Below are 57,671 nucleotides of genomic sequence, written 5' to 3'. Positions count from 1 at the left end.
TTCTAATCCTGCTCATCGAGCAGGATTTTTGTTTTGGTGGTAGAATAACTGTACCTAAGTGGTTCGTTGTGGTGAAAAGTGGTGAATGTTGGGGGAGGTGTGGGGGCATGTTTCTTGGCGAGTATCAGCATACGATCGACGACAAAGGCAGAATTATTATTCCGGCCAAGTTTCGTGAAGCCCTCGGCACCGATTTCATCATCACCCGCGGATTGGACAACTGTCTTTTCGTCTACCCCCGCGCCGAATGGAACCAATTGGAACAAAAGATGAAGGCTCTCCCTTCCATGGCCGCCAACGCGCGGGCGTTCTCCCGGCTGCTGTTCGCCGGCGCTTCCGAATGCGAATGGGATAAACAGGGAAGGGTAAACGTGCCGGGCCACCTGCGCGAGTATGCGAAGCTGGAGAAGGACTGCACCGTCATCGGCGTTTCTTCCCGTGTAGAAATCTGGGACAAAGCGACTTGGGAACAATATTCCCGGCAGTCTCAGGATTCCTTCAACGAGATCGCCGAGAAGCTCGTGGATTTCGATTTCAACTTCTAAACCGTTAACAACTCATCTACATAGCAGAGAGAAAGACGGATCTCCAAAAAGGAGACCGGGAGGGCGAAAGTATGTTTCACCACGTAACAGTACTCAAAGACGAAGCGGTAGAGGGGCTGAAAATCCGGCCAGACGGCATTTACGTCGATTGTACGCTGGGCGGAGCGGGTCACAGCGCGGAAATCGCGTCCAGACTCGGTACGACCGGCCGACTCATTGCCCTCGATCAGGATGAATCCGCTCTGCAGAACGCGCGGGTCAAATTGTCGTCCTTCGGTTCGGTCGTGACGCTGGTGAAAAGCAATTTCCGCCATTTGAAGCAGGCGCTTCGCACCGCGGGCGTCGAGGAGATTGACGGGATTCCCCGGGTGGACGGGGTACTGTTCGACCTCGGCGTCTCCAGTCCGCAGCTGGATGAAGCCGAGAGAGGCTTCAGCTACCAGCATGACGCGGAGCTGGATATGCGGATGGACCGCGATCAGCCGCTGACGGCCAAGACGATCGTGAACGAATGGGATGAAAAACAAATTGCCGATATTTTGCGCGACTACGGCGAAGAAAAGTTCGCCCGGTCGATCGCCCGGACCATCGGGGCCGCCAGAGCCAAAGCGCCGATCGAGACGACGGGTCAGCTTGTAGACTTGATCAAATCGGCGATTCCGGCTGCCGCGCGCAGAACAGGTCCTCATCCGGCGAAGCGCTCGTTCCAGGCTTTGCGGATTGCGGTGAACGACGAGCTCGGCGCATTTCGCGATGCGCTCGCGCAAGCGATCGACGTGCTGAACCCGGGAGGAAGGGTGGCGGTGATCACCTTCCACTCGTTAGAAGATCGAATTTGCAAAACGGCGTTCCAAGCGGAAGTCGCTACCTGCACCTGCCCCCCGGATTTTCCGGTATGCGTGTGCGGCGGCGGCAGCGGGGGCAGGCTTCGATTAACACCCCGAAAACCGGTCCTGCCTTCCGAGCGGGAGCTTGCCGAGAACCCTCGGGCCCGTTCGGCAAAGCTTCGGGTAGCGGAAAAAATTTAACTTTCTTTTGTCGAATTGTGCTTATTTGTATCGAAGAATGGAAAGGGGATTTCGAAAATTATGGCTTATTACGGCAACCTTGCACTGCGTCCGGAGCGTAAGCCGCAACAACAGGCGCAGCCGGTCAAACAAAGAGAGCGGGTCATCCGCCGCCGTCAGCTGCCCATGGGAGAGAAGCTTCTGTACTTGTTCACGCTGGCGCTTTTCGTCATCGTGGCGGGTGTCGTTCTTTTCCGTTACGCGCAAATCTATCAAGTGAACCGGGAAATTCAAGAGATTAACCGGAAATACGAGCAAACGACGGTGCAAATTAAAGAGCTCCAACGGGAAGTCGAGCGTTTGAGCGATCCGGGGCGGATCAATAAGAAGGCTACCGAGATGGGCATGGTGCCGCTCGATCCCGAAGGCATCAGGGTCGGCGAGAACGGAACCGCCGTCGCGATGAATTCGAAGAAATGAAGTGGTTTAAGGGATGACCAGAAGAATCAGGCTGAGGACGTTGTGGATGGGCGCATTGTTTACCCTCCTTTTTCTCGGATTGGTCTTTCGGATCTATTGGATTCAGGTGGGACCCGTCGCCGCACAATGGGCGGATAAAGCTCGCCAGTATTGGATGACGAGTAAGTCGATTCCACAGGAACGCGGAATGCTGCTGGACCGCAACGGAGTGGTGCTGGCTGCCGACGCCGCGGCTTACACGGTGGCGCTCGGGCCGAACCGAATCGCCCTTTTGGATCAAGAAAACCCCGACTGGCGCGTCGCCGACAGGATCGTATCCAAGCTGCACAACATTTTAGGAACACCGGAAGACAAACTGCGGGCCATCGTCACAGCCAAAAAGGACGACGGCAAGTTTCTGGAGCAAAAAGAGGTCCGCCCGGACGGCTGGAAAATCGACAAATCGGTGCGCGACAGGCTGGATGCATTCAGAGAAGAGTTGAAGAAGCTGACGGGCAAAAAAGATGTCGGCATTTATTTCCTCGAGGACCAAAAACGCTATTATCCGAACGGGCTGCTCGCCTCCCATATTCTCGGATACGAAAACAAAGACGGCAGCGCCATTCTCGGGCTGGAAAAAACGCTCGACGAGTCGCTGAAAGGCTCGCCCGGCTTCATCAAGTACGAAAAAGACGCCACCGGCGCGCAGCTGCCGAACGGCAAGGTCGAAATGAAACCGGCGGTCAACGGCAAGAACGTCACGCTGACGATCGACCGGGATATTCAATTTTATGTGGAAGAAGCGCTTCGCGAAGCTTACGAGAAATATAACCCCGTGAGCATCACGGCGATCGCCGCGGATCCGAAAACGATGGATATTCTCGGCATGGCCAGCCTGCCGGATTTCGATCCGAATCAGTATTGGAATGCGAAGGGTCAGGCCCAAAAAAATAACGCCATTCAGTCGGTGTACGAGCCGGGATCCACGTTTAAAATCGTCACGCTGGCCGCGGCCGTTCAGGAAGGAAAATTTGATCCGAACGAGACGTACAAGTCCGGCAGCATTTTAGTGACGAATAAAGCGAAACCGATTCGTGACCATAACGGCGGACGCGGCTGGGGAGAAATTACGTTCCTGGACGGGCTCAAGCATTCCAGCAACGTCGCTTTTGTAAAACTCGGATTCGAGAAGCTCGGAGCGGAGAAGCTTCGAAGTTACATAGACGCTTTCGGCTTCGGGCAGAAGACCGGCATTGAGCTGCCGGGCGAATTGGCAGGAGCGATTTCGTTTCACAACAATATTCCAAGCGAAGTGGCGACAGCCTCCTTCGGCCAAGGCCGTGTGCAGGTCACTCCGATCCAGCAAGTGACCGCGGTGGCGGCGGTCGCCAACGGCGGCAAGCTGATGCAGCCGCATCTCGTCAAATCGATTTCCGATCCGGCCAGCGGCACGAAACAAGTATTTGAGCCGAAAGTGGTGCGCCAGGTTATCTCCGCGGATTCGGCGCGCAAAGTGGGCGAATACCTGGAAACCGTGGTCAGCGACCAAAAGATCGGGACCGGCAAAAACGCCTATATCCCCGGTTATCGGATTGCCGGCAAAACGGGTACGGCCCAAAAGGTCATTGACCGCAAATATTCTGCGGACAAATACGTCGTATCCTTTATCGGCTACGCCCCCGTCGAAGATCCGAAGATCGTGCTGTACGTTATCGTGGACGAACCGCAGACGGCTTTGGCCGGCGGCAGTACCGTCGCCGCGCCAATCTTCAAAAAAATTATGGAGCAATCGCTGCGGCATCTCGGCGTCATGCCGAATTTAAGCAAAGACGAGCAGAACAAATCGGCTGCGTCCGGTGCGTCCGTGGCGAGAAGCGATCTGACGGCCACCGTCGAAGATGTTACGGGAATGAGCGTAGGACAGGCGCAAAGCGAACTGAAGCGCCGTTCCTTCGATGCCGTCACGATCGGTAAAGGCGCAAAAGTGATTCAGCAGCTGCCCAAAGCCGGAAGTGTGCTGCCAGTTTCCCAGCCGGTATTTCTCCTCACCGAAACGAATCCGGGGAGCATCCCCGACCTCAAGGGGTTGTCTTTGCGGGACGCGCTCGAAATGTGCTCCCTGCTGAAGATAGCTTGCACGGTGAAGGGTGAAGGCTATGTCGTGTCGCAGCAGGAAGTGAAAACCGCAGGCAAGTTGACCGTCCAACTTACATTAGCGCCGCCGACCGCCGCCGGCGCGAGTGCAGGCGCTCCCGCGGCTTTGCCCGCACCGGGCGGCTGAAGGCTTGTTCTAAACCCCCTAACTCGCAGAATATTTTAGAAAACGTGGGACCGGCAGCGTGCGCCTTTGACGTGTGCCCGGAACCTCGTCTGCGGAATAGGGGGTTTTGTGATGAAAATATCGCAGGTAACGGTTCGCAGAAGGCTGTTTTTCGCGCTTCTCTTCGTCGTGATCGCCTTTGCGGCGCTCATCATCCGGCTCGGTTACGTGCAATTGTGGAAAGGCGCCGAGCTGTCGGAGCGTGCGGAAAATTCGTGGCGCCGCGAGGTGCTGTTCCAGCCCAAGCGTGGGGAAGTGATCGACCGCAACGGTGTCCGGCTCGCCTATAACATCAGTTCTCCGACGATCTGGGCCGTTCCTGCCCAAATCAAGAACAAGGCGGAGACGGCCCGCCGGCTTGCTCCCGTGCTCGGGATGAGCGAAAGTGTCCTGTTCAAGCAGCTGTCCAAGAGAGAACGAATTGTCGACATCAAGCCGGCCGGCAGGAAAATCAGTCTGAATAAAACGCAGCAGGTTCGCGAGCTGGGGCTGCCCGGCATTTATATCGGAGAAGACAACAAGCGTTATTATCCGTTCGGCAGCCTGGCCGCGCACATTCTCGGCTTTACGGGCGGTTACAACCAAGGGTTGACCGGGCTGGAGCTCCGTTATGACCAAAGATTGAGCGGGCTTGCGGGAAGCGTGTCGTACCTCGCCCAGGCGAACGGCGATGTGATGCCGGATTCCAGCGATCAATATACGCCGCCTCGCGACGGCCTCACTTTGCAGCTCACCCTCGATCAGACGGTGCAGTCGATTGTGGAGAGAGAGCTCGACCAGGCGGTGCTCAAGTTTCAGCCGAAATCCGTCATTGCGATCGCCATGAATCCGAAAAACGGGGAAATATTGGCCATGGGCAGCCGTCCGACATACGAGCCGGACAAGTACCGCGAAGTTTCGTCCGAAGTGTACAACCGAAATCTTCCGATCTGGATGACGTACGAGCCGGGCTCCACCTTCAAGATCATCACGCTGGCGGCGGCGCTTCAGGAAGGAAAAGTGAATCTTACGAAAGAGCATTTTTACGATCCCGGTTATACGGAAGTAGGCGGCGCCAGGCTGCGCTGCTGGAAAAAAGGCGGACACGGCAGCCAGTCGTTCCTGGAAGTGGTCGAAAACTCCTGCAACCCCGGGTTTGTCGCGCTCGGCCAGCGGCTGGGCAAGGAAAAGCTGTTTTCTTACATCAACGCCTTCGGGTTCGGACAAAAAACAGGCATTGATTTAAATGGAGAGGAAAACGGCATTATGTTCAAGCCTTCGCAAGTCGGACCGGTGGAGTTGGCCACCACGGCTTTCGGGCAGGGCGTGTCCGTTACGCCGATTCAGCAGATTACGGCCGTGTCGGCGGCCATAAACGGTGGTAAATTGTTTAAGCCGCATGTAGCCAAATCGTGGATTCAGCCGGAAACCGGTACCGTGCTGGAGGAAGTGAAGCCGGAGCTGGTGAGACAGGTGATCTCGCCCGAGACTTCCAAGCAGGTGAGGGAAGCGCTGGAGAGCGTCGTGGCGCAGGGGACGGGGCGCAACGCGTTCGTGGACGGCTACCGGGTCGGCGGCAAAACAGGGACCGCGCAAAAGGTCGTCGGCGGCCGGTATTCCGCCAACGAGCATATCGTTTCGTTCATCGGCTTCGCCCCGGCGGACGATCCGCAGCTGATCGTTTACGTCGCGGTCGATAATCCGCAGGGCATCCAGTTCGGCGGAGTGGTGGCCGCTCCGATCGTCCGCAATATAATGGCTGACGCTCTTCCGTATCTGGGCGTGAAACCGAGGACCAAACAAGTGGAAAAAGAATATAGATACGGAGATACGCCGATTGTGACGGTGCCGAATTTAGTCGGCAAAACCGTGAGCGATCTGTATGAGGATCTGAACATGAACTTCCGGCTCGCCTCGTCGGGTTCAGGCGACACGGTGGTGCGGCAGGCGCCGGCCGCCGGTTCGAAGGTGGAACGGGGCTCGGTGATCCGGATTTACCTCGGCTCCGATAACTGATTTTGCCAATCTGCCGAAAAACCTTGAAGCGTGTGTTGGCTTGGTTGATAATGAGGGTACATGTCGTCGAAGGAGGCCGCTCTGTCATGAATTTGCACGAATTATCTCAACAATTGCTTATGTTCCGGATCGCTGGGGACGGCAGTGTCGGAATCTCCGATTTGGAGACCGATTCCCGCAAAGTGAAGCCCGGACACTTGTTCGTCTGTTTGCCCGGCCACACGGTGGACGGCCATGACTTCGCCGAACAAGCCGCGGCCCAAGGCGCCGCAGCGCTGCTCGTATCCCGCGAGCTTCCGGTTGCCCTTCCGCAATTGGTCGTGCCGGATACCCGGCTCGCGCTTGCCAAGCTGGCCGACTTCTTTTACGGACGACCTTCGCACAAGCTCCGTCCGGTCGGCGTCACCGGCACGAACGGGAAAACGACGACGACCTATTTGATTGAAAAAATATGGACGGACGCCGGCGTGCCAGCCGGTGTCATTGGGACAATCGAGACGCGTTTCGCCGGCCGCACGCTGCCGATGTCCGGCACCACGCCCGACGTGCTCGAGCTTCAGCGGATTTTCCGCGATATGGCGGAGTCTGGCACCGAGCGCTGCGTGATGGAAGTTTCTTCTCACGCGCTTGAGCAAGGCCGTGTCAAAGGAACCCGGTTCCGTACCGCCGTATTCACCAACCTGACGCAGGATCATCTGGATTATCACGGAACGATGGAAGCCTATCAGGCGGCCAAAGGTTTGTTTTTCTCCAGACTCGGCAACGATTATGCGGACCGCCCGGAAGATCGTACATATGCCGTGCTGAATGCCGACGATAAAGCTTCGGAGGCTTTTGCCAAGCTGACGGCTGCGGAAGTGGTCACCTACGGCATCGATAATGAGGCTCATCTGCGGGCCGGCGATGTGTCGATATCGGCGCGCGGAACGCAGTTCACGTTGACGACGCTCCAAGGAGTGCGGCAGGTTCGGCTTCGCATGGTGGGGAAATTTAACGTGTATAACGCACTGGCCGCGCTCGCCGCCGCTTGGTGTGAAGGCATCCCTTTGGATTCCGCCATCGCGAGTCTCGAAGCTGTCCCCGGTGTGCCCGGCCGAGCGGAATCGGTAGACGAGGGCCAAGATTTTGCGGTTGTCGTCGACTATGCGCACACGCCGGACGGATTGGAGAACATTCTCCGTACCGTTCGAGAGCTGGCGACCGGCCAAGTGATCTGCGTGTTCGGCTGCGGTGGGGACCGGGACCGGACGAAACGGCCGAAAATGGGCAAAATCGCCGCGGAGCTGGCGGACACGGTCATTATCACCAGCGACAATCCGCGTACCGAAGATCCGCTCCGAATTTTGGACGACATCGAAGCTGGATTGAAAGAAGCCGGCGTCGGTCAGGATCGTTACCGGCTGTTGCCGGACAGGCGCAAAGCGATCGAAATGGCGGTTGAATCGGCCAACCCCGGAGATGTAGTATTGATTGCGGGGAAAGGCCATGAAACCTATCAAATTATTGGCGGCGTCACCCATGATTTCGACGACCGCCTGGTGGCGAGAGCCGCCTTAAGGAGCCAACAAGCGTGATGCAAGCTACCCTGCGGGATGCCGCCGTATGGTGCGGCGCGGCTGTCGAGGAGGCGGCCGGCGGCGCGGTCTTCGCCGGCGTCTCTACCGATACCCGGCAGATCAAGCCGGGACAATTGTTCGTACCCTTGTCCGGAGATCGTTTCGACGGACATGATTATTTAGAGGCGGCCCGCGAAGCAGGCGCCGTCGCTTCGCTGTGGCAGCGCGACCGTGCTCAGCCGGCGGATGCCGGCATCCCGCTGCTGCTCGTCGACGATACGCTGGCTGCGCTGCAGCGGCTTGCCGCGCATTATCTCGGCGCGCTGCAGGCGAAAGTGGTGGCCGTTACCGGAAGCAACGGGAAAACAACGACCAAAGACCTCATCACTTCCGTACTCTCTACGCGTTACCGCGTGCATAAGACGGAAGGCAATTTAAATAACCACATCGGCTTGCCGCTGACCGTTTTGCGCGCCGATCCCGGAACGGAAGTGCTCGTGCTGGAAATGGGCATGAGCGGCCGAGGAGAAATCGCACTGCTGTCGAATCTGGCGAAGCCGGACATCGCGGTAATCACCAACATCGGGGAAGCTCATTTGCTTCAGCTCGGCTCCCGACGGAACATTGCCCGGGCCAAGCTTGAAATCGTGCAAGGGTTAAAGCCCGGCGGCGTGCTCATCGTCAACGGCGACGAGCCGCTGATCGACGAAGAATTGCAGGCGCTGGAGCTTCCGGATCCCATCGAATGGGTCACGTTCGGGGAATCGGAAGCTTGCGCATTGTCGGTATCGAACATTCGCGTGACGGCCGAAACGACACGGTTCGAGGCGAGAACGGAAGACGGCGTACACACCTATGAAATCCCCGTACCGGGGCGGCACAACGCGGTTAACGCGCTTGCGGCCGCCGCGGTAGGAAAGGCGCTGGGCGTCACACCGGAGCAAATCGGGGAAGGATTATCGGCCGCGAAGCTGACCGGCATGCGGATTGAACGTACACGCGCGAGTAACGGCGCCGTCGTCCTGAACGACGCATACAACGCGAGTCCGACTTCCGTTCTGGCCGCGATATCGCTGGCGGACGCTCTCGCCGGTTACCGGCACAAAAGAATCGTGCTTGGAGACATGCTGGAGCTGGGTCCCGACGAGGAATCGTTCCACGCGGAGATCGGCCGTTCTCTGACGCCGGAAACCGCGGATTTTGTTTACCTGTACGGCCCGCTGTCCGCGCATACGGCGAAAGCCGCGGAACAGGCATTTCCATCGGGCTCGGTAAGGCATTTTGCCGATAAGCGGGAGTTGACGGAGACGCTGCTGCGGGAAACCGGACCGGATGATTTGGTGCTGGTCAAAGCTTCACGCGGCATGAAACTGGAAGAGGTCGTCGCCGCGCTGCAGAAAGGAGTCGTCGGGTAAGCCATGGACTATACTTCGGTACTGCTCACGCTGGGCGTTTCTTTCGTGCTCGCGGCGCTGTTCGGCCCGCTGCTCATTCCGCTGCTTCGCCGGCTCAAGTTCGGGCAGCAGGTCAGGGAAGACGGTCCGCAGTCCCATTTGAAGAAATCGGGAACGCCGACGATGGGCGGGGTCATCATTATACTCGCGCTTACGCTCGCGTTCTTGAAGTTTTCCGACCGCGGCCCGATGTTCTGGGCATTGCTGGTCGCTTGCCTCGGCTTCGGGCTGGTCGGGTTTCTGGACGATTACGTCAAAATTGCCTTCAAGCGCTCGCTTGGCTTGACGGCCAGACAGAAGCTGCTGGGGCAGCTGCTCTTTTCTTTTCTTTTTTGCGGCATTCTGTACCGGATGGACCATCCCACCACACTCGGCATTCCGGGCACGAGCCTTTCATGGGATTTGGGCTGGGGGTATTACGTGCTCGTTGTCGTGATGTTTTTCGCGGCGAGCAATGCGGTCAACTTCACGGACGGGGTGGACGGATTGTTGTCCGGGACAAGCGCCTTGGCTTTCGGGGCGTTCGCCGTCATTGCGCTGCAAATGGCGCAGCAGCAGACCGCCGTATTTTCCGCGGCATTGGTCGGGGCGGTGCTCGGCTTTCTGGTGTACAACGCGCATCCGGCCAAAGTGTTCATGGGAGACACGGGCTCCCTGGGCATCGGCGGCGGCTTGGCGGCCGTTGCGATTCTCACGAAAACTGAACTGCTTCTCATCGTCATCGGCGGCGTTTTCGTTCTCGAAATGCTTTCTGTCATCATCCAGGTCATTTCGTTTAAGACAAGAGGGAAAAGGGTATTCAAAATGAGCCCGATCCACCACCATTTCGAGCTGTCGGGGTGGTCGGAATGGCGGGTGGTCACGACGTTCTGGCTGGCGGGCTTCGTTCTGGCCGTCGCCGGCTTGTTCTTGTACAAGATGTAAAAGGGGCAAACAGCGAATGATGCAGCTTACAGCGTACCGGGGGCGGCGCGTCGTGGTCCTCGGTCTGGCGCGGAGCGGCGTAGCCGCGGCCAAGCTTTTTCACGGGATCGGCGCCGACGTCGCCGTCAATGACCGCAAGCCGCGGGAAGAATGTCCCGAAGCTTCCGAATTGGAGGCTTTGGGCATTTCTGTTCAATGCGGCGGACATCCCGAAGGACTCGTAAATGAAGAAACGGCGCTTTTGGTGAAAAATCCGGGCATTCCGTATTCGGCGCCGCCTGTAGCGGCCGCCCTGCGGCTCGGCGTGGAAATCGTGACGGAGGTGGAGGTGGCGGGACAGCTGTCGCAAGCTCCGATCATCGGCATCACCGGCTCCAACGGCAAAACGACGACCACGACTTGGACAGGCGTGCTGCTGGAAGCGGCCGGTCTCAAGCCGCTCGTCGCCGGCAACATCGGCCGTCCGTTAAGCGAGGCGGCGCAGGAAGCGGCGGCCGACGGCTGGCTGGTGGCGGAACTGAGCAGCTTTCAGCTCAAAGGCACCCGGGATTTTCACCCCCGCATCGCTTGTCTGCTCAATCTCGCGGAAACCCATCTCGATTATCACGGGACGATGGAGGATTACGTCGCCTCCAAGGCGAAATTGTTCGAAAATCAGACGGAGGAAGATACGGCCGTTTATAACGCGGATGATGCCGTTTGCCGGGATTTGTCGCAGCGGTTCCGTGCCCGAAAACTGCCGTTCTCGCTCGTGTCCCGTCTCGACGCCGGCGTCTGTGTCGAGCCGCCGTACCCGTCGGTGAAGCCCGGGGACGACGAGCCGGAAGAGGAGCGCCGGATCGTCTATCGCGACGGCCATGGCGGAGAAGTTGCGATTCTCCCGGTCGACGAGCTCGGCATTCCCGGGCGGCACAATACGGCCAACGCGCTCGCGGCGATCGCCGTTGCTCTTGCGGCCGGCGCCGACCCGGAACGGCTGGCCGAACCGCTGCAGGTGTTCCGAGGCGTTGAGCACAGGCTCGAGTATGTCGGCCGCTTCGGCGGCGTGAACTACTACAATGATTCGAAGGCGACGAACCCGATGGCCACCACCATGTCCGTACTTTCGCTGCCTTCGCCGGTCGTTCTGATCGCCGGGGGGTTGGACCGGGGCTCGGACTATATGGAGCTGCTGCCGATTTTCCGGACACGCCTCAAAGCGTTGATCGCCTTTGGCGAAACGAGGGAGAAGCTGCGGAAGGTGGCGGAATCGGCCGGTTTACCGGCGGTGAAAATCGTCGAACCTGTGGGTGACGCCGAAGCCACGCTCCGCCGCGCGGTAGAAGAAGCCGCCTCGCTGGCGCAGCCCGGAGACACCGTGCTGCTGTCGCCGGCCTGCGCAAGCTGGGACATGTTCCCTTCCTACGAGGTGCGCGGCCGCATGTTTAAGCATTCGGCGCATACGTTGTAGAAGGGGGCTTGTCCCCACTTCCGCAAGTACGCGAGGTGTCCGGTTCCATGGCCAAATTCCGTTCTGTTCCCGATCTTTGGATGATCGCCGCCATCATCGGCATATTGGCGATCGGCATCGTGATGGTATACAGCGCAAGCGCCGTCGCCGCATTTCACGACTACGGAGACGCTTATTACTATGTGAAGCGTCAGCTCGTATTCGCGGTGCTCGGCGTCGCGGCGATGTTCGTCACGATGAACGTCGATTACCCGTTATGGCGCAAATGGGCGTTCCCGGCTTTGCTCATCTGCTTCGGGCTCCTGCTGATCGTGCTGGTGCCGGGAGTCGGCGTTGTGCGCGGGGGTGCCCGCAGCTGGCTGGGAATCGGCTCCTTCGGCATCCAGCCTTCGGAATTTATGAAATTGGCCATGATTTTGTTTCTTGCCCGCCTGCTGTCCGAGAGGCAAAACTTGATGACGTTATTCACGCGCGGTCTGCTTCCGCCGCTCGCCATCATGGGAACCGCGTTCGGCCTCATCATGCTGCAGCCCGACTTGGGCACCGGCGCGGTGATGATCGGCGCTTCGCTGCTCGTCATTTTCGTCGCGGGAGCGCGGATTTCCCATCTCGCCGGACTTGGTCTGCTCGGCTTGGCGGGGCTCGGCGCGCTCATCGCGGCCGCGCCTTACCGGCTTCAGCGGATCACGGCTTTTCTGGATCCGTGGCAGGATCCGCTCGGCGCGGGTTACCAATCGATCCAGTCTCTGTACGCGATCGGACCGGGCGGGCTTGTCGGGCTCGGCCTCGGCATGAGCCGGCAGAAGTACAACTATTTGCCGGAGCCGCAGACGGACTTCATTTTTTCCATTTTGGCCGAAGAATTGGGTTTCATCGGGGGATCGCTCCTGCTGATGCTGTTCCTTATTCTGATCTGGCGGGGCATGCGGACTGCGATCACGATCTCGGATCCGTTCGGCAGTCTGCTCGCTTCCGGGATCGTCGGCATCATCGCCGTGCAGGTGCTGATCAACATCGGCGTCGTCATCGGTTTGCTGCCCGTAACGGGCATCACGCTGCCGCTGGTCAGCTACGGCGGCTCGTCGCTGACGCTGCTGCTCACGGCGCTTGGTATTTTACTGAACTTATCCCGTTATTCGAGGTGACGCTGTATGCGTGTTGTGTTGACCGGGGGAGGAACCGGGGGACATATTTATCCCGCTCTTGCGGTCGGCCGGGAGTTAAAGCGGCGGTATGACGGCTGCGAATTGATGTACATAGGCACGCGCAAAGGGCTGGAAAGCTCTATCGTTCCCCAGCACGGCGTTCCGTTCGAACATATCGACATTACCGGATTCCGGCGTTCCCTGTCGTGGGAGAACGTCAGGACCGTCATTCGTTTTTGGCAGGGCGTAAGGCGCTCCAAAGAACTGCTGCGGAAATTCAAGCCCGACGCCGTCGTGGGAACCGGAGGCTATGTATGCGGTCCAGTCGTGTACGCCGCTTCCCGGCTCGGAATCCCAACGTTGATTCATGAGCAAAATGTGGTGCCTGGTCTGACCAACAAATTTTTAAGCCGGTTCGTCGACGCGGTGGCCGTCAGTTTCCGCGAGTCGCTGCCCTTTTTCTCGAATTGCCCGGATGTCGAGCATGCCGGTAATCCGTGCGCATCCGCCGTGGTCGGAGCCGACCGCAGCCGCGGCTTCTCGTCGCTCGGGCTTGCTCCGGACACGCCGTTCGTGCTGGCGGTCGGCGGCAGCCGCGGAGCCAAGGCGCTTAACGAAGCGGTGATCCAGATCGTTCCGATGATGAACGATCTGCCGGACGTCCATTTGGTATTCGTGACCGGTGAAAGATTTCATGAAGAGACGCTGACGCGAATCAATCGACTGCCGTCTGCGCCCGAAGGAAGGGTGCATCTGCTTCCGTACGTGCACAACATGCCGGAAGTATTGGCGGCGGCATCACTGGTCGTGAGCCGCGCGGGTGCCTCTTCGGTTGCGGAAATCACATCGCTTGGCGTACCGTCTATATTGGTACCGTCCCCTAATGTTACGAACAACCATCAAGAGCCGAACGCCCGGAGTCTTGCAGACGCCGGGGCCGCCGTCATGATGCTGGAACGCGAACTGACGGGGGACTCCTTATTCGGGCACGTAGCGGACATCATGAAAGATTCGGTTCGGCGCGATTCGATGGCTCTGGCCGCCCGCAAAATGGGCATGCCGGATGCCGCGGCCGCGATCGGCGAACAGCTTGACCGCATCATGAGCAAACGGCAACGCAAATAAAGGATCCAAGAAACATCCCAAGGTCGGGCTGGCCTGCAGCATATAGGCATTTGTCACCACCCTTACCGGTGTGTCATAGGATACAGGGTGATCGTGACTGCCGCACCCGTGCACCGGCGTTGCAAGGGCGGCCCGTTCTCTTGGGGACACTGACTGACGCGAGGCGGTTGCCGGGATGATCCGGCGATCGTGCTTGCCAAAGGAGGAAATCCAACATGCAGCAGCTGCTCGCTGAATTGGAGCGCGCGCAAGCCGGAAGCGTCCTAGCGGACGAACCGCTCGCTTCGTACACGACATGGAAGATCGGCGGTCCGGCGGATGTACTGATCGTTCCGGAGAACCGCTCCGAGCTCGCAGCCGCACTCGAGGTGCTTCACAGGCTTGGTGTTCCGTGGAAGGTGCTCGGACGAGGCTCGAACACGCTCGTGTCCGACAAAGGAGTCCGCGGAGCCGTTATCAAGCTGGGCGACGGCTTTGATGAAGTGAGTTTCTCGGACGAAACGGTAACCGCAGGAGCTTCCTACTCCTTCATCAAGCTGTCGGTCGTGGCCGGCAAAGAAGGGCTGACCGGGCTGGAATTCGCGGGAGGAATTCCAGGCACGGTGGGCGGTGCCGTTTATATGAACGCCGGTGCGCACGGTTCGGACGTATCACGCATATTTCAGTCGGCCGACATCGTCTGGGAAGACGGGACCGAAGAAACGCTGGGACTTGAAGAGATGGCTTTCTCGTATCGCCACTCCGTACTGCACGACAAGCGGGGTATCGTGACGCAGGCTTCGTTTCGCCTCGCGTCAGGCGACCGCAAGGAGATCGCCGCCGCTTTGGCTTCGTATAAGGACCGGAGGCGGCGCACCCAGCCTTTGCAGCTTCCGTGCGCGGGCAGCGTTTTCCGGAACCCGCCGAACGATCATGCCGCGCGGCTGATCGAGGCCGCAGGTCTGAAGGGAGCGAGGGAAGGCGGCGCCGAGGTATCCCTTGTTCATGCCAACTTCATCGTTAACCAGGGCGGTGCCACGGCCGAGGACGTTCTCACCCTCATGGGGCGGATCCAACGAACAGTCGAAGAAAAGTTCGGACTTCAATTGGTGCCGGAGGTTCTTTTGATGGGTGAGCGGTAACCCGGAGGTGAATCCCTTGGACAAATTGGTGATTGAAGGCGGCCAACCGCTTTCGGGCACCATACGTATCCACGGAGCCAAAAATGCCGCTTTGCCGATACTGGCCGCCAGCCTGCTGGCTGAAGGAGAGGTGACGGTCCGCAACGTCCCCCGCCTGCTGGATATCGACGTCATGCTGGATATTTTGCGGAACTTGGGCTGCAATGCCTCATACGGCGATCGCAGCGTCATCGTCGACACTTCGCCCGCCTCCTCCTCGCACATCCCGGAAACGCTCATGCGACAGATGCGGTCGTCCGTGTTCCTGACCGGCCCGCTGCTCGCGCGTTTCGGGGAAGTGCACTTGTACCAGCCGGGCGGATGTGCCATCGGCGAAAGGAAAATCGATTTGCATCTCAGGGGGCTTGCGGCGCTCGGAGCGGACATTCAGGAGAAAGGCAGCCGCATCGTCTGCCGGGCCGCGCAGCTGAAAGGAACCGAAGTCATCCTGGACTTTCCGAGTGTCGGCGCAACGGAGAACATCATGATGGCCGCCGTGCTCGCGAAGGGACGCACGACGATTGTCGGAGCGGCGCGGGAGCCGGAGATTCAGGATTTGCAAGCCTTTTTGAATCAGATGGGCGCGCAGGTGACCGGCGCGGGAACCGACACGATTTTCGTCGAAGGAGTGTCCTCCCTCTCCGGGTGCGATTTCGAAATCATCCCGGACCGCATCGTCTCGGGCACCGTGATGGTTGCCGCGGCGGCCAGCCGGGGAGATGTCGAATTGCACGGGGTCCAGCCGCGCCACTTAACATCGCTGATTCACGTGCTGCGCCGGGCCGGTGTTCAAATCGAGGTCGGCAATGCTATAATTAAAATTAGCGCTTCCACAAGGCCGAAGGCGGTCGAACGGGTGATGACCTCGCCCTATCCGGCCTTCCCTACGGATCTGCAAGCGCAGCTCATGGCTTTTCTGTCGCTTGCGGAAGGCGTGAGCGTCATCAAGGAAACGATCTTTGAAGGCCGTTTCAAACATGTAGATGAATTATGCCGCATGGGTGCGGATATCCGTGTGGACCTGAACACAGCATTCGTTCGCGGCGCTCCCGAGTTATACGGGACGACGGTCGAGGCCACCGATTTGCGGGCCGGCGCCGCGCTGGTCATTGCGGGATTGGCGGCGCAGGGCCGCACGGTGGTGGAACAGGTCCACTACATCGACCGAGGATACGAACGGATTGAAGACATGTTTCGGCAGCTGGGCGGAGACATCATCCGCGAATGCGGCCAGCCCTTGATTCCTCAACCTGCAAGGTGACGCCTGCCCCGCGCAGCCCTGACGCGGGGCCGTTTTTTGCAAGGGGAGGTACAAGCCTGGCTGAATGTTGTCGAATACTGGCGAGGAGGAAAGAGTCTGATGCACGAGCGGATTCCCGCATTGAAACGCGAGCCGGAAACACCGCGCCGCCGAGGCGGCAGGCTTCTCGGTCTCGTGATCCTGCTTTTCGCCATCGTGCTCGTCGTCCTTTTTTTTCGGTCCTCACTATCCAAGGTTCAAGAGATTCACGTAACGGGAATCCGAAATCTTGCCGAGACGGAAGTGAAAGCCGCGCTCGCGGCGAAACCGGGCGATTCTTTCTTTACACCCGGCTCGGAGAAGCTGGCGGGCAGAGTTCGGAAGCTGCCGCCGGTGAAGGACGTCAAGGTGATCAAAAAATTTCCGGGTTCCTGGGAAGTCCGCGTGACCGAATATCACGAGGTCGCTTCCGAGCTTGCGGCAGACGGAGGCATACGCATCGTGCTGGAGAACGGTCTGGCGCTGCCGGTCAAACCGGGCGCTCTGCCGGACAAGCCCATTTTGACGGGCTGGAAGCCGGACGATGCCGTCCGCAAACGGTTATGCGAGGCGCTTGGCTTGCTTCCGGAACCGCTGCTGGCCGACTTGTCGGAAATCAAGCCGGATCCGTCCAAAGCTTATCCGGACAAAATCAAGCTTTTTACCCGTTCGCGCTTCGAAGTGATCACCACCGCAGGGAAGCTGAAGGAGAAAATTCCGTACCTCAGCGATCTTGTGGCGAACCGCGAGCCGGGGCGCATCGTCATGCTGGAAGCGGACACGTACTTACCGTTTTCGGCGGAAAACGCGCCTGCCGCTCCTTGAGAAGCCGATGAACATAAGGAAATGGACACTACTCAATCTAGTAAAAGAATGCTAGAATTTCATTTATGGACCGGAAGGGTAATGGGTTTGAAGGTTTGCCGGCCGCACTTGGCGAATAACCAAAAAAAATGTTGAAAAAAGAGGGAATATCTCAGGGATGTGGAATATGTAAGGAATGCATCCCTTTGTCGCAGCCACTTTCATCGATCTACGGGAGGTGCCACCGGTTGAGCAGCAACGACCTCATCGTCAGCCTGGATATCGGAACGTCCAAAATCCGGGTGATTATAGGGGAAATCAGCAACGGGGCCATTAACATCATTGGCGTCGGATCCGCAGATTCCGAAGGGATCCGTAAAGGCGCCATCGTCGATATTGACCTGACCGTGCAATCCATCCGCAATGCCGTCGACCATGCCGAGCGTATGGTGGGCATTACGATTGACGAAGTATATGTCGGCATCGCCGGCAATCACATCGCTTTGCAGTCGAATCATGGCGTTGTGGCCGTCTCAAATGAAGACCGGGAAATCGGCGAAGACGACATCGAGCGCGTACTTACGGCCTCTCGCGTGGTTGCTCTGCCGCCGGAACGGGAAATCATCGGATTGCTGCCGAAGCAGTTTTTTGTCGACGGATTGGGAGACATTCAAGATCCGCGCGGCATGATCGGCGTCCGGCTGGAAGTCGAGTGCACGATCATTACCGGAACCAAAGCTGCTGTACATAATTTAATGCGATGCGTGGAGAAAGCCGGCCTGCGAATTTCCGGTATCGTTCTCATGTCGCTCGCTTCGGGCATGATGGCCCTGTCGAAGGACGAGAAGCAGATGGGTACCGTGCTGGCCGATATCGGCGCCGGCTCCACCACGCTTGCCGTTTTCGAAGGAGGCAGCCTGGCCGCCGTTTCTACTTTGCCGATCGGCGGAGATTACGTGACCAGCGATATTTGCTACGGGCTGAAAACCCAGACGGAGCACGCCGAGAAGATCAAGCTCAAATACGGCTGTGCACGTGTGGAAGACGCCGCGGAAGATTTGAAGTTCAAGGTGATGCGAGTCGGGACGAACGTGGAAAAGGAATTTTCTCAGGTCGACTTGGCCAACATCATCGAACCGCGCATGCAGGAAATTTTCCAAATGATCCGTCAAGAAATTAAGCGGCTCGGTTACCATGACAAGATCAACGGGTACGTTCTGACGGGAGGCACGGTTTCCATGCCGAGTGTCCTTCCGCTCGCGCAGATCGAGCTGGAATCCAGCGTGCGGATCGCGGTGCCGGATTACATCGGCGTGCGCGACCCCTCGTTCAGCAGCGGAGTCGGTATGATCCAATGGGTGACCAAGTATGTCCGCAGCCGGGTCGCAGGCGCTTCGAAAAAACCGGCCAAAACCAAGGCGGCGGCAGGGGCTTCGTCTTCCGGAAAGTCGGGATTTGTCGAATGGTTCAAAAATATGTTTAAAGAATTCATATAAGCCGCTGCTTATGATAGGTTCAAGCGAAGCGAGGAGGAGTTTGGTATCATGTTGGAATTTGATTTTGAAATGGAACCGCTCGCGAAAATCAAAGTCATCGGTGTCGGTGGCGGCGGCAGCAATGCGGTAAACCGGATGATCGATAACGGCGTCAAAGGCGTCGAATTCATCACGGTCAACACCGACGCCCAGGCACTTCAACTTACGAAATCCGAACAAAAGCTTCAAATCGGGGACAAGCTCACCCGCGGTCTTGGCGCCGGCGCCAATCCGGAAGTCGGCAAAAAAGCTGCCGAAGAATCCCGGGAGTTTATTTTGAACACGCTGCGCGGCTCCGATATGGTGTTCGTAACTGCGGGCATGGGAGGCGGCACCGGCACTGGCGCGGCTCCCGTCATTGCGGAACTCGCGAAGGAGAGCGGCGCGCTGACCGTCGGCGTTGTAACCCGTCCTTTCACATTCGAAGGGCGTAAACGCTCGTCGCAAGCCGAGTTGGGCATCGAAGCGCTCAAAGAGAAAGTCGATACGCTGATCGTCATCCCGAACGACCGTTTGCTCGAGATTGTCGACAAAAAAACACCGATGCTTGAAGCGTTCCGCGTGGCGGACAACGTGCTTCTGCAAGCGGTGCAGGGAATCTCCGATTTGATCGCGGTTCCCGGCCTCATCAACCTTGACTTTGCCGACGTCAAAACGATCATGACCGAGCGCGGCTCCGCGCTGATGGGCATCGGACTCGCGACCGGCGAGAACCGCGCGACCGAAGCGGCCCGCAAGGCGATCATGAGCCCGCTGCTCGAAACGTCGATCGACGGCGCTCGCGGCGTCATCATGAACATCACGGGCGGCTCCAATCTGTCGCTGTATGAAGTGAATGAAGCGGCAGAGATCGTCATCGCGGCTTGCGATCCGGAAGTGAACATGATCTTCGGCGCGATTATCGACGACCATATGCGCGACGAAATCAAGGTGACGGTCATCGCCACCGGCTTCGAACACAAAGGTCCGACCCGCCGGCAAGCAGCGCCTATGCCGACGGACATACCGACTTCCTCCGGCACGGTTCCTCAGCAGCAGGAAGTACGTCCGGCAGGCAACCTTCGCCCATTCGGCAGCCAGAACCCGTCAAGCGACCAGCTCGACATTCCGGCCTTCCTACGCAACCGTCCTCGCGGCGACCGGTAAAACTTGACTTTGAAAGCACGATTGCCTTTGCGCAATCGTGCTTTTTTGGCTTTATTAAGCCCGCCGGCCCCCGAATCCCGACAGCCTTTTTCCTACAAAAATAGCCCGAAGAGGGCGGCAAGATTAGACAGACACCGGAAAAGAAAGCGATTATACTGGGTTCAATCCAACCCGGCCCCGATCCCGTAACAGATCTCCGGGCGGCAAAGGGCGGGGATTTCTATGATTGTATTTGTGGACCTCGTATTTTTCACCAACTTTGCGCTGGACGCCACGGTGCTGCTGGCTACGGCGAAAGTCCGAAAACTGAAGCCGCGGAAAAGGCGTGTGGCTGTCGCAGCCGCGGCAGGCGCCGCCTATGCCGTGGCGATGTTTTGGGCGGACGTTCCGTATTTGTACTCGCTGGGAGCAAAGGTGTTCGTCTCCCTTCTCATGGTACTGCTGTCGTTCGGTTACGGAGGGCCTCTGGCATTCCTCCGCAATTTCGGCGCCTTTTATATGGTCAATTTTGCCACGCTCGGAGGTGTGATCGGGCTGGGGTCGCTGCTTCGTTCGTGGAACGATTCCTCGGGCGCTTTGACCATCACGGAAAATGGCGGAATTATACTGGATTGGCATATGCATCTTGGCTTGTTCGCCGCTTCATTCTTCCTTTCGCTCCGTTTGTTCCATGGAACGACGGACATTCGCCGAAAGCGGAACGACACGGAGTCGCTTGTGTGGAAAGCCGAAGTTCGAATCGACGGTGCGAGCTGGTCCGTTCCGGCTTTGCTGGATACCGGGAACCGGTTGTATGACCCGCTCACCCGGACCCCGGTCATGATTTTGGAAGCATCGGTATGGGAAGGGCAGCTGCCGGCCGGATGGTGTACAAGGCTGCAGACCGAGTCCGCCGACCGGCTTGTCGCGGAACTGGATGAGTCGGCTTCCGCCTCTTTTGCCTGGATGGACCGGCTTCGACTGGTTCCTTACAGAGGAGTCAACGGTTCAACCCGGATGATGCTGGCGGTCAAGCCGGATGCTCTCGTGCTCTCCCGGGAAGGACATCCCCCCATAGAGGCCGCGCGCGTGCTGATCGGGCTCGACGGCGGCACTTTGTCGTCGGACCGGACGTACCGAGCCATTCTCCATCCGGAATTGGTATCTGCCGGGCAGGAAATCCCGGCACCATCACAGCCCGCCTAACAGGAGGTCTTGCCGTTCATGTTCGTGAAATGGAAATTGGTTGCCCAGCTGTCACTGTACCGGGTACTGCTCCGGCTCGGCTGGAAAAGCGAGGAAGTGTATTATATCGGGGGAAGCGAGGCGCTGCCGCCCCCGCTCAGCCGGGAAGAAGAAGAGTATTTGCTGGAGCGTCTCCCTTCCGGAGACGCCGCGATCCGGGCCATGCTCATCGAGAGGAATTTGAGGCTCGTCGTATATATCGCCCGCAAATTCGAAAATACCGGCATTCATATCGAAGACCTGGTGTCCATCGGCGCCATCGGGCTCATCAAGGCCGTCAATACGTTCGATCCGGAAAAAAAAATTAAACTGGCCACGTATGCTTCGCGCTGCATCGAGAACGAGATTTTGATGTACTTGCGGCGCAACAGTAAAACGAGAACGGAAGTATCGTTCGACGAGCCGCTGAATATCGACTGGGACGGAAACGAACTGCTGCTGTCGGACGTGCTCGGCACCGAAAACGACACGATCTACCGCAACATCGAAGAGCAGGTGGACCGGAAACTGCTGCATAAGGCGCTCGACAAGCTGAGCGAGCGGGAACGCACCATCATGGAGCTGCGGTTCGGCCTTGCGGACGGCGAAGAGAAGACCCAGAAAGATGTGGCGGACCTGCTCGGTATCTCGCAATCCTACATCTCGCGCCTGGAAAAACGGATCATCAAACGGCTGCGCAAGGAGTTCAACAAAATGGTTTGAGCGGTAATGGGTCTGGCCGATTTCTGGAATAAAAACCCCTTCCCCGGAGATACTTGACAATAACGTTGCACCCCGGGAGGAATCGCATTGACCCGCAACAAAGTGGAAATTTGTGGAGTGGACACCTCTAAGCTACCAGTCCTCACCAACGCCGAAATGAGGGAACTGTTTCTCGCTCTGCAAACCCGTGGTGAATGGGAAGCCCGGGAGAAACTGGTCAATGGGAATTTACGGCTTGTCCTGAGCGTTATCCAGCGGTTCAACAACCGCGGAGAGTATGTGGACGACCTGTTTCAAGTCGGGTGCATCGGGCTGATGAAAGCGATCGATAACTTCGACCTCGGCCAAAACGTTCGATTTTCAACTTACGCCGTTCCGATGATTATCGGAGAAATTCGCCGGTATTTGAGGGACAACAATCCGATCCGCGTATCCCGCAGCTTGCGGGACATCGCCTATAAGGCGCTGCAGATCCGGGATCAGCTGACCAATTTACATTCCCGGGAACCGACGATTATGGAAATTTCCGAAGCGCTGAACGTACCCAAGGAAGATATCGTGTTTGCGCTCGATGCGATTCAGGACCCCGTATCGCTTTTCGAACCGATCTATCATGACGGCGGCGATCCGATTTATGTGATGGACCAAATCAGCGACGAACGGAACAAGGATATCCAATGGATTGAGGAAATCGCGCTTCGGGAGGCGATGAGAAAGCTGGGCGACCGGGAAAAAATGATTTTGTCCATGCGTTTTTTTGAAGGGAAGACGCAGATGGAAGTGGCCGATGAAATCGGCATCTCGCAAGCACAAGTATCCCGTCTGGAGAAGTCGGCGATTCAGCAAATGCAAAAACACGTCAAAACGTAAAGCAGCGGGCCCTGAAGGGCCCGCTTTTGCGTTGTGCCGGGTGTAGCGGGAAATTAGTCTTCCAGTCCAGGCATACCGCCAGGGAATCCGCCCGGGAAGCCGCCAGGCATACCGCCGGGGAAGCCACCGGGGAAGCCGCCAGGCATACCGCCGGGGAAGCCGCCAGGGAACCCGCCAGGCATACCGCCGGGGAAGCCACCGGGGAAGCCGCCAGGGAATCCGCCCGGGAAGCCGCCGGGGAAGCCGCCAGGCATACCGCCGGGGAAGCCGCCAGGCATACCGCCGGGGAAGCCGCCAGGGAACCCGCCAGGCATACCGCCAGGGAAGCCACCGGGGAATCCGCCAGGGAATCCGCCAGGCATACCGCCAGGGAAGCCACCGGGGAAGCCGCCAGGCATACCGCCCGGGAAGCCGCCAGGCATACCGCCGGGGAAGCCGCCGGGGAAGCCGCCAGGCATGCCGCCGGGGAATCCTCCCGGGAAGCCGCCAGGGAATCCGCCAGGGAAGCCGCCAGGTATTCCACCGGGAAGACCTCCGGGAAGTCCACCCGGAAGACCGCCGGGAATTTGTTGACCAGGGGTAAGTGCCACTGTGAAAAAACCTCCTTGAGCATGAGATGATAACACAGTATTCAGAATGGGCGAATCGTGATACTTGCCCGGAGGATATGGGCGTTTACCCGAAATTGCCGCAGCTTCGGACACTTTTTCGGGCCGGGCTCATATATTGAGTGGTAGGCAACAGCGGACGGAGGGGATGGGCGTGAAAATATCCGATTTCCAAACGAAGGACGTCATCAACATCGTCGACGGCAAAAAGCTCGGGCAGATCAGCGATCTGGAGCTGGATCTCCGGCAGGGACGGATCGATTCGATCGTTGTGCCCACTGCCACACGCTTGTTCGGCATGTTCGGAGGCGGCAACGACGTGGTCATCCCTTGGCGCAATATCGTCAAAATCGGTGCGGATGTAGTGCTGGTTCGGCTGGACGACGCCAAACCGTACCGCAGCGAAGAACGTGAGCCGGCCGCTCGATAGTAGGGCATCTGTTTCTTCCGGTATCCGCGCCGGGTATGTTACACTGTGTGCGGAGGTGAAGCGGATGGAAGCATTCAAGCTCCCCGGTGCGGATGAGGAACAGGCCGGTCTGCTCAGGCTTGGCTTGCATCAAGAATGGGATGAAGTAACGGCCGGGTTCACGACCCGCGACGCCGGCAACACTGCGCTTCACGTAGGAGACGACCTGATTTCCGTGATCGAGAGACGCCGCTCTGTCGCGGACCGGTTAGGATGGGACTTTGCCGCATGGACATGCGCCGAGCAGGTCCATGGAACCCACGTTTATACCGTCCGCAAAACCGATGCCGGCCGCGGCTCGTTGGATCGAGCGTCCGCTGTTCCGGACGCCGATGCTTTGATCACCGACGAGCCGGACATTCTTTTGGTGCAATATTTTGCGGATTGCGTGCCATTATATTTTCTTGATCCCGTGACTGGAGCCATGGGACTGGCCCATGCCGGTTGGAAGGGCACCGTGGCGAATATCGCCGGGCAGACCGTGAGCAAAATGAGCGAAGCTTTCGGCGCGAAGCCGGACAATTTGATCGCGGCAATCGGCCCGTCGATCGGCGATTGCTGCTACGAGGTGGATGAGGCTGTCATCCGGCGTGTCCGCCCTATTTCGGAACAATCCGATGTCCTTATGCCGACGGCCGAAGGAAAGGCGCGGCTTGACTTGAAACAATTAAACCGACACCTTATGATAAAAGCAGGAATTTTGCCGAGCCGCATCGAAATGTCATCATGGTGCACCGGTTGTCGAACGGATCTGTTTTTCTCCCATCGCATGGAGAACGGAGCGACAGGCCGGATGATGAGCTGGCTGGGCAGGAAATCGAGGTGAGCGTTTCCGTGACGCAGCAAAGTCGTTTGCGGGACGTGGAAGCGAGACTGGCAGCCGCATGTGCCAGAAGCGGACGCCGGCGGGAAGACGTGCAAATCATCGCCGTCACCAAGTATGTGTCCGCGGCAACTGCCGCTGCGGCGGTACAGGCGGGGGTCCGTCATATCGGAGAGAACCGTTGGCCGGATGCGAAGGCCAAATGGGACACGCTGAAGGGACAGGCCATCTTCCACTACATAGGATCGCTGCAGACGAATAAGGTGAAAGACGTTGTCGGCCGTTTCGACTACATTCATTCGCTGGATCGGCTTTCGCTGGCGGAAGCGATCCATAAAAAAGCGGATTCGCTCGGAATGGACGTGCCCTGTTTCATTCAGGTGAACGTGTCGGGAGAGGAATCGAAGCACGGACTCGAACCGGACCGCGTGCGGGAATTTCTCGGTCAATTGACCTCTTTGCCAAGGATTCGGCCAATCGGACTCATGACCATGGCGCCGTACGAAGCGGAGCCTGAACATACTCGTTCCGTTTTCCGCGCTTTAAGGGAGCTGCGGGATCAACTGAATCGGGAATCGGCTGCCGTTTCTCCATTAACCGAGCTTTCGATGGGCATGTCGAACGATTTTGAAGTGGCGGTAGAGGAAGGCGCGACATGGGTGCGTTTGGGAACCGTCTTGGTAGGGAAAGAAGAGATAGGGGCAATTGATGCCGTTCCTTCCGCGGATGGGGACGGTTAAGCCTGGGGAGGGGACAACCATGAGTGTGATGAACCGTTTTTTAAACTATTTGGGCCTTCAGGAAGAAGAAGTCCAAGAGCGCGAACGCTACGCGGCAGCCGAGGAGCAAGAAATTGAAACCCCGGCTTTCGAGCCGCGTAAAAATGGGGGAAAGAACAACGTAGTCAGCATTCACTCCCAGAAGTCCGCCCGCGTGGTTTTGACGGAGCCCCGCACTTACGACGAAGCGCAAGAAATCGCCGATCAGCTGAAAAGCCGCCGTTCCGTTGTCGTGAACCTGCAGCGGATCCGCCGCGATCAAGCGATTCGAATCGTCGATTTTTTGAGCGGCACCGTATACGCACTCGGCGGCCACATTTCCAAGCTTGGACCCGACATATTCCTCTGCACGCCGGATTCCGTCGAAGTATCGGGCACCATCACGGAAATGCTCTCGGAGGAAGCCGAATACCCCAAAATGAGGTGACTCCGGATTGACGCAATTTGAAAATTATATTTTAACTGTTGAGATGGTTTATCGATATATTCTTGTGATTTACATCATTACTTCTTGGCTGCCATCGGTGCGAGAGAGTGCAGTGGGCGAATTCTTGGGCAAGCTTTCCGAGCCTTATTTGCGTCCTTTCCGCAGGATCATTCCGCCCCTCGGCGGCGTATTGGACATTTCGCCGATTATCGCGTTGATCGCTCTTCATTATGCAACTGTCGGCTTAATTACCGTTATCGAACTCATTGGCGCGGCAGGTAAGTGACGTATGCCGCATCAGGAGATTTACGAGCATTTTCACCCGGACGAAAAGGCATTTGTGGACCGCGCCTGGGAATGGGTCGAACGAGCCGCCGAACGTCATGAGACGAAGCGGACCGATTTTCTCGACCCCCGCCAGGCGCATGTTTTGTTTGCGCTGGCGAAACGGCATCCGGACGCGGCTATCCGGCTCGACGGCGGCTATGCGGGTGCCGAGCGGAAACGCGCGATCATTGCGCCGGACTATCGCCCGCTGGATGCGGAAGATATGGGAATCGCGGTGCTCGACATCACCTCGGACGATCGCCGGATTTCGGAGTTGGATCACGGGGATTATTTGGGAGCGCTGCTCGGACTGGGCATTAAGCGGGACAAAATCGGCGACCTGCATGTGAGGGATGATGGCTGCCACGCGTTAATCGCCGAAGAAATCGCCGTTTTTATAACCGGGCAAATGAGACAGGCACACCGTGTGGAAGTGTCCGTTGGTGTGCTGCCGTTGCCGCAGCTTCGCGAAGTTGCGCAAACGTTAGAGGAGCAGGTATTGTCGGTTGCATCTCTTCGCCTCGACGGCATCGCAAGCGACGTTTTCCGGTTAAGCCGGACGAAAATCGTGGAGCCGATTCGCGCAGGGCGGTGCCGCGTCAATTGGAAAACGGAAGAAAACCCGTCGACTCCGCTGCGCGCAGGTGATGTGGTGTCGATGAAAGGCTTTGGGCGATTTAAACTGCTCGAGGTGGAAGGCGTGTCAAAAAGCGGCAGAACCCGAGTTCGCATCGGTAAATTTATGTAGCAACTTAGAAGGATTTCCGCGGTTTTCGTCGAATTGACTGAAAGAACAAGCCTAACGCGGATACCACGAGGAGGTAACCCAATGCCACTTTCGCCATTGGACATCCATAACAAAGAATTCAGCCGCCGGCTGCGCGGATATGACGAAGATGAAGTGAACGAGTTTCTCGATCAGATCATCAAGGACTACGAGGCTCTGATCCGCGAGAACAAAGAGCTGCAGACGCAAATCTCGACTTCGCAAGAGAAGCTGGGTCATTTCACCAACATCGAAGAGACGCTCAGCAAGACGATCATCGTCGCGCAGGAAGCGGCGGATGAGCTCAAGAACAATGCCAAGAAAGAAGCCCAGCTCATCGTGAAGGAAGCAGAGAAGAACGCCGACCGGATCATCAACGATTCTCTCGCGAAGTCGCGTAAAGTGGCTCTGGAAGTGGAAGAGCTCAAGAAGCAAGCGGCCATTTACCGTGCGCGTTTCCGCGCATTGGTGGAGACGCAGCTGGAAATTCTGAGCGCGGATGGCTGGGATGCTCTGGAAACCCGCGAATCCCGCGAGCCGAGAGAGCTCGAGGCTTAATCTCGAACCGAATATTCGATGAATGAGCTGTTCGAGCGGATTATATCCGCTTCGAGCGGCTTTTTTTGAGCGAGACGCCCCATTTGACAAATGGCGCGTGACGCCGTATAACAGGAAGTAGCATCATTTTCAAGTAACGTCGAAGACGGGAACACGAAGCGGGAATCCGATCCCAGAGAGTTGGCGGCTGGTGCAAGCCAATGTTCGGACCGGCGGAACATCATCCCCGAGACGCCTTTTCGAACTTCCGGATGCATGACCGGAACAGTAGCGAAGGCCGGCTTTCCACCGTTAACCGGAACTTTGATCGAGTGCCGTTGCGACCGGCCCGGATGCCTAAGTGCGCCTGGACTGACGAGAACGGAACAAGGGTGGTACCGCGAGCACGCCTCGTCCCTTCCATGGGATGGGGCTTTTTTAATTTTCCAATTGAAAGGATTGAAACTGCCATGCGCCGCGTGGATGTCAAAGAACGGGCCAGAGCCCGCGAACAGCGCGTTTTGGAACAATGGAACCGTGAGGACACGTTCCGCCAGTCGATCGAGAACCGCAATGGAAAGCCTGATTTCGTCTTTTACGAAGGACCTCCGACGGCCAACGGCAAGCCGCATATCGGGCACGTGCTCGGCCGCGTCATCAAAGATTTCGTCAGCCGCTACAAAACGATGTCGGGCTACCGCGTCATCCGCAAAGCCGGCTGGGACACGCACGGTCTGCCGGTCGAATTGGGCGTCGAGAAGCAGCTCGGTATTTCCGGCAAACAAGAAATCGAGAATTACGGCATTGAGCCGTTCATCAAAAAATGTAAAGAGAGCGTCTTCGAATATGAGCGCCAGTGGCGCGAATTGACGGAAGCGATCGGCTACTGGACCGATTTGGACGATCCGTATATCACGCTGAAAAATGACTACATCGAGAGTGTATGGCACATTTTGGCGACGATCCACGACAAAGGGCTGCTGTACCGCGGTCACCGTGTTAGCCCCTATTGTCCCGATTGCCAAACGACGCTGAGCTCGCATGAAGTGGCGCAAGGCTATGAAGACGTGAAGGACCTTACCGCAACCGCCAAGTTCCGTTTAAAGGACACCGGCGAGTTTATGCTGGCCTGGACGACGACCCCTTGGACGCTTCCGGCCAACGTCGGCCTGGCGGTCAACCCGGAGATCGAATATGTGAAAGTTCGCCAAGACGGCGCAACGTATATTTTGGCGGGTACACTCGTTGAGAAAGTGATCAAAGGCGATTACGAGACGATTGGCTCCGTTAAAGGCCGGGAACTTGTGGGCTTGAGCTACGAGCCGGTGTTCCCGTACGGCAACGGTCTGCAAGGCGCTTTCCGCGTCATTGGCGCCGACTACGTTACGGATGCCAGCGGGACCGGGATCGTGCACATTTCTCCGGCGCACGGCGACGAAGACTACAAAGCCGCTCAACGCCACGGCTTGCCGATGCTCATGGTCGTCAACGGGCAAGGCAAGTACACCGACCAAGTGACGGATTTGGCGGGCCGTTTCGTGAAGGATTGCGACGTGGATATCGTCAAAATGCTTTCGGAGCGCGGTCTGCTGTATCACAAAGAAAAAGTGGAGCACAGCTATCCGTTCTGCTGGCGCTGCAAAACGCCGCTGCTCTATTATGCGACCGAGAGCTGGTTCATCCGCACGACGGCCGTCAAAGATCAGCTGATCGCCAACAACAAGACGATCGCTTGGTATCCGGAGCATTTGCGCGACGGCCGGTTCGGCAAGTTCCTCGAGGATTTGGTGGACTGGAACATCAGCCGCAACCGTTATTGGGGAACGCCGCTGAACGTCTGGGTTTGCGAAAGCTGCGGCAAGGAGAAGGCTCCGCACAGCCACGCGGAGCTGCGCTCTCTGGCGGTCGGCAGCGTGCCCGAAGACCTCGAGCTGCACAAGCCGTACGTCGACGAAGTTCACCTTCGCTGCGAGTGCGGCGGTACCATGAATCGGACGCCGGAAGTGATCGACGTCTGGTTCGACAGCGGCTCGATGCCTTTCGCGCAGTATCATCATCCGTTCGAAAATGAGGAGAAATTCCACCAGCAATATCCGGCGGACTTCATTTGCGAAGGCATCGACCAGACGCGGGGATGGTTCTTCAGCCTGCTGGCGGTATCGACGCTGTACAACGGGAAGGCGCCTTATAAATCGGTCATCTCCACCGGCCACGTGCTGGATGAGAACGGCCAAAAAATGAGCAAATCCAAAGGGAACGTCATCGACCCTTGGGAGATTATCAACGAATTCGGAACGGACGCGTTCCGCTGGGCGCTGCTGGCGGACAGCGCGCCTTGGAACAGCAAACGTTTCTCCAAAGGCATCGTGGCCGAAGCGAAGTCCAAAGTGATCGATACGTTGGTGAACACCCATGCGTTCTACGCGTTGTATGCCGACATCGACGGGTTCAACCCTGCGGAGCATCCGAACAAAGGCACAGGCAACAAGCTGGACCGCTGGATTTTGTCACGGTTGAGCACGCTTGCCGGAGAAGTGAAAAACGGTCTCGACGCCAACGATTTCCTAAATCCGGCCAGAGCCATCGAACAATTTATCGACGAATTATCGAACTGGTACGTACGCCGCTCGCGCGATCGTTTCTGGGGCAGCGGACTGAGCGCCGACAAAGTGGCGGCCTACCACACGCTCCGGGATGTACTGCTGAACTTGTCCCGCATGATTGCTCCCTATATCCCGTTCGTAGCGGAAGATATTTATGGCAATTTGAACGGAGAAGGAAGCGTGCATTTGGCGGATTTCCCGACACCGGACGTATCGGCGATCGACCCTGGGCTGGAACGGGACATGGCGGCCGTCCGCGCGGTGGTGGAGCTGGCCCGCAACGTGCGCAACGAATCCGGCATCAAGACACGCCAACCGTTGTCCGAGCTTCTCGTATCGCTTTCCGGCGATTTCGATCTTGCCGGTTACGAGGACATCGTCATGGACGAAATCAATGTGAAGCGCATTAACCGGGTGTCCGACGAGAGCGGGTTCGTGACCTTTAACCTGAAGCTGAATCTGAAGATCGGCGGCAAAAAATACGGCAAAAACGTCGGGCCGATCCAGCAGTCACTGAAATCGCTGACGGCGGAACAAGCGCGCGGCGTGGTGGAGCGGGGCGTATTATCGTTCACTTCTCCGGACGGTGAGGCGCTCGAAATTCCGCTGGAAGAGCTTCTGGTGGAGAAGGAAGCCAAATCAGGCTTCGCGTCCGCATCCGGCAGCGGCATTACCGTCGCGCTGAATACGGAAATCACTCCGGAGCTGGAACAAGAGGGTTTGGTTCGGGAAGTGATCCGGGCCGTTCAGGATACCCGCAAAAAAATGAACCTGCCGATTGAGCTGCGCGTGAATCTGCTGCTCGACGTCGACGCCGAAACGGAAGCCGCGCTGCGCGCATTCCCGCAGGTGTTGAGAGAGAACGTGCTGGTTAACGAAGTGTCATACGGCAAAGCGGAAGGTATGGAAAGACTGCAGGCGGGAGACCGCGAAATCGGTTTGAAGATCTCCACGCAAGCATAATTTACGCACGGAACGCGCAAACCAAATAAGAGCCAACACGAAAAGACGAGCTCCGTCCGCGGAGGCCGGCCTGCACAAGGCCGATCCTCAGGCGGGAGCTCGTTTTTCTTACGGAGGTGCACGCCCATGAGCGATTCCGAAACCGACGATCACGTGACCCGTATTGTCAGCCGTTTATCCGACAAAATCGAGAACTTTGCCCTTGTCATTGAGAAAGCGCGGCTGCACGAGTATGCGGAATTGACGGTGCATCCTTGGAAGCTGATCCTGCGGAATATTCTGTATGGAACGGCTAGGGGCGTCGGAATCGCGATCGGATTTACGTTTTTCGCCGCCACGATTGTGTGGCTGCTGCAAATGCTGGGCAAGCTGAATCTCCCGATCGTCGGGGATTACATCGCCGACATTGTAAGGATCGTGTATCGCCAGCTGGAGATCAGGCCGTATTAGACCCGGTTTATCGTTCGTACTCCAGCTCGTCCGGCTCCAGCATATGGTCGCCTTCCTGACCATCCAAGTAACGATAATATTCGCGGTTCCGAACGACCGAGACACGGCTGCCCGTAATATCGGTCGCCAAGAAGCTCTCGATCGCTTCCACGAATCCTTCGTTCTCTCCGGATTCGATGTGCATCGAATCGTAATCTTCGACGTGGTTGTTTTCGGACATCGCCGGGCTGTTGGAATTCCCCCAGGAGGAAACGATTTGCCAAGCATCCTCGCCGTCGAAACCGGTGAACGACTCTTCGTCCTTGTCGGTCCGTCCGAAAGGCTTCCAGAGGATGAACTCTTCGATCGGACGGCGCAGCGAAACGTCTTGACGCGGCTCATGCTCCACGCAGTGGTCCGCGCTGGGCATCGCCTCGAGTCGTTCCAGCGGAATAAATTTGCCGCATTCCTTGCAGCGTCCGTATTCTCCCGTATCCATCCGTTCCAGGGCGGCGCTGATTCTGAGCATGCGGAAAGCGTCCTTCTCGAGCAGCGCCAAATCTTTGCTGCGCTCGTACGTTTCGGTGCCCAAATCGCCCGGGTGGTTGTCATAAGCGGACAGCTCGTCGATCGATTCGCGGAGCGTCGTGGAAAGCTGATAATGATCGTTTCGGCGCATGCGCTCTTCCAGTTCGCTCTGTTCCTGCAGCAGCCGCCGGCGCAAAGCTTGGATGCGCTCCTCGTTCAGCGGTTGGTTCATCACGGTCCCCTCCTTCGCGTGCTATCCCCTAGTTTTCTCCCCCTGTCCCTGTTTTACATGCGGGCGGTGAGGGCAAGTGCGGCCATTTCTGTCGCATTTTGCATCCCTTCATGGACGCTTGTTCCGGCAATATGATAAAATGGGCACGTTGGAAAACTGGCAGAGAGGGCGGAAAAAAACCGATGCAACGACGAGTTTGGCCTCTGTGGGCTTATTATGCGGTGGCAGCTGCCGTATTTTTGATCGATTTCTTCACCAAAAAGATCGTCGAGCGCACGATGGAGCTGAATGAACGGATTGAAGTAATCGGCAATTTCTTCATCCTAACTTCCATTCGCAACCGCGGAGCCGCATTCGGCATTCTGCAGGAGCAGCGCTTGTTCTTTCTTGCGATCACCATCGCAGTGGTCTCCGCCATCATTTGGTATTTTCAACACTCGTATCGTTCCGGGCGTCCGCTGCTCATGATTTCGCTCGCGATGATCCTGGGCGGAGCCGTCGGCAACTTCCTGGACCGCGCTTTACACGGGGAAGTGGTGGACTTTTTGCAATTCAATTTCGGAAGCTATACGTTTCCGATCTTTAATCTGGCCGATACCGGCATCTGCGTAGGAGTGGCGCTCGTCATCCTGGATTCCGTGCTATCGTCCAAACAGGAGAAGCATACCAATGACAACGGAGAATCAAACCGGGAAGAACAACAAACCGTCTGAAGTGCCGGACGCCTTGGCTCGCGAGGACGGAGACGGGCTGCTGGAATGGATCGTTTCGACCGGGCAAGCGGGAGAACGTGCGGACAAGCATGTGACGGACGCACTCGCGGAGCTTAGCGTCTCCCGTTCTCAAGTTCAGGAGTGGATCCGCACAGGTGCGGTGACCGTCAACGGCCAAGCGGTGAAAGCGAACGCGAAGGTGCAGGAAGGCGACAGCATCGTCGTTGAAATCCCGGAGCCGGAGCCTCTGGAGGCGATTCCGGAAAATATTCCGCTGGATATCGTGTACGAGGACCAAGATGTGATTGTCATCAACAAACCGCGCGGCATGGTCGTGCATCCGGCCGTCGGTCATTCGTCCGGCACGGTGGTCAACGCCTTGCTGTATCACTGCAAGGATCTGTCCGGCATCAACGGCGTTAAGCGGCCGGGTATCGTGCACCGGATCGATAAAGACACGTCCGGCCTGCTCATGGCCGCCAAGAACGACTTGGCACACATATCGCTGGCGGAGCAATTAAAGGCCCATACGGTAAACCGCCGTTATTCGGCGCTTGTGTACGGCGTGCTCCCGCATGACCGCGGAACGATCGACGCCCCGCTCGGACGAGATCCGCACGACCGCAAGCTGTTTACTGTAACCGATAAAGGCGGGAAGAGGGCCGTAACGCATTTTGCGGTCACGGAGCGTTTCGACGATTACACACTCGTGGAATTGAAGTTGGAAACGGGCAGGACGCATCAAATCCGTGTCCATATGAAGTACATCGGCCATCCGCTGGTAGGGGACCCTGTCTACGGAGGAAGAGCCGGGCGCACGCTCGGCATGAGCGGCCAAGCGCTCCATGCCGGCGTGCTCGGATTTGTGCATCCCCGTACGGGGAAAGAGATGGAATTCGAAGTGCCGATTCCCGCCGATATGGAGCACGCTTTGAACATATTGCGCACCCGCTGACGAGTTTTTCCATGGGGCTGCCGACTGTAATTTCTGCAAATGATCGGCGTGAAAATCCATGGCGGTTCACTTGCCCCTGAGGCATATTAGGGAGTACGAGGAACCGAAGGAGTTGTCCGATCCGTGAGTGTGGAAAAGTACCAATCGACTTACATCCAGGAGCAGTTCGCCGCCCGTATCGGCGGTGCCGAATACGGCAAGGATACGAACATTTATAAATTTGAAAAAATCAAACGGGCCAAAGCCGCAGCAAGAAAAGCGTTTCCCGACGTCGAGCTGATCGACATGGGTGTCGGCGAGCCGGACGAAATGGCGGACGCCGGCATTGTTGCCAAGCTGGCCGAAGAGGCGACTAAACCGGAAAACCGCGGATACGCCGACAACGGGATTCCGGAGTTCAAAGCCGCTGCCGCCCGTTATTTGAAAGAAGTGTTTCACGTGGACGGCATCGACGCGGACACCGAAGTGCTGCACACGATCGGCGCCAAGCCCGCGCTGGCTATGCTGCCTGCTGTATTTATCAACCCGGGCGATATTGCCATTTTGACGGTCCCGGGATACCCGGTCCTGGGCACGCACACCAAGTATTACGGCGGCGAAGTGTACAATGTGAAGCTGACCCAAGTAAACAACTTCCTGCCGGATCTCGACGCGATTCCGGAAACGATTGCGCGCCGCGCCAAGCTGCTTTATCTGAACTATCCGAATAACCCGACCGGGGCGGCGGCAACGCCCGAATTTTTCGCCAAAGTCGTCGAATGGGCAAAAAAATACAACGTCGTCGTCGTGCATGACGCGCCTTACGCCGCATTGACTTACGACGGTGCGAAGCCGCTGAGCTTCTTGTCCGTTCCCGGCGCGAAGGACGTGGGCGTGGAGCTGCATTCGTTGTCCAAGTCCTATAATATGACCGGCTGGCGGATCGGCTTCATCGCCGGCAACCCGCTGATCGTGAAAGCGTTCGGCGACGTGAAGGACAACAGCGATTCCGGCCAGTTCATCGCGATCCAGAAAGCTGCAGCTTATGGTCTTGCTCACCCGGAGATTACCGAGGCGATTTCCGAGAAATATTCCCGCCGCCACAACCTGCTGGTCGCTGCCTTGAACGAAATCGGCTTCAAAGCCGAGAAACCGAAAGGTTCGTTCTTCCTTTATGTACAAGCGCCTAGAGGCATTCAAGGCGGACAGCGGTTCGCATCCGGTGAAGAGTTCTCCCAATACTTGATCCGCGAAAAGCTCATTTCCACCGTACCGTGGGATGACGCCGGTCCGTTCGTGCGGTTCTCCGTTACGTTCATCGCCAAAGGTGAAGCGGAAGAGCGCCGTGTCATCGAGGAAATCAAGCGGCGGCTGACGGATGTAGAGTTTGAATTTTAATCCAATTGGATAACCGTTCTTGACAGGCCGTGTCGAGGAATGGGATAATTCGTGTAACGAACCGACCTTTAATTCAGTCCCGTGAGACTGGCAAGGTGGCGCAACGCATTCATTACCCGGCTGAAGGGCCAATGTCATAACCGTAAGGGTATGTCCTGCCCATGTGCCGAGGTATGACCAAGTGCGATTCACCTCCTTGCATTCACGCAAGGAGGTTTTTTGTTGTGTCATGTACCAGGGGAAATACGGAAAAGGAGGACTTGTGATGGAGGATATCCGGGTGATCATGGATGAATCGGCGATCCGCCGGGCACTGACCCGCATTGCCCATGAAATGCTCGAGAAAAACAAAGGCATCGAAGACGTGGTGCTGGTCGGCATTCGTACTCGCGGCATTTATTTGGCGAGACGGGTAGCGGAGCGGATTATGGAAATCGAAGGCGTGCCTGTAGAGGTCGGCGAACTGGACATTACCCGTTACCGGGACGACCGTCTGGCGCCAGGGGCGGATGAGGGAAGCAACGCGGCGGAGCTTCCGTTCTCCACCCGGGACAAGCGGATTATTTTGTTCGACGACGTATTATACACGGGCCGAACGATCCGGGCGGCGATGGACGCGCTGATGGATCACGGCCGGCCGCAATCCATTCAACTGGCCGTGCTGGTGGACCGGGGGCACCGGGAACTGCCGATCCGCCCCGATTATGTCGGCAAAAACGTCCCGACCGCGCGGCATGAGCAAATTCGCGTCTCGCTGCGGGAAATCGACCAGGGCGAAGATCACGTGAGCATTTTGCACCCCGGTCAGCCGCAAGAGTAACAAAGACTGTGCACACGTCTGTGAATGAATATACGATATTGTGAATTTTCGGGCTGAGTGAGTGACAAGACGAGGTATAAGGTATACAATATAGTGAATAAAAATACACCGATACGATCAAGACATCAAGTCGCGTCAAGTACGTAATCAAGTCGGGCAGAGGAGGCGCAGCTTGGTATGGAGACATGGATTACGAACGCGTTGGCAATCGACCCGGAAACGGGATCGCTGCATAAGAAACATTTGAAAGTGGCGCAAGGCAAAGTGGCGTTGTGGCTGGACGGAGGCGAGTCTCCGGACACGGAAGGCTGCGAGGTCATCGATGCGGAAGGCAAGCTCATTTCTCCCGGTTTCATCGATATGCACGTGCACTTGCGGGAGCCGGGATTTGAATACAAGGAGACGATCCGGAGCGGAACCGAGTCGGCGGCCAAAGGCGGATTCACCACGATCGCGCCGATGCCCAACACCCGGCCGGTGACGGATACGCCGGAAACGGTAAAGTTCGTGCGGGAGAAGGCTGCGGCGGAAGGCGTCGTACGGGTGCTCCCGTATGCGGCAATTACCAAAAATGAGTTGGGCCGCGAGCTTACGGATTTTGCCGGGCTCAAAGAAGCGGGCGCGATCGGGTTTACGGACGACGGCGTCGGCGTGCAAAACGCGCAAATGATGAAGGACGCGATGGCGCTGGCCCGATCGCTCGGCCTGCCGGTTATCGCCCACTGTGAGGACAACTCGCTGGTCGAAGGTGCTGCCGTCACGGATGGCGAATTCGCCAGACGCCACGGATTGAAGGGCATTCCGAACGAGTCCGAGGCGATTCATGTGGGACGTGACATTTTGCTCGCCGAGGCGACAGGTGTCCACTATCATGTGTGCCATGTGAGCACCGAGCAATCGGTGCGGCTCATCCGTCTCGGCAAATCGGTCGGCGTCAACGTCACCGCCGAAGTATGTCCGCACCATCTGGTGCTGTGCGACGAAGACATTCCGGATTCGATGGATGCCAACTGGAAAATGAACCCGCCCCTCCGGACTCCCCGCGACGTGGAAGCCTGCATTCAAGGGCTGGAGGACGGAACGATCGACATGATCGTAACCGACCACGCGCCTCACAGCGAGGAAGAGAAAGCCAAGGGGATGGAAAGGGCGCCTTTCGGTATCGTGGGCTTTGAGACTGCGTTCCCTCTGCTGTATACGAAATTCGTCCGGACCGGACGCTGGACGCTGGACTTCCTGCTCCGGCGCATGACGAAGGATCCAGCACGGGTGTTCGAGCTCCCTTATGGGACGCTGGAGCCTGGCGCTCCGGCAGATTTGACGCTGATCGATCTCGAGAGTGAACAGGCAGTAGACCCCGGGTCGTTCCTGAGCAAAGGGCGGAACACCCCGTTTAAGGGTTGGAAATTATACGGCTGGCCGTTACTGACCATGGTGGAAGGCCAAGTCGTTTGGACGCAGCACAAAGGCATCGCACGCTAAACAAGGGGAGTGACCGAAAGATGCAGGCACAAGCAAGATTGTTGCTCGAAGACGGCACGTTGTTCACCGGACTCGCATTCGGGGCGCAGGGCGCATCGGTAGGAGAAGTCGTATTCAACACCGGGATTACCGGTTATCAGGAAGTGCTCTCCGATCCGTCCTACTGCGGCCAGATCGTGACGATGACGTTCCCCTTGATCGGCAACTACGGAATTACCCGTGACGATTTCGAGTCCATCCGGCCGTACATCCACGGTTTTGTCGTGCGCCGTCACGAGCCGGTGCCGAGCAACTGGCGCGCGCAGTACACGCTGGATCACTTGCTGAAGGAATATGGAATCGTTGGGATCAGCGATATTGATACCCGGATGCTGACCAGAATCATTCGTCAGCATGGCACGATGAGGGGGTTACTGACGACGGGCAATGAGCGGGCCGAAGAGCTGCGTGAACGGCTCGGCGCCGCGCCGTTGATGCGGGATCAGGTTGCCCGTACGTCAACGCCGCACGTGTTCTCGAGTCCCGGGGAACGGGAGCGGATCGTGCTCATCGATTACGGCGCCAAAAGCGGCATTTTGCGCGAACTCACCAAACGCGGATGCGATGTGGTTGTCGTACCGCATAACACGACGGCCGACGAAATCCGCCGCCTCCATCCGGACGGCATTCAGCTGTCCAACGGCCCCGGGGATCCGAAAGACGTTCCCCACGCGGTCCGCACGCTGCGCGAACTGCTGGGCGAATATCCGATTTTCGGCATCTGCCTCGGCCATCAACTATTCGCCCTCGCCTGCGGCGCGGACACGGAGAAGCTGAAATTCGGCCACCGCGGCGGCAACCATCCGGTGAAGGAGCTGGAATCCGGCCGCTGCTACATCACTTCCCAGAACCACGGTTATACGGTGAAGGAAGAGTCCGTCGCCGGTACGGAGCTCGAAGTGACGCACATCAACAACAACGACAAAACGATCGAAGGGCTGAAACACAAACGGTATCCGGCCTTTTCGGTCCAGTATCATCCGGAAGCCGCCCCGGGTCCTTTTGACAACAGCTATTTATTCGATCGTTTCCTAGATATGATACGGGAACATAAACGCCTTAACCCCGAACGGCCGCGTCAAGCGGTCTTGGCGGAGTCGCTGAGAGGAGAATTGCACTATGCCCAAAAATAAAGAACTCAAAAAAATTCTCGTCATCGGCTCCGGCCCGATCGTCATCGGCCAAGCGGCGGAATTCGATTACGCGGGCACGCAGGCCTGCCAGGCCCTGAAAGAAGAAGGCCTGGAGGTCGTGCTGATCAACAGCAACCCGGCCACCATCATGACCGACACGAACATGGCCGACAAAGTCTACATCGAACCGATCAATCTCGAGTTCGTCTCGCAAATTATCCGCCAGGAACGTCCGGACGGCTTACTGCCGACGCTCGGCGGCCAAACCGGCCTGAACATGGCCGTTGAACTCGCACGTGCCGGCGTGCTGGAGCAGGAAGGCGTTAAGCTGCTCGGAACGCAGCTTAACGCGATTGAACAAGCCGAAGACCGCGACTTGTTCCGGGAATTGATGCGTGAGCTGGAGCAGCCGGTACCGGAAAGCGCGATCGTGACGAGCGTTCAGGAAGCCGTCGATTTCGCGGATTCGATCGGTTATCCGGTCATCGTGCGTCCGGCGTACACGCTGGGCGGCACGGGCGGCGGCATCGCCGGCAGCGAAGAAGAGCTGCGCGAGATTGTCGCTAACGGGATCCGCTACAGCCCGATCGGGCAATGTCTGATCGAGAAATCGATCGCCGGCATGAAGGAAGTCGAGTACGAAGTGATGCGCGACGCCAACGACAACTGCATCGTCGTCTGCAACATGGAGAACCTTGATCCCGTCGGCGTGCATACCGGAGACAGCATCGTCGTGGCGCCGAGCCAGACGCTGTCCGACCGGGAATATCAAATGCTGCGCTCGGCTTCTTTGAAAATCATCCGTGCGCTGAACATCGAAGGCGGCTGCAACGTGCAGTTCGCGCTGGATCCGCAAAGCTATCAATATTACGTCATTGAAGTCAACCCGCGGGTGAGCCGATCTTCGGCGCTCGCGTCCAAGGCGACCGGTTACCCGATCGCCAAAATGGCGGCCAAAATCGCCGTCGGCTACACGCTCGACGAAATCGTCAACCCGGTTACGGGTCAAACTTACGCTTGCTTCGAGCCGACGCTCGACTATATCGTGACGAAAATTCCGCGCTGGCCGTTCGACAAGTTCACCGCCGCCAACCGCAAGCTGGGTACGCAAATGAAGGCGACCGGCGAAGTGATGGCGATCGGCCGCACGTTCGAAGAATCGATTCAGAAAGCGGTCCGCTCGCTCGAAATCGGCGTTCACCGCCTGTTGCTGAAAGGCGCGGCCGAGATCGACGGCGAGACGCTCACGGCACGGCTGGCCAAAGCGGACGACGAGCGGTTGTTCCTTGTCGCCGAAGCTTTCCGGCGCGGCTGGGCACTGCAGCAAATCCAGGACATCACGAACATCGACTGGTGGTTCCTCGATAAGATCGACCGCATCGTCCGGTTTGAAGACGAGATTCGCCGCGAACCTGGACTGACCCGCGAAACGCTCTATGCCGCCAAGCGGCTCGGGTTTACTGACCGCGCGATCGCCGAACTGCGCAAGGAAGGCCAAGGCGCGTCGGCGGCGATGACGAAGGAACAGGACGTGCGCCAATATCGCCTGCAGCAAGGCTTCATACCCGTCTACAAAATGGTCGACACCTGCGCGGCTGAATTCGAAGCCTCTACGCCGTACTACTATTCGACTTACGAGACCGAAAATGAAGTGCTGCCGAGCGACAAGCAGAAGATCATCGTACTCGGCTCCGGACCGATCCGGATCGGGCAGGGTATCGAATTCGACTACTCCACCGTGCATGCCGTCTGGGCGATCCGCAACGCCGGCTATGAAGCGGTCATCATCAACAATAATCCGGAGACGGTGTCCACCGATTTCAACACATCGGACCGCCTGTACTTCGAGCCGCTGTTCTTCGAGGACGTCATGAACGTCATCGAGCAGGAGAAGCCGATCGGCGTCATCGTCCAATTCGGCGGCCAGACGGCGATTAATCTCGCTGCTCCTCTGGCGCGGGCCGGAGTCCGCATTCTCGGCACCTCGCTCGAAAGCATCGACGAAGCGGAGGACCGCAAAAAATGCGAAGCGCTGCTTCGCAAGCTGAATATCGCACAACCGAAAGGCAGCACCGTGACGACCGTCGACGAAGCGGTAGGCACGGCGCAGCAGCTCGGCTACCCCGTGCTCGTTCGTCCTTCCTACGTGCTGGGCGGCCGCGCGATGGAAATCGTCTACTCCGACGAAGAGCTGCTGGCTTACATGAAAGAAGCGGTCCAAATCAATCCGGAGCATCCGGTGCTGATCGACCGCTATATGCTGGGCAAGGAGATTGAAGTCGACGCCATCTGCGACGGCGAAACGGTGCTCATTCCCGGCATCATGGAGCATGTCGAACGGGCGGGCGTCCATTCCGGCGACTCGATCGCGGTGTATCCGCCGCAGTCGCTGTCCGAAGACATTAAGAAACAAGCCGTCGACATTACGATTAAAATCGCGAAAGAGCTGAAAACGGTCGGATTGGTCAACATCCAGTTCGTCGTGTGGAACGATCAGGTGTTTGTCATCGAGGTCAACCCTCGTTCTTCCCGGACCGTGCCTTTTCTTTCGAAGGTGACCAGCGTCCCGATGGCCAACTTGGCCACACAGGCCATTCTCGGGAAGAAACTGAGCGAGCTCGGATATACGGAAGGCCTGTGGCCGGAAAATGAGTATGTAGCCGTGAAAGTTCCGGTATTCTCGTTTGCCAAGCTTCGCCGGGTGGATCCGACCTTAACGCCGGAAATGAAGTCGACCGGCGAAGTAATGGGACGCGACCGCCATTATGCCAAAGCTTTGTATAAAGGCTTGATCGGTTCCGGCATGAAAATTCCGACCGGAGGCTCGATTATCGCCACCGTAGCGGACAAAGATAAGGAAGAAGCGATCGCGATTCTGAAAGGCTTCTACCGTCTCGGCTATAAGCTGATCGCAACCGGGGGAACCGCGGACGCACTGGAAGCGGCGGGAATGAAAGTTCGCCGAGTCAACAAGCTGTCGGAAGGGTCGCCGAATATCGTCGACTTGATCCGCACGGGTCAGGCACAATTCGTTGTCAACACGCTGACGAAGGGTAAAGCGCCGGAGCGTGACGGTTTCCGTATCCGCCGGGAAGCTGTTGAGAACGGCGTCGTCTGCCTCACGTCGCTCGATACGGTTCGTGCGCTTCTTCATATGCTCGAAGCGCTGCGTTTCTCTAGCGCGCCGATGCCGGCGTTCCAAGCTTAACCGAACACCACAAGCCCGGTCCTTCCTCCGCGGAGGGGATCGGGCTTCCACATGCGTATGCCATTATTGCCGAAGAGGAGTGTGGAGCATGAAGGAATTATCATTGCGGCAAGCGGGGGCCAAAGTCATGGTGGCCTTGGACAAGCCCGAAGCCGAGGCGGCGCTGCGATTGGCCGATCAACTGGCGGACACCGGCTGCTGGATGAAGGTGGGCATGGAACTGTTTTACGCCGCCGGTCCGTCAGTCGTTCAGGAGCTGAAGACCCGTGGGTTCAAAGTATTTCTCGACGTGAAAATGCACGACATCCCGAACACGGTTCGCGGGGGAGCCCGAAGCATTGCACGTCTTGGCGCGGACCTGTTCAACGTGCATGCGGCAGGCGGACTGGCGATGATGAACGCCGCCGTGGAGGGCGCCGAGGAGGCCGTCTCCGAAGGCGTTGCGGAGCGGGTGCCGCTCGTCATTGCCGTGACGCAGCTGACCAGCACGACGCGAGAGACGCTCAACAAGGAGATCGGCATTCCCGGCTCCATCGAAGACACCGTCGTTCATTATGCGCGGCTTGCCCGGGAGGCCGGGCTGAGCGGCGTCGTCGCCTCGCCGCTTGAAGTGCGTGCGATTAAAGCCGCCTGCGGAGCGGATTTTCTCACCGTGACGCCGGGCATTCGCCCCCTCGGCTCGGAAGCCGGCGACCAGTCGCGGATCTCAACCCCGAGGATCGCAGTGGAAGGCGGCACCGACTTCCTCGTCATCGGGCGGCCCATTACCGGTGCCCCGGATCCGAGAGAAGCGTTTGAAACCATTTTGAAGGAGATGACCGGAGCATGAGCACGAACCCCGTTAACCTGGAACAGCTGCCGGACACGATCGCCGGCCATTTGCTCGACATCGGCGCCGTTTCCTTAAGGCCGCACGAGCCGTTTACCTGGACGTCCGGGATCAAATCCCCGATCTACTGCGACAACCGCTTGACGATGAGTTATCCGAAAGTCCGGAACACGATTGCCGAAGGATTCGCGACGCTCATCCGCCGGCAGTTCCCGGATTGCGAAGCAGTCGCGGGCATCGCGACGGGCGGAATCCCCCATGCAGCTTGGGTGGCGGAGAAACTGAACCTGCCGATGCTCTACGTGCGTGATAAGGCCAAAGGGCACGGCAAAACGAATCAGATCGAAGGCCACTTCAAGCCGGGTCAAAAAGTCGTGCTCATCGAAGACCTCATCTCGACCGGCGGAAGTTCGCTGAAAGCGGCCGTTGCGGTGCGGGACGCCGGCTGTGCCGTGCAGGGCGTGATCGCGATCTTCACTTACCAATTCGACCAAGCGGCGGAAGCGTTCGATGCGGAGAACGTACCCTTATCCACCTTGTCCAATTACAGTGCGCTGATTCAAACCGCACTGGCACGGGGCACGATTCGGAACGAAGATGTAGAGCTTCTGCAATCGTGGCGCAGCGATCCCCGGTCATTCGGCGTCTAACTCCAACCCCGGTATAACGTTCAAGCGGCAGTCCGAGCATTCGGCTGCCGCTTTTTTCGTTTTCAAGGCCGCAATCCGGGGTAATGGAAGGCAATGAAACCCGAGCGTCCGCTCGGATGAACATAGAAGGAGAGAGAGCCGCCATGAATCACGCCATCGAATTGTTGTTATCCGCCAACGGCGACTTGCTGTACCGGGTAAGCAAGTACGACCGGCATTCACAATATCAGCATGAAATCGAAGAAATGAAGCGAACCTTCGACACCTTCGCTGGACTTCCTTGGTCCATCGAGAGCGAAAAGACGAAAAAACGGGCTATTGAGCAGTTGAGCCGCATGAAATCCCGGCTCGTCACGATGCTGGAAGATTTGTTGTACATTGCCTGAGCGAAGATGAACGTTCGACCCGATGCATAAGGGCCTGCCCTCATCAGAGAGGACAGGCCCTTCGTTTTGTGTTATTCCGCTTTCTTCGGTTCCTCTTCGGCTGCCGCGGCTGCGATTTCCTCATGCGCTTCCGCTTGTCGCTTGTCCGATTCGGCGAACGCTTGGGACGATCGCTCCCAATCTCTCGGTTCCTTGGCTGCCGTCAGCTTCTGTCCTCTTCTGCCTTTCAAAAATTTCCACAAAGGTGCTCCCGCCGCCACGATGAGAAACCAGAATTTTTTGAGGCCGACCGCGAGCAGCGCGAGAAGTCCGGCTTTTTTGGCCACTGCCAGACCCGCGCCGCCTAGAATCAGGCCGGTCAGTCCGTACTTCGCCTTCTTGTCGCTCTTCGCGTCGAAGTCCTCATAACGCTGACCCGCTTTGGTCGAGAATGTGCTGAGCACCAGCTTCTCCATCGAGGCGCTGTCCTCGTTCAAATGTGCGGGGTCGGTTACAAGTACGACGGAAAGGTAGCCCACCCGGGTCAAAATCCGGACATTGGAGTTGATAATCGGCTGATTGGCGTTGTCGTGCGCGCGCAGCGCCCAGGTCAACGCGTGTTTGCCTTCATTGTAGGCCGGGGGCTTTTCCCAGCCGTCGACGAACAAATGGTCCGCCGGGTTGTCCAGCTTGGCGTTGCGTTCTTCCGTTCCTTTCTTATAACTTTCCAGCAACGCATCGGCGTCGATCTTGTCTTTCTCCTCGTCAGAAATATGGCCGTCTTCGCTGTACTCGAAAAACACGGCCCAATCGGCGTTTTTCGGATATACGGAACCGATGTCCGATTCGGAAGAAATTTCACCGTTCTCATCCAAGTAACGACGAGTATTTTCGGCATCCAAATACACAAGCTCGGGATCCAGTTTCAATTCTGCAATATCCGCCATTGTCACCGTTTGCCCGGCGCCTTCTATCCATTCGTACCCGCTCGAGCCGTTTTCTCCTTCCGCGAAGACAAACGCAGGAGCGATCACCGTGAAGGCGAGGATGAATACAACGGAAAAATAAAGGGTTCGCAAAAAGGCAGCCACACGAAATCTCTCCTTTATCTATAGTCGTGGAAAATTATACCTGCCCAAAATGTAGAATTCAAGAAGATTTTGTCGAAATGTGGAGGCGAAGTGCATGACTCCTCCGTCCCAGGACCGACAACGAAAACATGCCCCGGACCGAAGTGCCCCCTTGACGATGAAGTTACAATAGATAGGGAAAGGTTGGAAAAAGGAGAGGAAACGATGTCCATTTTGCAGGTTCGCGGTTTACGCAAAACGTTCGGAACCGTCACCGCGGTCGACGACATCAGTTTTGATGTGCGGCCGGGGGAAGTGTTCACGATTATCGGCCCTAACGGGGCGGGAAAAACGACCACCTTGGAGATGATCGAAGGGCTTCAAACCCCGGATGCGGGGTCAATTTCGATCGACGGCCTCACATGGGCCAAGGACGCGGATCGGATCAAAATCCGCATCGGCGTGCAGCCGCAATCGGGCGCCATGTTCGACCTGTTGACGGTAGAGGAAACGTTGGAGCTGTTCGCGGCTTTCTATCCGAAGTCCAAAAGCTCGGCGGAAGTGCTGGAAATGATCAACCTCACGGATCACAGGAAAAAACGCGTCAAATCGCTTTCCGGCGGACAGCGCCAGCGGCTCGCGATCGGTCTGGGCATGATCAACGATCCCGACATCATTTTTCTGGATGAGCCGACGACCGGCTTGGATCCTCAGGCCCGGCGGAACATTTGGGACATCATTCTAAACTTGAAAGCGATGGGGAAAACCACCATCCTTACGACACATTACATGGAAGAAGCCGAGAAGCTCAGCGACAGGGTTTGCATTGTCGATCAAGGCCGGGTCGTCACCTTGGATACCCCTGGGGCGCTGATTGATAGACTCACGAAGGAACGGGAAGTTCGCTTATCGTTCCTCGACGGGGAAGAGGCGGCAGCCGCCGCGGAATCCGCTCTTCAAGCGCAGCCGACGGTGGTGCGCACGGCAAGAGACGGCTCGTCTCTCGCCCTCTGGTCGATACAACCGGAGGAAACGCTGTACGGTCTGTTCGGGTTCACCAAGGAGCAGGGGTTCCGCGTGGAGCAGGTCTCGATCCGCGAAATGAGCCTGGAGGACGTATTTATCGCCTTCACCGGCAAGGAATGGAGGGACTGACATGAGCCAAGGAAAACAATTCGGCAAACTGTTCTCGGCCAACATCAAAATGATGTTCCGGGAGAAGCAGGTTTGGTTTTGGAACTTGTTTTTTCCGATCATTTTAATGTCGATATTCATTCTGATTTTCGGCGGCGGAAGCGACAAAGCATTCAAAGCGAAGGTAGCCGTGGTCAAACCCGAACAAAGCCAAGCGGCGGAAGGCATGTATCAAGGCCTCAAGCAAATACCGGTCTTTACGTGGCAGTCGGAGGAACCGGTATCTCAAGAACAAGCCGACAGCTTGATTAAGAACAAAGATGTGGACGGCGTCATTGTGCTGCCGGATAACGGACAGGCGCAATCCATCAAGCTGATCGTGAATAGGGAGAATGAAACCAGCGCCACCTCGCAGGCGCTCCGGGGGATTTTGGATCATTTCGTCACGCAGGCCAATTTTCAGAAGGCAGGGATCACGCCGGCCTTTAAGCTCGAAACGGACTCTATCACTTCCGGCAGCGAGGATTTGAGTTCCGTTGATTTCCTGATGACCGGGATGATCGCTCTCGCCATCGCGCAGGGCGGGTTGTTCGGGATGGTGGATCTGGTGGAAATGCGTCGCAAAGGATTGCTGAAGCGCCTGCGCATGACTCCGGTGCGCATGGGGCTGCTCGGACTCGCGAGCATGCTGGTGAGATTCGTACTGGGCGTCGTCCAGATCGCCGTTCTCACTGTAATCGGCGTCTATGGTTTCGGTGCACATCTCCACCTCGATATCGCCACGCTGATCGTTGCATTCTTCATCGGCAGTCTGGCCTTTAACGCGATCGGTTATTTGATTTCATCCTTCAGCAAGTCTTTGGAAGCCTATATGGGTGTCGCCAACATAGCCAGCTTTCTGATGATGTTCATTTCGGGCATTTTCTTCCCGGTGAACAGCCTGCCGGACTGGCTGCAGTCGGTCACGAGCGCCATCCCGCTGACTTACTTTGTAGAAGGATTGCGGGACGGCATGGTTTACGGCGAGGGCCTCGTGACCTCGGACTTCTGGTTCGGCATCGGGGTACTCGCTCTTTGGGGAGCCATCGCTTACATGATCGGCGCCACCTTGTACCGCCGAACGAAAGTGGAGGTTCGCTAAATCTTTTGCTTGTCATTGCCAAATTCCGGGTGTAATATATTACATCAAACGGAAGGGTTTCTAGGGATCCGACCAAGCGTTCCGACGCCTGGGGCGAACCGAGCGAAACCAGGTGCTGCAGATGCGCCACACCGTAGGGATAAAAGACCTTCGGCAAGTTCCGCCATTCAACGGCGGTGCTTGGCGAAGGTCTTTTTTGCTTTAGCGCACCGCAGATCACATGGGAGGAGATCGGATGATCGCGCTGCATACGAGAGCATTGTCCAAGACGTTCAAGGTCAAACGCAAGCAGGCCGGTCTCGCCGGCAGTTTCCGGGCGCTGATGAGGCCGGAATGGGAAACGAAAGAAGCAGTGAAGCGCATCGATCTGACGGTGGAAGCCGGCGAAACGGTTGCGTTCCTCGGTCCCAACGGAGCCGGAAAATCAACGACCATCAAAATGCTCACCGGCATTATGCATCCGACCGCGGGGGAAGCCAAGGTGCTCGGGTTCGTTCCCTGGAAGGAAAGGAATGCCCTGGCTTACCGCATCGGCACCGTGTTCGGCCAGAAGTCGCAGCTGTGGTATCATTTGCCGCCTGTGGACACGTTCGATTTGATCAGCCGGATCTACGAATTAACCCGCGGTGATTACCTGACCCGCAAGCGGGATCTGGTGGATCGATTTGAAATCGGGCCGTACATGAACACGCCGGTACGCAAGCTGTCTCTTGGCGAGAGGATGCGCTGCGAGATCGCGGCGTCCATGCTGCACAGGCCGCGGCTGTTGTTTCTCGACGAACCGACCATCGGCTTGGATGCGGTCGTGAAACAGAGAATCCGGGAGCTGATCCGCGAACGCAACCGCACGGAAGGGACGACGGTTTTTCTCACTTCGCACGATGCGGGAGATGTGGAGCAGCTTTGCTCCAGAGCGGTCGTTATCCACCACGGCGGCATTCTCCTCGATGAACCGGTCGAGAAGCTGAAGCGGGAAGTGCTGAATCGCAAAACGATTTGGCTGACGCTGCCGGAAGGCGCCGATCCGCTGGAGCTGCGGGGTGCGGAAGGCGCCGAGGTCACGGAAAAGAACGGACGCCGTTACCGGGTATCGGTCGATTTGAAACGAACGGGCATCGAACAGGTATTAAGGCTGCTAATCGGCCGGATCCGCATCGAGGACGTTTCGGTGGAAGACCCGCCGCTGGAGGAAATTATTCAGCACCTTTACAGGATGCGGAAACCGGAGGAGGTGACGACATGAACGGTACGGCATTCCGATGGAAGGCGGCGGTGCGGAAAACCGGCGCAGTCGCGCAAATTACGCTGAGGCAGCAATTGGCGTATAAAGCGGACTTTGTTTTCCGCTCCCTGTTTTTATTGCTGATTTTGTTCGTATTCGTTCAATTGTGGAGCACGGCGTACGACGGGGAAGGTTCAGAGGTTGTCGGCGGGTTCACGCTCAAACAAATCGTATGGTACCTCGTGTTCACCGAAGCGCTGACGATGGCCGGTCCGCCGCTGTGCGCAAGGATCGAGGAGGAAGTGAAAAACGGGGATATCGCCGTGCGGCTCACCCGGCCGTTCTCTTATTTGGCTTACCACTATGCGTCGTACTTGTCGGAAGCCCTCTTTCGTTTCGTCATTCATTTGGGCGTGGGCAGTGCAATCGCTTGGCCTTTCGTCGGTGCGCCTTCGTTCGGGTTCGGCTGGCTCGGTTTGGCGGTGCTGAGCATTGGGGCGCTGACCGTCGATTTTTTGCTGAAAGCCGTCGTGGCGTTGTGCGCCTTCTGGGTGGAAGAAGTACGCGGGTTGGATTTCGTGCTGCAGAAGCTGCAATTCACGGTGGGGGGCATGCTGCTGCCGATCGACCTCATGCCGGAATGGCTCCAGCGCGTATGCGCCTGGCTTCCTTTTCAGGCCGTTCTTTATTTTCCCGCCCGCACGGCGGTGAATTCCGAAGGCGCGAATCTTGCGGCGCAGCTCGGCGTTCAACTGGCTTGGACGGCTTTGTTGGGTGTGCTGGTTACCGAGGTATATCGGAGAGGGGTGAAAAAGCTCCATGTCAATGGCGGGTAAATTCGGATCGGTCATTCGTTTTCTGCTGACCTGTTGGAAGGTGAACCTGGCGTCGGCGCTGGAATACCGGACCAGCTTTTTTCTTTTGGCGGGCATGATGTTCATCAACAACTTGATGTGGCTGTTTTTCTGGAGCTTGTTTTTTCATCGTTTTCCGGTCATTCACGGCTGGCGTCTGGAAGATGTGATGATGTTATGGGCGGTCGGTTCGGGAGGCTTCGGGTGGGCGTGCGTATTGTTCGGCAATTTCCCTCGTATCGCCGCGATCGTCTCATCCGGCCAACTGGACGTTTATATGTCGCAGCCTAAACCCGTGCTGCTGAACGTGCTGGCGAGCCGGATGTCGGTGACCGCCGCGGGAGATTTTGTGTTCGGGATCGTGATCTATGCCATGGTCGGAAACCACACCTTCACCGGTGCTCTGGCGTTTGCTGCGGGGCTCTTGATATCAGGATGCCTCTATATCTCGGTCATGGTGATCGCCGGATGTTTCGCTTTCTATGTCGGCAATTCGGAAGGCATCGCCGGCCAAGTGTTCAACTCTTTCCTGGCGCTGTCGACGTACCCGTCCGATATTTTCAAGGGATTGACACGAATTGCGCTGTTCACGATCGTACCGGCCGGCTTCATCAGCTACATGCCGATCGGACTGCTGCGCAGCTTCGACCCGGTTTTCGCGGGCTGGTCGATCGGAGTCACTTTGCTGCTGGGGGTGGGCGGAGCGCTGTTGTTTAAAGCCGGGCTCCGAAGGTATTCCTCCGGCAACGCTCTCGCGATGAGGAGTTAACGGCCCTTCACCGATTGCAGCCAGCGGCGTATTTCATCATTCGGCAAGTCCGAAGGCGTTGGAATGGGTGAGATTTTGTCAGACAAACGATATTTCTGTTTGAGCTGGAGGATCCGGGCGACACTTTCGTCGATTCGGGATTCCGAAATGCGTCCGCTGCGAACGCTTTGCAGCAAAGCCTCGTACACCTCATGCGCGTTGTCGTATCCGTGCGCGACGAGTATGATGTCGGTTCCAGCCTGGACGGATCGCACCGCGGCATCCGCAATGCCGTAGTTATCGGCAATGGCTCCCATCGTAAAGTCGTCGGTGATGACGACACCATGAAATCCAAGTTTGCCCCGCAACTGCTCTCCGATGATGACTTTGGAAAATGATGCGGGGGCGTCCGGATCAATCAGAGGGAAGAGGATGTGCGCAACCATGACGGCTTCGATATGGGCGTCGATAGCTGCCTTAAAAGGCACCCACTCCATCTGTTCGAGCTGTGCGGCGGTTTTGCGGACGACAGGCAGTTCCAGATGGGAGTCCACGGATGTATCGCCGTGACCGGGGAAATGCTTGACGACGGGAATGATGCCTCCGGAGCGGAGGCCCGATATCTCCGCCAAACCCATATTTTTCACGAGCGTCGCTGTGGAGCCGAAAGCCCGATCACCGATCACGGGATTGTTGGGGTTGCTGTTGACATCAAGCACAGGTGCGAAATCTACGTTAAATCCGAGCAGTTTCAATTGTTTCGCGATAAGAGCGCCCATCTGTTCGGCCAATCCTGTGTCTTTCGTCCGTCCGACAACGGCATTGGCCGGCATGGGCAAGAAATCATTCGGCAGCCGCGTTACCCGGCCTCCTTCCTGGTCGACGCTCATAAACAAGGGGACAGGATTGCCCGCATTCGCCTTTTTCAGCCCGTTAATCAATGCGGTAGAGGCACGCAAACCGGAGACATTCTCTTTAAACAAAATAATGCCGCCGACATGATCGTTTCGAATCATCGTCTTCGCTGATTCGTCCAAGACGGTTCCCTTTACGCCTGCCAGCATCATTTGGCCGACTTTCTCTTCGAGTGACATGGAGCGAATCTGCTTGGAGATGTCGTTTTGAGGAGAAGGAGAAGGAGAAGGAGAAGGAGATGGCAAGGGGGGTGGCGTGGTGGAGGAAACGGCGTCCGGATTGTTCCCGGCGCCGGGAAACCAGCTGCATCCTGCCGTTAAAAGAAGCGACAGCAGCACGATATATTTCCATGCATTTCGTTCCATGTCGTGTAAACTCCTTATAACCATCTAAATTACAGGCTCCTGAAGCCGCGAGGCTGCGGATCAGGAGCGCACAGGTATCAGCTTTCTACACTTCGAACGAGCTTTTGAGGGAGACGATGCGGTTAAACACGATCCGGCCGGGAGCCGAATCCTTGGGATCGACATTGAAGTACCCGTGGCGGAAAAACTGGAACTTGTCGCCGGCCCGAGCTTCTTTCATGCCGGGTTCGACGAAGCCTTGCAGCAGCTGCAGCGAATTCGGATTCAGGGCTCCTTCTTCTTCCAAGTCAGCGGTGAAGAGCGGCTCATACAGCCGGAATTCGGCGGGAACCGCCTGCATCGCGTCTACCCAGTGAATCGTGCCTTTCACCTTGCGGCCGGTGAATCCGGAGCCGCTTTTCGTCTCGGGATCGTATGTGCAGCGAAGCTCGATTACGTTGCCGTCGGCATCCTTGACGACCTCTTCGCACTTGATGAAATACGCCGATTTGAGCCGCACCTCGTTGCCCGGGAACAGGCGGAAGTATTTGGCCGGCGGATTCTCCATGAAGTCCTCGCGTTCGATGTAAATTTCCCGGGAGAACGGAATCTGGCGGGTCCCCATGTCCGGATTTTCGGAGTTATTCTCGATATCGAGCATTTCCGACTGTCCTTCCGGATAGTTGGTGATGACGACCTTGAGCGGGTCCAGCACCGCCATCGTACGCAACGCCCTCAGCTTCAGATCCTCCCGGATGTAGTGTTCCAGCATACGCTGATCCACTTCGCCATAGCCTTTGGAGACACCTGTCGCGGCCATGAATTCCCGAATCGCTTCTGGTGTGTATCCTTTGCGGCGAAGGCCCGAAACGGTCGGCATGCGCGGATCGTCCCAGCCGTCGACCACTTTTTCCTCGACGAGCGCTCTCAGTTTCCTTTTACTCGTCACGGTGTTGGTGAGGTTGAGACGGCCGAACTCGTATTGGCGCGGCACGTTCGGCATCTCGCACTCCCTGACCACCCAATCATAGAACGGACGCTGGTCTTCGAATTCGGTCGTGCAGATCGAATGGGTAACGCCTTCGATGGCGTCTTCCAGCGGATGTGCGTAGGCGTACATCGGGTAGATGCACCATTCGTCGCCGGTATTGTGATGATGAGCGTGCAAGATCCGGTATAGCACCGGGTCCCGCATGTTGATGTTCGGCGAGGCCATGTCGATTTTGGCACGCAGCACTTTGGAGCCGTCCGGGAATTCGCCTTCTTTCATGCGGCGGAACAGGTCGAGATTCTCTTCGACCGGGCGGTCGCGCCACGGGCTCGGCTTCCCCGGCTCCGTCAGCGTACCGCGGGTTTCGCGGATTTGATCGGCGGTTTGATCGTCGACATAGGCCAAGCCTTTGCGGATCAGAAGCTGGGCGCGCTCGTACATTTTCCCGAAATAATCGGATGCGAAAAACAGCCCGTCCCATTTGAAGCCGAGCCATTGCACATCCCGCTTGATCGATTCGACATATTCGATGTCTTCCTTGACGGGGTTCGTGTCGTCGAACCGTAAATTGGTGCGGCCGCCAAATTCGTCGGCCATCGTGAAGTTGAGCCAAATCGACTTCGCATGTCCGATGTGAAGATAGCCGTTCGGCTCCGGCGGGAAGCGGGTGACCACTTCTTTCACTTTTCCGGATTCCACGTCTTCCGTGATGATGTTTTTAATGAAGTTGGATGAGGACGCATTCGTTTCCAAACCGATCAACCTGCCTCGAGTAAATTTGGAGTTTCACCTGAAACATTCTATCTCACCATCATACACAAAAAACGAGCTTCTTATAAAGAGGGAATGAAGCGTTCCGCCTGGTTTCCGCCCAATTCTAAAAAAATGATAAAGTTCTCATCTATTCCGTAACTTTTTCGAGAGCCGCGTCGTTATTAAGTTGGAAGACGAAGGAAAGGGAGGAAATCAGATGCCTGCTTGGTTGCGCCGCAAGAAGGCGCCCGCAGTGCCGAAGGCTGAGCAGCCGCAAGAGCTGTGGCAGGATGAAGAGCCTTCTGCGGAGTCTGCGGAAGAGCATGCCGGATCGCCGGCACAGCCGGTGTTCGATCAAGAGCCGGCCGAGCCGCTGCTTTCCGTGCGCGGCGTCGAGCGTTCCTTCGATGTAGGGGCCGCGAAGCTCCGCGTGCTGAAAGGAATCGATCTGGATCTGTATCCTCGGCAGCTGATCATGCTCAGAGGACGCTCCGGTTCGGGCAAAACGACGCTGATGAACTTGATGGGCGGTCTGGATACGCCGACGAAAGGCACGATCCATTTTCGGGGCCGTCCGTTTCACGATTGGAATGACGACCGCCGCACCGAAGTGCGGAGACGAGATATCGGCTTTATTTTTCAAGCTTTTGCCCTCATGCCTCTTCTGTCCGCTTACGAGAATGTCGAACTGTCGCTCCGCATGGCCGGCCTGCCCCGCAGCGAATGGAAAGCCCGCGTCACCTCGTGCCTTGAGCTTGTCGGCCTCGGCAAGCGGATGCACCACCGGCCTTTCGAGCTGTCCGGCGGTGAGCAGCAGCGGGTAGCCATCGCCAAGGCGATCGCACACCGCCCGAGTCTGCTGCTCGCGGACGAGCCGACGGCGGAATTGGACAGCCAGATGGCGGCGCAGGTCATGGCGGTATTCCGGGAAATCGTGGCCCGGGAGAACGTCACGATCTGCATGACCACACACGATCCCACAATTCTGGAGGTAGCAGACCATGTGTACGAAATGGTGGACGGCGTATTCGTCGCAAACCGATAAGCCGGAAGGCAAACGCCGGGAGGGCGTGAGAACGAAGGGCGTGCTGGCGGCGGTCGCGCTGTCGCTCGCGTTATCCGGCTGCTCGCTTCTGCCGAACGAACCGGCAGAGGAGGACTTGTCGGCGATCCAGCTTCCACAAATTTCGAAGAAGCCGGAATATGAAGTGACGACCAAGACGCTGGAAACCAAAGTGTCAGGGTCCGGTAAAATATTGTCCCTGCAGGAAAAAACGCTGTATTTCACGCTCGACGGAAAAAGACTGAAAAAAATATACATACATGCCGGCGATAAAGTGAAAGCCGGGCAGCCGATTGCCGAGCTGGACGTGGAAGATATGCAAAAAATGCTGCGCTCGGAACAGCTGTCGATGAAAAAGCAGGAGCTGCAAATCAAAGATCTGCTGCGAAAAAAAGATGAAATGGATCCGATCGATTTCGAAACCCAGATGCTGGGCTTCGAAGAGCAGCGTCAGAAGCTCAGCGACATGCAAGCGGATATCGCCAAGGCTACGCTTACCGCTCCTTTTAGCGGAACCGTCGTTTCCGTATCGGTGCAGGAAGGCGCGCAGATCAAGGCGTATGATCCGATCTGCGTGTTGGCTGATCCGAGCCGGTTGGCCGTAGGCGCGAGCTTATCCAAGGAAGATCTGGAGAAAGTGACGCCCGGCATGGAGGTCGAAGTATCGATTAACGGTTTGGACCCGCTTAAAGGGAAAGTGAAGCAGCTTCCGTTACCGGAAGCGGATAACGGCAACGGCAACGGAGGCGGCGTGCCCGGAGGCAACCCCGGACCTCGTGTTGAGCAGTACATGATGGTGGAGGTGCCGAATTTGCCGAAAACGGTGGAACGCGGGACGAACTTGACCGCGTCCGTCATCTTGAGCCGCAAAAATAACGCCGTCGTCATTCCGTTGGCCGCGCTTCGTTCCATTAGCGGCCGCACCTACGTGCAGGTCATAGAAGCGGACGGCAGCAAACGGGAAGTGGACGTCGAAGTGGGACAGCAGACGCCGACGGAAGCGGAAATTTTGCAGGGATTGACGCCGGGGCAGAAAGTGGTAGGTCGGTAAACAATGAATGCGCTGATCCGGTTTCTTTTCCGCAAAATGTGGAATACCCGCTGGCTGACGCTCAGCACGCTGGCGGGACTGCTTGTGGCGGTCGCGTTCACCACGAGCATACCGATTTACGCCGACGGCGCGCTTAAGCGGGTAGTCGCCAAATCTCTGCAAGACAACAGTCAAGGCTTGCCGGCCGGCGCGATGCTTATCCGCTATCAGTCCGCAAGCGGGAAGACGGATTGGAACGGTTTTCGAGACGTGGATCAATACATTCAGACGGATGTTCCCCGTAACGTGAGGTTCCCGGCCGAAGCCGCCCAGCGAAGCCTGACGATTCGTATGACGGAAGTGATGCCGGAGGATCCGGCGAAGGTCGACGCCAGCCGCACCCGCAAAATGCAATTGGCCGCCTTCAGCGGTTTGAAGGAACAGGCGGAACAGGCGGGCGGCGTGTGGTATCCGGATCAAGCGGAACCGGACGGTACGCTGAAAGCCGTCATGATGGAAGAAGCGATGTTCCGCAACGATTTGCACGTCGGAGACGTGCTGCTGTACCCGCTGTTCGGCGGTTCGAACGAAACGCTTCGGGTGCAGATCGTCGGATCGTTCAAGCCGAAAAACCCGGCAAGCCCCTATTGGTACCAAGGCTTGGACCCGCTCATGAACACGCTGTTTATCGCGGATTCCGTGCTGGTCGACGACCTCGGAGTGAAACGCAAAATTCCGCTGCTCAGGGCCGACTGGTACACGGCGTATGACCTGAGAGAAATCAAGACGAGCCAGCTTTCGCCGCTGGCTGGCGTGCTCAGCCGAATCGACATCGAAGTCTATAAGCGGCTGAACGATACGCGGTTGGAAATCTCGTTCGCCGATATGCTTTCGGAGTTCCGGAGGAGCAGCCTCCAATTGCAGACTTTGCTGTTCACTCTGGCGGCGCCGATGATCGCGATGGTGTTTTACTTTATTATGATGAACTCCCGGCAAGCGCTGGAGAAGCAGCGCTCGGACATCGCGGTGCTGCGGAGCAGAGGGGCGAGCACCCGGCAAATATTCGTGCTGTTCCTGCTCGAAGGCGTTCTGCTCGGCGGTGCAGCCCTTTTGACCGGGCCGTTCCTCGGATGGTTTATGGCCAAGAGCATCGGCTCGGCCAACGGTTTTCTCGAATTCGTCAACCGCAAAGCGATTCCCGTCGGCTTCTCGACAGACGGAGCCTTGGCGGGATTGGCGGCTGTCGTGGTCGCCATTCTGGCTGCCGTAATCCCGGCGCTCGTATTCACCCGCACATCCATCGTCGATTACAAGCGGAAAATGGCGCGGACGGAGAAAAGCCCGTTTTGGCAAAAATGGTTCCTCGATGTGGCGCTCCTTGGTGTGGCAGCTTACGGCTGGTATTTGTTCAACGAACGCCAAATGGTGTCCTTCAAAACCGGCATGACGACGGATCAATTGAATGTGCAGCCGTTCCTGTTCTTCGTGCCGGCGCTGACGATATTTGCGGCGGGACTTGTGTTCCTCCGGTTGTTCCCGCTGCTGCTCAAGCTCGTGAACGCGATAGGGAAAAAGTTTTTGCCCGTTCCGGTCTACTTGACCGTCACGCAGTTGTCCCGTTCGGCCAACTCGTACTATCCGCTCATGATTTTGCTCATCTTGACGCTTGGCCTCGGAGTATACAACTCCTCGGCTGCCCGAACGATCGGCCTCAATTCGGAAGAACGGATTCTCTACAAATTCGGCTCCGACGTCGTGGTGAAGACGGTGTGGGAAGGCCAAATGGAAGTGAAATCGGCCGGGCAGCCGCAAAACGGAGGCGGAGGCGGGAGCGGAGGTTCCGGCAGCGGCAACGGAGGCGGTGGAGGGAATCCGGGAGGCGGAGGACAGCAAAGCCGCCCGCCCACCGGCACGATGCATTACAGCGAACCGCCGTTCGAGGTGTTCCGCACGCTGCCGGGCGTCAAACACGCGGCCCGTGTGCTCCAAGCGAAGACGAGCTTGGTCGTTTCGGGCAAGACGGCGGGGCAAGGCATTGTGATGGGCATGGACAACGCGGATTTCGCCAGGGTCGCCTGGCTTCGCAAAGACATGTATCCGGCGAGCCCGTACAAGTATTTGGCGTGGCTCGGACAAGTGCCGGAGGGCGCTTTGATCTCCTCCAATATCGCCAAAAAATTCGATTTGAAGCCGGGCGATAAAGTCGAGGCTGCGCTTCAGGACCAATCACTCGAATTCGTCATCATCGGCATATTGCCGTACTGGCCGAGCCAATATCCCGACCAGTCGCCGTTCCTGATCGCCAATCTCGATTACATTTACGATCAAGTGCCGCTCATTCCTTATGACGTTTGGCTCAAGATGGAGCCGGAGGCGAAGACGGCGCCGATCATCCCGGTGCTGCAGAGCAAGGGCGTCGAAATCGCCGAAATCGCCGATATGAGAAGCGAGCTCATTACGCAGAGCAAACATCCGGCACGGGGCGGCGTATTCGGCATCCTGAGCCTCGGTTTCCTCGTGACGGTGATCGTCTCTCTGTCCGGTTACGTGTTGTATTGGTTTTTCAATTTGTCCGGGCGGATCGTGCAGATCGGGATCTTGCGGGCCATGGGGCTTTCCCGAAAGCAATTGACCGGCATGCTGC

At 57.4% G+C, this 57,671-nt stretch carries 51 protein-coding genes and 1 other annotated feature (1 of these 52 cut by a window edge); of the genes, 46 read left to right on the top strand and 5 right to left on the bottom strand.

The annotated features are described in order from the left end of the window. Positions 1-107 precede the first annotated feature (107 nt). The 19 genes from mraZ (at position 108) to sigG (ending at position 22,700) form a co-directional block, all read left to right on the top strand. Positions 108-545, top strand: a complete 438-nt coding sequence (gene mraZ, locus E5161_RS05700; RefSeq protein ID WP_136776746.1) for a division/cell wall cluster transcriptional repressor MraZ — start codon at positions 108-110, stop codon at positions 543-545. A gap of 71 nt (positions 546-616) precedes the next feature. Then, on the top strand, positions 617-1,573 hold the full coding sequence (gene rsmH / locus E5161_RS05695) for a 16S rRNA (cytosine(1402)-N(4))-methyltransferase RsmH (RefSeq protein WP_136776745.1): 957 nt from the start codon (positions 617-619) through the stop codon (positions 1,571-1,573). Between the two features lie 60 nt (positions 1,574-1,633). Then, the gene (gene ftsL / locus E5161_RS05690) at positions 1,634-2,032 is read left to right on the top strand and encodes a cell division protein FtsL (RefSeq protein WP_136776744.1); all 399 of its coding nucleotides are present in this window, start codon (positions 1,634-1,636) and stop codon (positions 2,030-2,032) included. A 13-nt stretch (positions 2,033-2,045) separates the two neighbouring features. Next, complete coding sequence (locus E5161_RS05685) at positions 2,046-4,292, top strand: penicillin-binding transpeptidase domain-containing protein (protein WP_136776743.1); 2,247 nt, start codon at positions 2,046-2,048, stop codon at positions 4,290-4,292. 111 nt (positions 4,293-4,403) lie between these two features. Continuing rightward, on the top strand, positions 4,404-6,326 hold the full coding sequence (locus tag E5161_RS05680; protein WP_136776742.1) for a stage V sporulation protein D: 1,923 nt from the start codon (positions 4,404-4,406) through the stop codon (positions 6,324-6,326). 86 nt (positions 6,327-6,412) lie between these two features. After that, positions 6,413-7,900, top strand: a complete 1,488-nt coding sequence (locus E5161_RS05675) for a UDP-N-acetylmuramoyl-L-alanyl-D-glutamate--2,6-diaminopimelate ligase (RefSeq protein WP_136776741.1) — start codon at positions 6,413-6,415, stop codon at positions 7,898-7,900. After that, positions 7,900-9,297, top strand: a complete 1,398-nt coding sequence (locus E5161_RS05670) for a UDP-N-acetylmuramoyl-tripeptide--D-alanyl-D-alanine ligase (protein WP_342773844.1) — start codon at positions 7,900-7,902, stop codon at positions 9,295-9,297. Before E5161_RS05675 ends, E5161_RS05670 begins: the two co-directional genes overlap by 1 nt. Before the next feature lie 3 nt (positions 9,298-9,300). After that, entirely contained in the window at positions 9,301-10,260 is a 960-nt protein-coding gene (gene mraY, locus E5161_RS05665) for a phospho-N-acetylmuramoyl-pentapeptide-transferase (RefSeq protein ID WP_136776739.1), read from the top strand. 16 nt (positions 10,261-10,276) lie between these two features. Beyond that, positions 10,277-11,710 (top strand): UDP-N-acetylmuramoyl-L-alanine--D-glutamate ligase, encoded by a 1,434-nt coding sequence (gene murD, locus E5161_RS05660; RefSeq protein WP_136776738.1) that lies wholly within the window; start codon positions 10,277-10,279, stop codon positions 11,708-11,710. 47 nt (positions 11,711-11,757) lie between these two features. Continuing rightward, complete coding sequence (spoVE, locus tag E5161_RS05655; protein ID WP_136776737.1) at positions 11,758-12,855, top strand: stage V sporulation protein E; 1,098 nt, start codon at positions 11,758-11,760, stop codon at positions 12,853-12,855. Positions 12,856-12,861: 6 nt separating this feature from the next. Continuing rightward, the gene (gene murG, locus E5161_RS05650; RefSeq protein WP_136776736.1) at positions 12,862-13,980 is read left to right on the top strand and encodes an undecaprenyldiphospho-muramoylpentapeptide beta-N-acetylglucosaminyltransferase; all 1,119 of its coding nucleotides are present in this window, start codon (positions 12,862-12,864) and stop codon (positions 13,978-13,980) included. 215 nt (positions 13,981-14,195) lie between these two features. Beyond that, entirely contained in the window at positions 14,196-15,101 is a 906-nt protein-coding gene (gene murB / locus E5161_RS05645; protein ID WP_136776735.1) for a UDP-N-acetylmuramate dehydrogenase, read from the top strand. 16 nt (positions 15,102-15,117) lie between these two features. Beyond that, a complete protein-coding gene (gene murA / locus E5161_RS05640) occupies positions 15,118-16,401 on the top strand; it encodes a UDP-N-acetylglucosamine 1-carboxyvinyltransferase (protein WP_136776734.1) in 1,284 nt (427 codons plus the stop codon). 99 nt (positions 16,402-16,500) lie between these two features. After that, positions 16,501-17,244 carry a cell division protein FtsQ/DivIB gene (locus tag E5161_RS05635; protein ID WP_136776733.1) on the top strand — a complete coding sequence of 248 codons (744 nt, stop codon included), beginning with the start codon at positions 16,501-16,503 and terminating at the stop codon, positions 17,242-17,244. A 227-nt stretch (positions 17,245-17,471) separates the two neighbouring features. After that, a complete protein-coding gene (gene ftsA, locus E5161_RS05630; RefSeq protein ID WP_136776732.1) occupies positions 17,472-18,719 on the top strand; it encodes a cell division protein FtsA in 1,248 nt (415 codons plus the stop codon). 48 nt (positions 18,720-18,767) lie between these two features. Next, complete coding sequence (ftsZ, locus tag E5161_RS05625; RefSeq protein ID WP_136776731.1) at positions 18,768-19,904, top strand: cell division protein FtsZ; 1,137 nt, start codon at positions 18,768-18,770, stop codon at positions 19,902-19,904. Positions 19,905-20,126: 222 nt separating this feature from the next. Then, positions 20,127-21,089: a sigma-E processing peptidase SpoIIGA gene (locus tag E5161_RS05620; RefSeq protein WP_136776730.1), complete on the top strand. Its 963-nt coding sequence runs from the start codon at positions 20,127-20,129 to the stop codon at positions 21,087-21,089. A gap of 18 nt (positions 21,090-21,107) precedes the next feature. After that, positions 21,108-21,830 (top strand): RNA polymerase sporulation sigma factor SigE, encoded by a 723-nt coding sequence (gene sigE / locus E5161_RS05615; protein WP_136776729.1) that lies wholly within the window; start codon positions 21,108-21,110, stop codon positions 21,828-21,830. 87 nt (positions 21,831-21,917) lie between these two features. Further along, complete coding sequence (sigG, locus tag E5161_RS05610) at positions 21,918-22,700, top strand: RNA polymerase sporulation sigma factor SigG (RefSeq protein WP_136776728.1); 783 nt, start codon at positions 21,918-21,920, stop codon at positions 22,698-22,700. Here sigG and E5161_RS05605 read toward each other — a convergent pair. After that, complete coding sequence (locus E5161_RS05605) at positions 22,690-23,223, bottom strand: hypothetical protein (protein WP_211246689.1); 534 nt, start codon at positions 23,221-23,223, stop codon at positions 22,690-22,692. The genes sigG and E5161_RS05605 overlap by 11 nt on opposite strands. A 239-nt stretch (positions 23,224-23,462) precedes the next feature. On the opposite strand from E5161_RS05605, the gene E5161_RS05600 reads away from it, so the two are divergent. From E5161_RS05600 to E5161_RS05560, 9 genes are all read left to right on the top strand, one after another. Further along, on the top strand, positions 23,463-23,738 hold the full coding sequence (locus E5161_RS05600) for a YlmC/YmxH family sporulation protein (protein WP_136776727.1): 276 nt from the start codon (positions 23,463-23,465) through the stop codon (positions 23,736-23,738). Positions 23,739-23,802: 64 nt separating this feature from the next. Beyond that, positions 23,803-24,603, top strand: coding sequence for a peptidoglycan editing factor PgeF (gene pgeF / locus E5161_RS05595; RefSeq protein ID WP_136776726.1), 801 nt, complete (start codon positions 23,803-23,805; stop codon positions 24,601-24,603). Positions 24,604-24,611: 8 nt separating this feature from the next. After that, positions 24,612-25,340: a YggS family pyridoxal phosphate-dependent enzyme gene (locus E5161_RS05590; RefSeq protein ID WP_246042110.1), complete on the top strand. Its 729-nt coding sequence runs from the start codon at positions 24,612-24,614 to the stop codon at positions 25,338-25,340. Between the two features lie 19 nt (positions 25,341-25,359). Next, the gene (locus tag E5161_RS05585; protein ID WP_136776724.1) at positions 25,360-25,806 is read left to right on the top strand and encodes a cell division protein SepF; all 447 of its coding nucleotides are present in this window, start codon (positions 25,360-25,362) and stop codon (positions 25,804-25,806) included. Positions 25,807-25,813: 7 nt separating this feature from the next. Next, positions 25,814-26,092, top strand: coding sequence for a YggT family protein (locus E5161_RS05580; protein ID WP_246042109.1), 279 nt, complete (start codon positions 25,814-25,816; stop codon positions 26,090-26,092). Between the two features lie 3 nt (positions 26,093-26,095). Then, complete coding sequence (locus E5161_RS05575) at positions 26,096-26,881, top strand: YlmH family RNA-binding protein (protein WP_136776723.1); 786 nt, start codon at positions 26,096-26,098, stop codon at positions 26,879-26,881. 81 nt (positions 26,882-26,962) lie between these two features. Next, positions 26,963-27,457 carry a DivIVA domain-containing protein gene (locus tag E5161_RS05570; protein ID WP_136776722.1) on the top strand — a complete coding sequence of 165 codons (495 nt, stop codon included), beginning with the start codon at positions 26,963-26,965 and terminating at the stop codon, positions 27,455-27,457. A 133-nt stretch (positions 27,458-27,590) separates the two neighbouring features. Further along, positions 27,591-27,858 (top strand) — a binding site (T-box leader). A gap of 48 nt (positions 27,859-27,906) precedes the next feature. Next, on the top strand, positions 27,907-31,002 hold the full coding sequence (ileS, locus tag E5161_RS05565) for an isoleucine--tRNA ligase (protein WP_136776721.1): 3,096 nt from the start codon (positions 27,907-27,909) through the stop codon (positions 31,000-31,002). A 126-nt stretch (positions 31,003-31,128) separates the two neighbouring features. Continuing rightward, positions 31,129-31,452 (top strand): DUF5665 domain-containing protein, encoded by a 324-nt coding sequence (locus tag E5161_RS05560; protein WP_136776720.1) that lies wholly within the window; start codon positions 31,129-31,131, stop codon positions 31,450-31,452. A 7-nt stretch (positions 31,453-31,459) separates the two neighbouring features. On the opposite strand, the gene E5161_RS05555 is transcribed toward E5161_RS05560, so the two are convergent. Further along, entirely contained in the window at positions 31,460-32,191 is a 732-nt protein-coding gene (locus E5161_RS05555; RefSeq protein ID WP_136776719.1) for a TraR/DksA C4-type zinc finger protein, read from the bottom strand. A 182-nt stretch (positions 32,192-32,373) separates the two neighbouring features. Here E5161_RS05555 and lspA point away from each other — a divergent pair, with 182 nt between their 5' ends. The 10 genes from lspA to E5161_RS05505 all read left to right on the top strand — a co-directional run bounded on the left by lspA (position 32,374) and on the right by E5161_RS05505 (position 43,783). Continuing rightward, the gene (gene lspA / locus E5161_RS05550) at positions 32,374-32,904 is read left to right on the top strand and encodes a signal peptidase II (RefSeq protein ID WP_136776718.1); all 531 of its coding nucleotides are present in this window, start codon (positions 32,374-32,376) and stop codon (positions 32,902-32,904) included. Continuing rightward, the gene (locus tag E5161_RS05545) at positions 32,861-33,859 is read left to right on the top strand and encodes an RluA family pseudouridine synthase (RefSeq protein WP_136776717.1); all 999 of its coding nucleotides are present in this window, start codon (positions 32,861-32,863) and stop codon (positions 33,857-33,859) included. Before lspA ends, E5161_RS05545 begins: the two co-directional genes overlap by 44 nt. Positions 33,860-33,982: 123 nt before the next feature. Then, positions 33,983-35,236: an LL-diaminopimelate aminotransferase gene (locus E5161_RS05540; protein ID WP_136776716.1), complete on the top strand. Its 1,254-nt coding sequence runs from the start codon at positions 33,983-33,985 to the stop codon at positions 35,234-35,236. A 262-nt stretch (positions 35,237-35,498) separates the two neighbouring features. Then, a complete protein-coding gene (pyrR, locus tag E5161_RS05535; protein ID WP_425456460.1) occupies positions 35,499-36,056 on the top strand; it encodes a bifunctional pyr operon transcriptional regulator/uracil phosphoribosyltransferase PyrR in 558 nt (185 codons plus the stop codon). A 177-nt stretch (positions 36,057-36,233) separates the two neighbouring features. Next, positions 36,234-37,538: a dihydroorotase gene (locus E5161_RS05530; RefSeq protein ID WP_136776714.1), complete on the top strand. Its 1,305-nt coding sequence runs from the start codon at positions 36,234-36,236 to the stop codon at positions 37,536-37,538. A 20-nt stretch (positions 37,539-37,558) separates the two neighbouring features. After that, a complete protein-coding gene (gene carA / locus E5161_RS05525; protein ID WP_136776713.1) occupies positions 37,559-38,710 on the top strand; it encodes a glutamine-hydrolyzing carbamoyl-phosphate synthase small subunit in 1,152 nt (383 codons plus the stop codon). Next, entirely contained in the window at positions 38,697-41,918 is a 3,222-nt protein-coding gene (gene carB / locus E5161_RS05520; RefSeq protein ID WP_136776712.1) for a carbamoyl-phosphate synthase large subunit, read from the top strand. Before carA ends, carB begins: the two co-directional genes overlap by 14 nt. Positions 41,919-42,006: 88 nt before the next feature. Then, positions 42,007-42,747: an orotidine-5'-phosphate decarboxylase gene (gene pyrF, locus E5161_RS05515; RefSeq protein ID WP_136776711.1), complete on the top strand. Its 741-nt coding sequence runs from the start codon at positions 42,007-42,009 to the stop codon at positions 42,745-42,747. Continuing rightward, a complete protein-coding gene (gene pyrE, locus E5161_RS05510) occupies positions 42,744-43,397 on the top strand; it encodes an orotate phosphoribosyltransferase (RefSeq protein WP_136776710.1) in 654 nt (217 codons plus the stop codon). Before pyrF ends, pyrE begins: the two co-directional genes overlap by 4 nt. A gap of 143 nt (positions 43,398-43,540) precedes the next feature. Further along, a complete protein-coding gene (locus E5161_RS05505) occupies positions 43,541-43,783 on the top strand; it encodes a hypothetical protein (RefSeq protein ID WP_136776709.1) in 243 nt (80 codons plus the stop codon). Between the two features lie 71 nt (positions 43,784-43,854). Here the strand turns inward: E5161_RS05505 and E5161_RS05500 are convergent, their stop codons facing one another. Continuing rightward, on the bottom strand, positions 43,855-44,853 hold the full coding sequence (locus E5161_RS05500) for a DUF2167 domain-containing protein (protein ID WP_136776708.1): 999 nt from the start codon (positions 44,851-44,853) through the stop codon (positions 43,855-43,857). 204 nt (positions 44,854-45,057) lie between these two features. On the opposite strand from E5161_RS05500, the gene E5161_RS05495 reads away from it, so the two are divergent. From E5161_RS05495 to E5161_RS05475, 5 genes are all read left to right on the top strand, one after another. Further along, complete coding sequence (locus E5161_RS05495) at positions 45,058-45,987, top strand: ABC transporter ATP-binding protein (protein WP_136776707.1); 930 nt, start codon at positions 45,058-45,060, stop codon at positions 45,985-45,987. A 1-nt stretch (position 45,988) separates the two neighbouring features. Continuing rightward, positions 45,989-47,107, top strand: a complete 1,119-nt coding sequence (locus E5161_RS05490) for an ABC transporter permease (RefSeq protein WP_136776706.1) — start codon at positions 45,989-45,991, stop codon at positions 47,105-47,107. 235 nt (positions 47,108-47,342) lie between these two features. Continuing rightward, on the top strand, positions 47,343-48,350 hold the full coding sequence (locus E5161_RS05485; RefSeq protein ID WP_136776705.1) for an ABC transporter ATP-binding protein: 1,008 nt from the start codon (positions 47,343-47,345) through the stop codon (positions 48,348-48,350). Beyond that, the gene (locus E5161_RS05480) at positions 48,347-49,165 is read left to right on the top strand and encodes an ABC transporter permease (RefSeq protein ID WP_136776704.1); all 819 of its coding nucleotides are present in this window, start codon (positions 48,347-48,349) and stop codon (positions 49,163-49,165) included. Before E5161_RS05485 ends, E5161_RS05480 begins: the two co-directional genes overlap by 4 nt. Further along, the gene (locus tag E5161_RS05475) at positions 49,149-49,952 is read left to right on the top strand and encodes an ABC transporter permease (RefSeq protein ID WP_246042108.1); all 804 of its coding nucleotides are present in this window, start codon (positions 49,149-49,151) and stop codon (positions 49,950-49,952) included. Before E5161_RS05480 ends, E5161_RS05475 begins: the two co-directional genes overlap by 17 nt. Here E5161_RS05475 and nagZ read toward each other — a convergent pair. Then, positions 49,949-51,211, bottom strand: coding sequence for a beta-N-acetylhexosaminidase (gene nagZ / locus E5161_RS05470; RefSeq protein WP_136776703.1), 1,263 nt, complete (start codon positions 51,209-51,211; stop codon positions 49,949-49,951). The genes E5161_RS05475 and nagZ overlap by 4 nt on opposite strands. A gap of 85 nt (positions 51,212-51,296) precedes the next feature. Beyond that, entirely contained in the window at positions 51,297-52,934 is a 1,638-nt protein-coding gene (locus E5161_RS05465) for a glutamine--tRNA ligase/YqeY domain fusion protein (protein ID WP_425456452.1), read from the bottom strand. Between the two features lie 217 nt (positions 52,935-53,151). Between E5161_RS05465 and E5161_RS05460 the strand changes: the two genes are divergently transcribed. The 3 genes in view from E5161_RS05460 to E5161_RS05450 are tightly spaced (at most 3 nt apart) and all read left to right on the top strand, a layout consistent with a single transcriptional unit that may run on beyond the window. After that, complete coding sequence (locus tag E5161_RS05460; RefSeq protein ID WP_136776701.1) at positions 53,152-53,979, top strand: ABC transporter ATP-binding protein; 828 nt, start codon at positions 53,152-53,154, stop codon at positions 53,977-53,979. After that, entirely contained in the window at positions 53,936-55,048 is a 1,113-nt protein-coding gene (locus tag E5161_RS05455) for an efflux RND transporter periplasmic adaptor subunit (protein ID WP_136776700.1), read from the top strand. Before E5161_RS05460 ends, E5161_RS05455 begins: the two co-directional genes overlap by 44 nt. A 3-nt stretch (positions 55,049-55,051) precedes the next feature. Continuing rightward, positions 55,052-57,671, top strand: the 5' portion of a protein-coding gene (locus tag E5161_RS05450) for an ABC transporter permease (protein ID WP_136776699.1). It continues 269 nt past the right edge of the window; only the first 2,620 of its 2,889 coding nucleotides appear in the window; it begins with the start codon at positions 55,052-55,054; the stop codon falls past the right edge of the window.

It is taken from the genome of Cohnella pontilimi, from assembly GCF_005049045.1.
In the GTDB taxonomy this organism is placed as follows: Bacteria; Bacillota; Bacilli; order Paenibacillales; family Paenibacillaceae; genus Cohnella; species Cohnella pontilimi.
The sequence above is the reverse complement of the archived record's forward strand: the minus strand, read 5'-3'. Positions and strand labels throughout refer to the sequence as shown.

Coding starts and splice junctions, on each gene's coding strand:
- E5161_RS05635 (WP_136776733.1), top strand. CDS start 16,501: ATGCACGAGCGGATTCCCGCATTGAAACGCGAGCCGGAAACACCGCGC.
- E5161_RS05505 (WP_136776709.1), top strand. CDS start 43,541: ATGAATCACGCCATCGAATTGTTGTTATCCGCCAACGGCGACTTGCTG.
- E5161_RS05570 (WP_136776722.1), top strand. CDS start 26,963: ATGCCACTTTCGCCATTGGACATCCATAACAAAGAATTCAGCCGCCGG.
- E5161_RS05480 (WP_136776704.1), top strand. CDS start 48,347: ATGAACGGTACGGCATTCCGATGGAAGGCGGCGGTGCGGAAAACCGGC.
- ftsZ (WP_136776731.1), top strand. CDS start 18,768: ATGTTGGAATTTGATTTTGAAATGGAACCGCTCGCGAAAATCAAAGTC.
- E5161_RS05495 (WP_136776707.1), top strand. CDS start 45,058: ATGTCCATTTTGCAGGTTCGCGGTTTACGCAAAACGTTCGGAACCGTC.
- sigE (WP_136776729.1), top strand. CDS start 21,108: ATGTTCGTGAAATGGAAATTGGTTGCCCAGCTGTCACTGTACCGGGTA.
- E5161_RS05560 (WP_136776720.1), top strand. CDS start 31,129: ATGAGCGATTCCGAAACCGACGATCACGTGACCCGTATTGTCAGCCGT.
- E5161_RS05685 (WP_136776743.1), top strand. CDS start 2,046: ATGACCAGAAGAATCAGGCTGAGGACGTTGTGGATGGGCGCATTGTTT.
- E5161_RS05585 (WP_136776724.1), top strand. CDS start 25,360: ATGAGTGTGATGAACCGTTTTTTAAACTATTTGGGCCTTCAGGAAGAA.
- E5161_RS05475 (WP_246042108.1), top strand. CDS start 49,149: ATGTCAATGGCGGGTAAATTCGGATCGGTCATTCGTTTTCTGCTGACC.
- E5161_RS05490 (WP_136776706.1), top strand. CDS start 45,989: ATGAGCCAAGGAAAACAATTCGGCAAACTGTTCTCGGCCAACATCAAA.
- E5161_RS05485 (WP_136776705.1), top strand. CDS start 47,343: ATGATCGCGCTGCATACGAGAGCATTGTCCAAGACGTTCAAGGTCAAA.
- E5161_RS05545 (WP_136776717.1), top strand. CDS start 32,861: ATGACAACGGAGAATCAAACCGGGAAGAACAACAAACCGTCTGAAGTG.
- ftsL (WP_136776744.1), top strand. CDS start 1,634: ATGGCTTATTACGGCAACCTTGCACTGCGTCCGGAGCGTAAGCCGCAA.
- E5161_RS05455 (WP_136776700.1), top strand. CDS start 53,936: ATGTGTACGAAATGGTGGACGGCGTATTCGTCGCAAACCGATAAGCCG.
- mraZ (WP_136776746.1), top strand. CDS start 108: ATGTTTCTTGGCGAGTATCAGCATACGATCGACGACAAAGGCAGAATT.
- pgeF (WP_136776726.1), top strand. CDS start 23,803: ATGGAAGCATTCAAGCTCCCCGGTGCGGATGAGGAACAGGCCGGTCTG.
- E5161_RS05620 (WP_136776730.1), top strand. CDS start 20,127: ATGATTGTATTTGTGGACCTCGTATTTTTCACCAACTTTGCGCTGGAC.
- E5161_RS05555 (WP_136776719.1), bottom strand. CDS start 32,191: ATGAACCAACCGCTGAACGAGGAGCGCATCCAAGCTTTGCGCCGGCGG.
- E5161_RS05675 (WP_136776741.1), top strand. CDS start 6,413: ATGAATTTGCACGAATTATCTCAACAATTGCTTATGTTCCGGATCGCT.
- pyrE (WP_136776710.1), top strand. CDS start 42,744: ATGAGCACGAACCCCGTTAACCTGGAACAGCTGCCGGACACGATCGCC.
- spoVE (WP_136776737.1), top strand. CDS start 11,758: ATGGCCAAATTCCGTTCTGTTCCCGATCTTTGGATGATCGCCGCCATC.
- pyrF (WP_136776711.1), top strand. CDS start 42,007: ATGAAGGAATTATCATTGCGGCAAGCGGGGGCCAAAGTCATGGTGGCC.
- nagZ (WP_136776703.1), bottom strand. CDS start 51,211: ATGGAACGAAATGCATGGAAATATATCGTGCTGCTGTCGCTTCTTTTA.
- E5161_RS05530 (WP_136776714.1), top strand. CDS start 36,234: ATGGAGACATGGATTACGAACGCGTTGGCAATCGACCCGGAAACGGGA.
- E5161_RS05680 (WP_136776742.1), top strand. CDS start 4,404: ATGAAAATATCGCAGGTAACGGTTCGCAGAAGGCTGTTTTTCGCGCTT.
- lspA (WP_136776718.1), top strand. CDS start 32,374: ATGCAACGACGAGTTTGGCCTCTGTGGGCTTATTATGCGGTGGCAGCT.
- E5161_RS05460 (WP_136776701.1), top strand. CDS start 53,152: ATGCCTGCTTGGTTGCGCCGCAAGAAGGCGCCCGCAGTGCCGAAGGCT.
- mraY (WP_136776739.1), top strand. CDS start 9,301: ATGGACTATACTTCGGTACTGCTCACGCTGGGCGTTTCTTTCGTGCTC.
- E5161_RS05575 (WP_136776723.1), top strand. CDS start 26,096: ATGCCGCATCAGGAGATTTACGAGCATTTTCACCCGGACGAAAAGGCA.
- rsmH (WP_136776745.1), top strand. CDS start 617: ATGTTTCACCACGTAACAGTACTCAAAGACGAAGCGGTAGAGGGGCTG.
- ileS (WP_136776721.1), top strand. CDS start 27,907: ATGCGCCGCGTGGATGTCAAAGAACGGGCCAGAGCCCGCGAACAGCGC.
- carA (WP_136776713.1), top strand. CDS start 37,559: ATGCAGGCACAAGCAAGATTGTTGCTCGAAGACGGCACGTTGTTCACC.
- murB (WP_136776735.1), top strand. CDS start 14,196: ATGCAGCAGCTGCTCGCTGAATTGGAGCGCGCGCAAGCCGGAAGCGTC.
- murD (WP_136776738.1), top strand. CDS start 10,277: ATGATGCAGCTTACAGCGTACCGGGGGCGGCGCGTCGTGGTCCTCGGT.
- murG (WP_136776736.1), top strand. CDS start 12,862: ATGCGTGTTGTGTTGACCGGGGGAGGAACCGGGGGACATATTTATCCC.
- carB (WP_136776712.1), top strand. CDS start 38,697: ATGCCCAAAAATAAAGAACTCAAAAAAATTCTCGTCATCGGCTCCGGC.
- E5161_RS05670 (WP_342773844.1), top strand. CDS start 7,900: ATGCAAGCTACCCTGCGGGATGCCGCCGTATGGTGCGGCGCGGCTGTC.